The sequence below is a fragment of the Hongsoonwoonella zoysiae genome (assembly GCF_013266695.1).
Classification (GTDB): domain Bacteria; phylum Pseudomonadota; class Alphaproteobacteria; order Rhizobiales; family Stappiaceae; genus Hongsoonwoonella; species Hongsoonwoonella zoysiae.
In genome coordinates this window covers 283,925-341,071 of record NZ_JABRXF010000001.1, presented here as the reverse complement: position 1 = coordinate 341,071, position 57,147 = coordinate 283,925, and the positions used below count along the sequence as shown (strand labels likewise).

The 57,147-nt window shown below is 62.6% G+C and carries 48 protein-coding genes (2 of these 48 only partly in view); 24 read left to right on the top strand and 24 right to left on the bottom strand.

Annotated features, from left to right (window positions below):
• The 3 genes in view from cobI to cobM are tightly spaced (each overlapping or abutting the next) and all read left to right on the top strand, a layout consistent with a single transcriptional unit that may run on beyond the window.
• A protein-coding gene (gene cobI, locus HPQ64_RS01535; protein ID WP_210260047.1) for a precorrin-2 C(20)-methyltransferase crosses the window boundary here: on the top strand, positions 1-606 show its 3' portion. Its footprint begins 126 nt before the window's first position; the window shows 606 of its 732 coding nt (coding positions 127-732); its start codon lies beyond the left edge, outside the window; its stop codon occupies positions 604-606.
• Entirely contained in the window at positions 576-2,396 is a 1,821-nt protein-coding gene (gene cobJ, locus HPQ64_RS01530; RefSeq protein WP_172886635.1) for a precorrin-3B C(17)-methyltransferase, read from the top strand. The genes cobI and cobJ overlap by 31 nt, the downstream gene beginning before the upstream one ends.
• Positions 2,393-3,166: a precorrin-4 C(11)-methyltransferase gene (gene cobM / locus HPQ64_RS01525; RefSeq protein ID WP_172886634.1), complete on the top strand. Its 774-nt coding sequence runs from the start codon at positions 2,393-2,395 to the stop codon at positions 3,164-3,166. The genes cobJ and cobM overlap by 4 nt, the downstream gene beginning before the upstream one ends.
• Positions 3,167-3,218: 52 nt before the next feature.
• Here the strand turns inward: cobM and HPQ64_RS01520 are convergent, their stop codons facing one another.
• Entirely contained in the window at positions 3,219-4,511 is a 1,293-nt protein-coding gene (locus HPQ64_RS01520; protein WP_172886633.1) for a cobyrinic acid a,c-diamide synthase CobB, read from the bottom strand.
• Positions 4,508-5,365 carry a uroporphyrinogen-III C-methyltransferase gene (gene cobA, locus HPQ64_RS01515; protein WP_172886632.1) on the bottom strand — a complete coding sequence of 286 codons (858 nt, stop codon included), beginning with the start codon at positions 5,363-5,365 and terminating at the stop codon, positions 4,508-4,510. Before cobA ends, HPQ64_RS01520 begins: the two co-directional genes overlap by 4 nt.
• A 120-nt stretch (positions 5,366-5,485) precedes the next feature.
• Here cobA and HPQ64_RS01510 point away from each other — a divergent pair, with 120 nt between their 5' ends.
• From HPQ64_RS01510 to HPQ64_RS01460, 11 genes are all read left to right on the top strand, one after another.
• On the top strand, positions 5,486-6,586 hold the full coding sequence (locus tag HPQ64_RS01510; RefSeq protein WP_172886631.1) for a cobalt-precorrin-5B (C(1))-methyltransferase: 1,101 nt from the start codon (positions 5,486-5,488) through the stop codon (positions 6,584-6,586).
• Positions 6,579-7,340, top strand: a complete 762-nt coding sequence (locus HPQ64_RS01505; protein ID WP_172886630.1) for a cobalt-precorrin-6A reductase — start codon at positions 6,579-6,581, stop codon at positions 7,338-7,340. The genes HPQ64_RS01510 and HPQ64_RS01505 overlap by 8 nt, the downstream gene beginning before the upstream one ends.
• 93 nt (positions 7,341-7,433) lie before the next feature.
• Entirely contained in the window at positions 7,434-8,372 is a 939-nt protein-coding gene (locus tag HPQ64_RS01500) for a glycosyltransferase family 2 protein (RefSeq protein WP_172886629.1), read from the top strand.
• Positions 8,369-9,565, top strand: coding sequence for a glycosyltransferase family 4 protein (locus HPQ64_RS01495; protein ID WP_172886628.1), 1,197 nt, complete (start codon positions 8,369-8,371; stop codon positions 9,563-9,565). The genes HPQ64_RS01500 and HPQ64_RS01495 overlap by 4 nt, the downstream gene beginning before the upstream one ends.
• A gap of 3 nt (positions 9,566-9,568) precedes the next feature.
• Positions 9,569-10,921, top strand: a complete 1,353-nt coding sequence (locus HPQ64_RS01490; protein ID WP_172886627.1) for a phenylacetate--CoA ligase family protein — start codon at positions 9,569-9,571, stop codon at positions 10,919-10,921.
• 95 nt (positions 10,922-11,016) lie between these two features.
• Positions 11,017-12,324, top strand: coding sequence for a nucleotide sugar dehydrogenase (locus HPQ64_RS01485; RefSeq protein ID WP_172886626.1), 1,308 nt, complete (start codon positions 11,017-11,019; stop codon positions 12,322-12,324).
• A complete protein-coding gene (locus HPQ64_RS01480) occupies positions 12,305-13,552 on the top strand; it encodes a glycosyltransferase family 4 protein (RefSeq protein WP_172886625.1) in 1,248 nt (415 codons plus the stop codon). Before HPQ64_RS01485 ends, HPQ64_RS01480 begins: the two co-directional genes overlap by 20 nt.
• A complete protein-coding gene (locus HPQ64_RS01475) occupies positions 13,552-15,510 on the top strand; it encodes a heparinase II/III family protein (protein ID WP_172886624.1) in 1,959 nt (652 codons plus the stop codon). Before HPQ64_RS01480 ends, HPQ64_RS01475 begins: the two co-directional genes overlap by 1 nt.
• Positions 15,507-16,781: a glycoside hydrolase family 5 protein gene (locus HPQ64_RS01470; protein ID WP_172886623.1), complete on the top strand. Its 1,275-nt coding sequence runs from the start codon at positions 15,507-15,509 to the stop codon at positions 16,779-16,781. Before HPQ64_RS01475 ends, HPQ64_RS01470 begins: the two co-directional genes overlap by 4 nt.
• Positions 16,782-16,830: 49 nt before the next feature.
• A complete protein-coding gene (locus HPQ64_RS01465) occupies positions 16,831-18,126 on the top strand; it encodes an O-antigen ligase family protein (protein WP_172886622.1) in 1,296 nt (431 codons plus the stop codon).
• A 118-nt stretch (positions 18,127-18,244) separates the two neighbouring features.
• Positions 18,245-20,437 (top strand): GumC family protein, encoded by a 2,193-nt coding sequence (locus tag HPQ64_RS01460; RefSeq protein WP_172886621.1) that lies wholly within the window; start codon positions 18,245-18,247, stop codon positions 20,435-20,437.
• Between the two features lie 30 nt (positions 20,438-20,467).
• Here HPQ64_RS01460 and HPQ64_RS01455 read toward each other — a convergent pair whose 3' ends face one another.
• The 3 genes from HPQ64_RS01455 to HPQ64_RS01445 form a co-directional block, all read right to left on the bottom strand.
• On the bottom strand, positions 20,468-21,664 hold the full coding sequence (locus HPQ64_RS01455; RefSeq protein ID WP_172886620.1) for a sugar-transfer associated ATP-grasp domain-containing protein: 1,197 nt from the start codon (positions 21,662-21,664) through the stop codon (positions 20,468-20,470).
• A complete protein-coding gene (locus tag HPQ64_RS01450; protein ID WP_172886619.1) occupies positions 21,661-23,457 on the bottom strand; it encodes an alpha/beta fold hydrolase in 1,797 nt (598 codons plus the stop codon). Before HPQ64_RS01450 ends, HPQ64_RS01455 begins: the two co-directional genes overlap by 4 nt.
• Before the next feature lie 85 nt (positions 23,458-23,542).
• The gene (locus HPQ64_RS01445; protein WP_172886618.1) at positions 23,543-24,223 is read right to left on the bottom strand and encodes a polysaccharide deacetylase family protein; all 681 of its coding nucleotides are present in this window, start codon (positions 24,221-24,223) and stop codon (positions 23,543-23,545) included.
• 178 nt (positions 24,224-24,401) lie between these two features.
• Between HPQ64_RS01445 and HPQ64_RS01440 the strand changes: the two genes are divergently transcribed.
• Entirely contained in the window at positions 24,402-25,670 is a 1,269-nt protein-coding gene (locus HPQ64_RS01440; protein ID WP_172886617.1) for a lipopolysaccharide biosynthesis protein, read from the top strand.
• On the opposite strand, the gene HPQ64_RS01435 is transcribed toward HPQ64_RS01440, so the two are convergent.
• The 5 genes from HPQ64_RS01435 to HPQ64_RS01415 are packed head-to-tail and all read right to left on the bottom strand — an operon-like array spanning position 25,655 to position 31,563.
• Positions 25,655-28,168 (bottom strand): glycosyl hydrolase 2 galactose-binding domain-containing protein, encoded by a 2,514-nt coding sequence (locus HPQ64_RS01435; RefSeq protein ID WP_246270241.1) that lies wholly within the window; start codon positions 28,166-28,168, stop codon positions 25,655-25,657. The genes HPQ64_RS01440 and HPQ64_RS01435 overlap by 16 nt on opposite strands.
• Positions 28,169-28,180: 12 nt before the next feature.
• Positions 28,181-29,179: a DUF1839 family protein gene (locus HPQ64_RS01430; RefSeq protein WP_172886616.1), complete on the bottom strand. Its 999-nt coding sequence runs from the start codon at positions 29,177-29,179 to the stop codon at positions 28,181-28,183.
• A 31-nt stretch (positions 29,180-29,210) separates the two neighbouring features.
• A complete protein-coding gene (locus tag HPQ64_RS01425) occupies positions 29,211-30,119 on the bottom strand; it encodes an amino acid--[acyl-carrier-protein] ligase (RefSeq protein WP_172886615.1) in 909 nt (302 codons plus the stop codon).
• 5 nt (positions 30,120-30,124) lie between these two features.
• Complete coding sequence (locus tag HPQ64_RS01420; protein ID WP_172886614.1) at positions 30,125-31,306, bottom strand: acyl-CoA dehydrogenase family protein; 1,182 nt, start codon at positions 31,304-31,306, stop codon at positions 30,125-30,127.
• Entirely contained in the window at positions 31,306-31,563 is a 258-nt protein-coding gene (locus tag HPQ64_RS01415; protein ID WP_172886613.1) for an acyl carrier protein, read from the bottom strand. The genes HPQ64_RS01420 and HPQ64_RS01415 overlap by 1 nt, the downstream gene beginning before the upstream one ends.
• Before the next feature lie 346 nt (positions 31,564-31,909).
• On the opposite strand from HPQ64_RS01415, the gene pcaF reads away from it, so the two are divergent.
• Positions 31,910-33,115, top strand: coding sequence for a 3-oxoadipyl-CoA thiolase (gene pcaF, locus HPQ64_RS01410; protein ID WP_172886612.1), 1,206 nt, complete (start codon positions 31,910-31,912; stop codon positions 33,113-33,115).
• Between the two features lie 73 nt (positions 33,116-33,188).
• Here pcaF and HPQ64_RS01405 read toward each other — a convergent pair whose 3' ends face one another.
• Positions 33,189-33,734, bottom strand: a complete 546-nt coding sequence (locus HPQ64_RS01405; protein WP_172886611.1) for a cytochrome b — start codon at positions 33,732-33,734, stop codon at positions 33,189-33,191.
• 241 nt (positions 33,735-33,975) lie between these two features.
• Here HPQ64_RS01405 and HPQ64_RS01400 point away from each other — a divergent pair, with 241 nt between their 5' ends.
• Positions 33,976-34,815 (top strand): RibD family protein, encoded by an 840-nt coding sequence (locus HPQ64_RS01400; protein ID WP_246270239.1) that lies wholly within the window; start codon positions 33,976-33,978, stop codon positions 34,813-34,815.
• A 2-nt stretch (positions 34,816-34,817) separates the two neighbouring features.
• On the opposite strand, the gene HPQ64_RS01395 is transcribed toward HPQ64_RS01400, so the two are convergent.
• From HPQ64_RS01395 to HPQ64_RS01380, 4 genes are read right to left on the bottom strand one after another with little or no spacing between them, the layout of a single operon-like run.
• Complete coding sequence (locus HPQ64_RS01395; RefSeq protein WP_172886610.1) at positions 34,818-35,627, bottom strand: methyltransferase domain-containing protein; 810 nt, start codon at positions 35,625-35,627, stop codon at positions 34,818-34,820.
• Complete coding sequence (locus HPQ64_RS01390; protein ID WP_172886609.1) at positions 35,624-36,676, bottom strand: glycosyltransferase family 4 protein; 1,053 nt, start codon at positions 36,674-36,676, stop codon at positions 35,624-35,626. The genes HPQ64_RS01395 and HPQ64_RS01390 overlap by 4 nt, the downstream gene beginning before the upstream one ends.
• Positions 36,677-36,692: 16 nt before the next feature.
• Complete coding sequence (locus tag HPQ64_RS01385; protein WP_172886608.1) at positions 36,693-37,094, bottom strand: 6-pyruvoyl trahydropterin synthase family protein; 402 nt, start codon at positions 37,092-37,094, stop codon at positions 36,693-36,695.
• Positions 37,095-37,118: 24 nt separating this feature from the next.
• Entirely contained in the window at positions 37,119-38,150 is a 1,032-nt protein-coding gene (locus HPQ64_RS01380; protein WP_172886607.1) for a zinc-dependent alcohol dehydrogenase, read from the bottom strand.
• A 106-nt stretch (positions 38,151-38,256) separates the two neighbouring features.
• On the opposite strand from HPQ64_RS01380, the gene mdoH reads away from it, so the two are divergent.
• A complete protein-coding gene (mdoH, locus tag HPQ64_RS01375) occupies positions 38,257-40,119 on the top strand; it encodes a glucans biosynthesis glucosyltransferase MdoH (protein ID WP_172886606.1) in 1,863 nt (620 codons plus the stop codon).
• 84 nt (positions 40,120-40,203) lie between these two features.
• Here the strand turns inward: mdoH and HPQ64_RS01370 are convergent, their stop codons facing one another.
• From HPQ64_RS01370 to HPQ64_RS01360, 3 genes are all read right to left on the bottom strand, one after another.
• Complete coding sequence (locus HPQ64_RS01370) at positions 40,204-40,959, bottom strand: phytanoyl-CoA dioxygenase family protein (protein WP_172886605.1); 756 nt, start codon at positions 40,957-40,959, stop codon at positions 40,204-40,206.
• 159 nt (positions 40,960-41,118) lie between these two features.
• Positions 41,119-42,294, bottom strand: a complete 1,176-nt coding sequence (locus HPQ64_RS01365) for an OpgC family protein (RefSeq protein WP_281358267.1) — start codon at positions 42,292-42,294, stop codon at positions 41,119-41,121.
• 159 nt (positions 42,295-42,453) lie between these two features.
• Positions 42,454-43,836, bottom strand: coding sequence for a tetratricopeptide repeat protein (locus tag HPQ64_RS01360; RefSeq protein WP_172886603.1), 1,383 nt, complete (start codon positions 43,834-43,836; stop codon positions 42,454-42,456).
• Between the two features lie 636 nt (positions 43,837-44,472).
• Here HPQ64_RS01360 and HPQ64_RS01355 point away from each other — a divergent pair.
• Together HPQ64_RS01355 and HPQ64_RS01350 are read left to right on the top strand one after the other, a co-directional pair.
• Positions 44,473-45,660, top strand: a complete 1,188-nt coding sequence (locus tag HPQ64_RS01355) for a YeeE/YedE family protein (RefSeq protein WP_172886602.1) — start codon at positions 44,473-44,475, stop codon at positions 45,658-45,660.
• A 36-nt stretch (positions 45,661-45,696) separates the two neighbouring features.
• Complete coding sequence (locus tag HPQ64_RS01350; protein ID WP_172886601.1) at positions 45,697-46,170, top strand: DUF302 domain-containing protein; 474 nt, start codon at positions 45,697-45,699, stop codon at positions 46,168-46,170.
• Between the two features lie 99 nt (positions 46,171-46,269).
• Here HPQ64_RS01350 and HPQ64_RS01345 read toward each other — a convergent pair whose 3' ends face one another.
• From HPQ64_RS01345 to HPQ64_RS01335, 3 genes are all read right to left on the bottom strand, one after another.
• Positions 46,270-47,856 (bottom strand): copper resistance CopC/CopD family protein, encoded by a 1,587-nt coding sequence (locus HPQ64_RS01345; protein ID WP_172886600.1) that lies wholly within the window; start codon positions 47,854-47,856, stop codon positions 46,270-46,272.
• Positions 47,857-47,950: 94 nt separating this feature from the next.
• Positions 47,951-48,490: a YcnI family copper-binding membrane protein gene (locus HPQ64_RS01340; RefSeq protein WP_172886599.1), complete on the bottom strand. Its 540-nt coding sequence runs from the start codon at positions 48,488-48,490 to the stop codon at positions 47,951-47,953.
• A 236-nt stretch (positions 48,491-48,726) separates the two neighbouring features.
• Positions 48,727-49,143 carry a hypothetical protein gene (locus HPQ64_RS01335; protein ID WP_172886598.1) on the bottom strand — a complete coding sequence of 139 codons (417 nt, stop codon included), beginning with the start codon at positions 49,141-49,143 and terminating at the stop codon, positions 48,727-48,729.
• A gap of 213 nt (positions 49,144-49,356) precedes the next feature.
• Between HPQ64_RS01335 and HPQ64_RS01330 the strand changes: the two genes are divergently transcribed.
• The 4 genes from HPQ64_RS01330 to HPQ64_RS01315 all read left to right on the top strand — a co-directional run bounded on the left by HPQ64_RS01330 (position 49,357) and on the right by HPQ64_RS01315 (position 53,773).
• Positions 49,357-50,187: a CE1 family esterase gene (locus HPQ64_RS01330; protein ID WP_172886597.1), complete on the top strand. Its 831-nt coding sequence runs from the start codon at positions 49,357-49,359 to the stop codon at positions 50,185-50,187.
• A 154-nt stretch (positions 50,188-50,341) separates the two neighbouring features.
• Positions 50,342-50,833: a hypothetical protein gene (locus tag HPQ64_RS01325; protein ID WP_172886596.1), complete on the top strand. Its 492-nt coding sequence runs from the start codon at positions 50,342-50,344 to the stop codon at positions 50,831-50,833.
• Positions 50,834-50,864: 31 nt separating this feature from the next.
• On the top strand, positions 50,865-52,148 hold the full coding sequence (locus HPQ64_RS01320) for a CaiB/BaiF CoA transferase family protein (RefSeq protein WP_343035888.1): 1,284 nt from the start codon (positions 50,865-50,867) through the stop codon (positions 52,146-52,148).
• Positions 52,145-53,773 carry a thiamine pyrophosphate-binding protein gene (locus tag HPQ64_RS01315; protein ID WP_172886595.1) on the top strand — a complete coding sequence of 543 codons (1,629 nt, stop codon included), beginning with the start codon at positions 52,145-52,147 and terminating at the stop codon, positions 53,771-53,773. The genes HPQ64_RS01320 and HPQ64_RS01315 overlap by 4 nt, the downstream gene beginning before the upstream one ends.
• A gap of 392 nt (positions 53,774-54,165) precedes the next feature.
• Here HPQ64_RS01315 and HPQ64_RS01310 read toward each other — a convergent pair whose 3' ends face one another.
• The 3 genes in view from HPQ64_RS01310 to HPQ64_RS01300 are tightly spaced (at most 32 nt apart) and all read right to left on the bottom strand, a layout consistent with a single transcriptional unit that may run on beyond the window.
• Positions 54,166-55,251: an ABC transporter ATP-binding protein gene (locus HPQ64_RS01310; RefSeq protein WP_172886594.1), complete on the bottom strand. Its 1,086-nt coding sequence runs from the start codon at positions 55,249-55,251 to the stop codon at positions 54,166-54,168.
• A gap of 17 nt (positions 55,252-55,268) precedes the next feature.
• The gene (locus HPQ64_RS01305; RefSeq protein ID WP_172886593.1) at positions 55,269-56,546 is read right to left on the bottom strand and encodes an MGH1-like glycoside hydrolase domain-containing protein; all 1,278 of its coding nucleotides are present in this window, start codon (positions 56,544-56,546) and stop codon (positions 55,269-55,271) included.
• 32 nt (positions 56,547-56,578) lie between these two features.
• Positions 56,579-57,147 carry the final stretch of a carbohydrate ABC transporter permease gene (locus HPQ64_RS01300; protein ID WP_172886592.1) on the bottom strand. 661 nt of this gene lie beyond the right edge of the window, so 569 of the gene's 1,230 nt are visible here — the last part of the coding sequence; its start codon lies off the right edge, out of view; its stop codon occupies positions 56,579-56,581.

The following is a 57,147-nucleotide window of genomic DNA, read 5'->3' as shown; positions in this document are numbered from 1 at the left end:
GAAAGCTTCGCGCGCGCAATCGCGGCGGAATTCATCCCTGAAAACGCGCGGGAGATCCCGATCGTCGTGCCGATGCGCCTGGAGCGGTTTCCCGCGAAATCCGTATACGACAAGGCGGCCGGAGACATCGCCCATGTTCTTCGCGAGGGCGAGAATGTCGTCACGCTTTGCGAGGGCGATCCCTTCTTCTACGGCTCGTTCATGTATCTTTTCGAGCGTCTGGCTGGGCGTTTTCCGTGCGAGATCGTGCCGGGCGTGACCTCGCTCACGGCTTGCGCCTCCAGGCTCCAGCGCCCTCTGACATCGCGAAACGATGTGCTGACCGTCATTCCTGGGCCTTTGCCGGATGGTGAAATCCGCAAGCGCATCGAGGATGCGCAGGCGATCGCCATCATGAAGGTGGGGCGGCATCTTTCCCGCCTCAAGACGCTTCTTGCCGACATGGGCCTGCTGAGCCATGCGGGCTACGTCGAACGGGCGACACTCCCTTCGGAAAACGTCGTTCCGCTCGCCCGACTCGAGGCGGACAACGCCCCCTATTTCTCGATGATCCTCATCTACAAGGGAGACGAAGCGTGGATGCTTCCCCCGCAATTCTCGTCCTGACGCCGGCGGCCCTTTCGACCGCGCGCAAGCTTGCCGAAGGCATTCCGCAGGCAACGTTACATGGGCTTGCCCATCGCGTTACCGGCACGGATGTGCCGTTCTCCGATACGCTTGACCAGATCCGCGCGCTTTATCAGGCGGGCAGCCCGATCATCGGCGTTTGCGCGAGCGGCATTCTCATTCGCGCGCTCGCCGCCGTCATCACCGACAAGCTGTCGGAGCCCCCGGTGATCGCGGTGTCGGAAGATGGCGCCAGCGTCGTGCCGCTTCTGGGCGGGCATCGCGGGGCGAATGCGCTTGCCCGCGATGTTGCGGCCCTTCTCGATGGTCATGCGGCGATCACCACTGCCGGCGAAACCGCGCTCGGCGTTGCCCTCGACACGCCGCCGAAGGGTTGGTGGCTTGCCAATATTCGCGATGCCAAGGGCGTCATGGCCCGTCTTCTGGCGGGCGAACCCGTCAGGGTCGAAGGTCACGCCGGCTGGCTGTCGACCACGCGCCTGCCGGTCAGGAACGACGCGAAGCTGCGGCTCGTCCTCACCGAAAAAGCCGTTGAGGGCAATGAGGATACGCTCGTCTACCACCCGCGCCGGCTGGCGGTTGGCGTGGGCTGCGCGCGCGGCTGCGATCCCGCCGAAATGACGGCTCTCGTGCGCGAAACGCTGGCGGATGCCGGTCTTGCCGAAGGCGCGGTCGGGTGTGTCGCAAGCCTCGATCTCAAGGCGGACGAGCCGGCGATGGCCGCTGTGGCGCGAGCCCTGAAGGCGCCGTTTCGCGTTTTTTCGGCGGAAGAGCTGGAGCATGAGGCGGACCGTCTCGCCAATCCGTCCGAAGTCGTTTTCGCCGAAGTCGGCTGTCATGGCGTGTCGGAAGGAGCGGCCCTTGCCGCAGCAGGCCAGCATTCCAAACTACTGGTGGAAAAGCGAAAATCCGCAAATGCGACGGTCGCCGTCGCCATTGCGGATGATCCGATAGACGCCGCCACGGTTGGCCGGGCACGCGGCAAGCTTGCAGTCATCGGCATCGGGCCGGGGCAGGATGCCTGGCGCACGCCGGAAGCCTCCAGGCTCCTGTCGGAAGCGGATGAGATCGTCGGCTATTCGCTCTACCTCGACATCGTCACGCCCCTTATCCAGGGCAAGCCGCGCCACGCCTTTCCCTTGGGGGCGGAAGAGGAGCGCGTGCGTTTCGCGCTGGAACGCGCCGGCGAAGGCCGCTCCGTCGCGCTCGTTTCCTCGGGTGACGCCGGCATCTATGCCATGGGTGCGCTCGTATTCGAGCTTCTGGACCGACCGTCGGGCGAGGGCGGCGTCAGCGATGCCGCAAAGCGCATCGAAGTCGTCAATGCGCCGGGTATTTCCGCTCTTCAGGCGGCGTCGGCCCTTATCGGTGCGCCTTTAGGGCATGATTTCTGCGCGATTTCGCTTTCCGATCTGCTTACGCCGTGGGAGGCGATTGAAAAACGTCTGAAAGCCGCAGCGGAAGGCGATTTCGTCATCGCCTTTTATAATCCGGTCTCCAAACGTCGCCGCACACAGCTTGCCGCCGCTAAAGACATCTTGTTGCAGCACCGCCCGGCGGAAACGCCCGTCGTCCTTGGCGTCAATCTCGGGCGCGAGGGGCAGAGCGTGCGCGTGACGACGCTGGGCGATCTCACGGTGGATGAAGTCAACATGCTGACGACGGTTCTCGTCGGCTCGTCGAATTCGAAGGCCGTGAAGCGCGGCTCCGGCGAGATATTCGTCTACACGCCGCGCGGCTATGCAAAGCGCATCGAGGAGAAGCTATGACCGTTCATTTCATCGGCGCGGGGCCGGGCGATCCGGACCTCATAACCGTGCGCGGGCTGAAGCTGATCGAGCGTTGCCCCGTCTGTCTTTATGCCGGTTCGCTGGTGCCGGAGGCGATTGTCGAGGCAGCCCCGGAAGGGGCGCGGGTAATCGACACAGCCCCCATGACGCTTGACGAGATCATGACCGAGATCGAGGCCGCTCACGCGCGTGGGCAGGATGTGGCCCGCGTTCATTCGGGCGATCCTTCACTTTACGGGGCGATTGCCGAGCAGATCAGGCGGCTGAAGGCGCTCGAAATTCCGTTTGACGTCACGCCCGGAGTTCCGGCCTTCGCGGCCGCCGCCGCAGTGCTGGGGCAGGAATTGACGGTGCCTGAAATCGCCCAGACGGTAATCCTGACCAGAACGGCGATGAAATCCTCCGTGATGCCCGAGGGCGAGGATCTGACGACGCTTGGCAAATCGGGCGCCACGCTCGCGATCCATCTTTCGGTCAGGAACCTGCGCGAAATCGAGCGCCAGCTCATCCCGCTTTACGGGGCGGATTGCCCGGTCGTGGTCGCTTACAGGGTCGGCTGGCCGGATCAGGCTTTCATTCGCGGCACCTTGTCCGACATCCGGGAAAAGGTGCGCCTTTCCAAGATCACGCGCACCGCGCTCATTTTCGTCGGCCACGCTCTGGAACCGGACGAAGATTTCCGCGATTCCGCGCTTTATCACGCCGACCATGTGCATGTGCTGAGGCCGAAGCGGAAAGCGAAGGCGTAATTTGTTGGGGGAAGAGGGCCGGGGTGAGGGTGGCGGAAGGTAAAAAAACCGCTCAAACCCTGTCGATCACATGGGCGAAGGAGCCCATGACACGGTCCTCGCGCAGCCCCATGGCGGGCAGGTCCTCACCCAGCGCATCGCGGGCCGAAAACAGCCGTTCGGCCCCGCCTTCGCTCACGATGCTGGCGTAGTGGAATTCATGCGCCGTCAGTTCCATGCCGAATGGCAGATCCGCAAAAGGTGTCAGCTTGCGGTAGCCGAGGTGCAGCTTTCGTTTCCGAAAACTGGTCACAAGCGGCAATAAATCCAGCATCTCGTGGGCTATACCTTCCGCGTCGATCAGCGTTTGCCCGAGTGTCATATACCCGCCGCATTCGCCGTAGATCAGCGCGCCGCGTTCCGCAGCCAGCTTCATGCCGGCCTTGAAGTTCGATACGGCCGCAAGCTTCCCGGCGTGAAGTTCCGGGTAGCCGCCGGGCAGGAAGATGGCATCGGCGGTTCCGTCCGGCGCCTCGTCGCTTAGCGGGGAGAAGAAGGAAAATTCGGCCCCTTGCTCGCGCCAGCCGTCCAGCATATGCGGATAGGAAAAGGCGAAGGCGGTATCGCGGGCAATGGCGATGCGTTGTCCGAGCGGCGGCAGCTTGCTTGCCGCATCGGCGTGCACGACAGGCCTTGCGATTTTCGTCAGCGCATCCAGATCGACATGGCCTGCGACATGTTCTGCCGCGCCGTCCAGAAACGCAGCCAGGTCGCCATGTTCGCCTGCCTGGACAAGGCCCAGATGGCGCTCGGGCAGGGTCAAGGCGTCGGATCGCGGCACGGCGCCCAGAACCGGCATGCCGATATCGCCAAGCGCGCGCTCGATCATTTCGCGGTGCCGGGGGCTGCCGATGCGATTGAGGATGACGCCAGCGACCGTCACGTCGCTGCGGTGATCGCGAAAACCGCGCACAAGTGCTGCCACCGATTGCGATTGTTTCGCCGCATCGACGGCGAGCACCACGGGCAGCTTCAAGAGGGCGGCAAGATCGGCGGTGGAGCCGGTGCCGTCCGCAGCCCCGTCGAAGAGGCCCATCACGCCTTCTATGACGAGAAGTTCCGCCCGATCGGCCTGTCTTGCGGCAAGCTCGCGCAATAGGTCGGGGCGCATGGCGAAACCGTCGAGATTGACGCAAACGCGTCCGCTCGCCGCCGCATGAAAGGCGGGGTCGATATAGTCCGGCCCGACCTTCGCCGAGGAAACGCCGATGCCGCAAGATTTCATGGCGTTAAGCAGCGCAAGCGTCAGCGTTGTCTTGCCCGCGCCCGAGGTTGGGGCGGCAAGGATGAGCCCCTTCGCGCTCATCCCGTCTCGGAGCTCTTGCCGAGTTTCAGCGGATCGGGGTCGAGAACCTTGCCCGACAGCGCACCCAGCCAGTCCAGTCCGGCGCGAAGGCGCACCACGTCGCCGACGCACACGACCGCCGGCGGCTCCAGCCCGGCGGCTTTCGCGTCTTCCGCCGCACGGCCGAGCGTTGTTTCAAGCACGGCCTGGTTTTCAAGCGAGGCATTGCACACGATACCCACAGGTTCGTCCACAGACCGTCCACCGCTTGTCAACTTGGCCGCGATCGTCTCCAGATGCTTCATCGCCATATACATGACGATCACGGGAGAGCCTTTGGCGACCGCGTCCCAGTTAACGGCCGAGGGGGTGAGCCCCGTCTGGTCGTGGCCGGTCAGAAACGTCACCGTCTGGTTGGTGTCGCGGTGGGTCGCGGGAATGCCGGCGTAGGCCAGCCCGCCGATGCCGGCGGTAATGCCCGGAATGATGCGGAAGGGCACATGCGCGCCCGCCAGCGTCAGCGCTTCCTCGCCGCCGCGCCCGAAGACGAAGGGGTCGCCGCCTTTCAGCCGCAGCACGCGCTTGCCCGCCCTCGCGTAGTCGATCAGCTTCAGCGAGATGTCGCGCTGCTTAGGGCTTGGTTTGCCGCCGCGTTTCCCGGCGTAATCCACCGTCGCGCCTTCCTTGGCGAAGGCGAGGATGGAGGTGTCGACCAGCGCGTCGTAGACGATCACATCCGCCTGGCGCAGTCCGTTCAGCGCGTGCAGCGTCAAGAGCCCCGCGTCGCCGGGGCCCGCACCTGCAAGCCACACCCAGCCCGGCTCGAATACCGGCAGGTTCAGCGCTTTCAGGGCTTCGTCGGATGCGTGTGTCATGGTTTCGACTTGTAGACGCTCGCCCGGCTCGCGCCAAGTCTCGAAGCGGCGGAAATCAAGCGCGAATACGACGCATGAGCCCCTCGCCAGTTCCTGAAAGCCCTTCTATATTCGCACGCAATGAGCGAACACGATCCCTCAAAACTTCGCCGTGGCTGGACCACGGGCGCCTGCGCCACGGCCGCCACCAAAGCGGCCTATACGGCGCTTTTGACGGGCGAGTTCCCGGACCCTGTCGAAATAACCCTGCCGAAGGGGGAGACGCCTTCCTTCGCGCTTGCCCTTGAGGAGAGGGGAGAGGGCTTCGCCCGCGCAGGGATTGTCAAGGACGCGGGCGACGACCCGGACGTCACCCATGGCGCAACGGTGATTTCGACCGTCAGGCTGAGGACCGCCGGCAATGGCGTCACGTTCCGCGCAGGTCGAGGTGTCGGCACGGTGACGCGCGCAGGCCTTCCCGTTCCGCCGGGCGAACCGGCGATCAACCCGGTCCCGCGCCGCATGATCGAGCAGGCGGTGGCGGAAGTTGCCAGAGATCACGGCGGCGATGGCGAGGTGGAGGTGGAGATTTCCATTCCGGGCGGCGAGGCTTTGGCGCAGAAGACCATGAACCCGCGTCTTGGCATTATCGGCGGTCTGTCGGTGCTCGGCACGACGGGCATCGTGCGCCCCTTCTCCTGCGCGTCCTGGATCGCGTCGATCCATCGCGGTATCGATGTCGCCAATGCGGCAGGGCAAAAGCATGTGGTGGGGGCGACGGGCTCGACGTCGGAAGATGCCGTCAGGCGCCTTTACGACCTGCCGGACTACGCCTTTCTCGACATGGGCGATTTCGCGGGCGGGCTTTTGAAATACCTGCGCCAGCATCCGGTGGAAAGGCTTACGCTCGCCGGCGGTTTCGCGAAATTCGTGAAGCTTGCGCAAGGCGCGCTCGACCTTCATTCCGCCCGCAGCCGGGTGGATTTCACAGCACTCTCGCAGGTGCTTCTCAAGGCGGGAGCCCCCCAAGACCTCGCGGAAAAGGCGCGTCATGCGAATACGGCGAAGGAGGTGCTCGATCTCGCCCGCGCCGAAGGCATAGAGGTTGCGGATATCGTGGCTGCCGAAGCCAAGCAGGCGGCGAAGACGATTTTGCGCGGCAGCCCGGTTGATTGCGAAGTTTTGATCGTCGATCGTCAGGGCGTCATGATTGGCAAGGCTGGTTTCGACGCGAATGCCTGAGTTCAGGATACTCCTTCTCGGCGGCACGGGCGAAGCGCGCGAACTCGCCGCGCGGCTTGCGGGTGATGCCCGTTTGCACGTCATCGTCTCGCTTGCCGGTGTCACTTCAAATCCCGAAACCTATCCGGTGGAGACGCGCATCGGCGGTTTCGGCGGGGCGGATGGACTTGCGGATTATCTGAAGAAACACCGCATTTCGGCGGTTATCGACGCCACGCACCCCTTCGCGCGGTCAATCAGCACGAACGCGGTCGCAGCGGCGGGCGAGAGGAAAATTCCGATCGTCCGCCTTGTCCGGCCCGCCTGGCAACCGGAACCGGGCGATAACTGGACGCCCGCGCGCGACGTCGAGCATGCGGTGGAACTCGTGCCCGATGGCGCGCGCGTGTTCCTGGCGATAGGCCGCAAGGAAGTCTCGCGCTTTGCAAACCGCCATCGCATCTGGTGCCTGATGCGGATGATCGAGGCGCCGGACGAACAGACACGCCTTCCGCCCGGCGAACTCCTGCTCGCCCGCCCTTCGCACTTTGTCGATGACGAAAAGGCACTGATGGAGCGTCACCGCATTACGCATCTCGTTGCCAAGAACAGCGGCGGCCCCGCCGGATACGCCAAGATACAGGCCGCCTGCGTGCTTCATCTTCCGGTCGTCATGATCCGCCGTCCGTCGCTTCCCGCAATTGCGGAAGTGGAGAGCGTGGACGGAGTACTGGCCTGGCTTGACGATATCTTTACCGTTCCTGAAACCGGCTGACGCAGCGGTCGCAGATAATTTACCCCTCTCCTGTATGACGGGCCTTGCGTGCCTCTTTTAAGGTCACGCGGGTTTCGGGAGGGAGAGTTCGTCTTGGCCGGTATTTCGGTGGTGATGTGCACGGTCGGAAAGGCCCGAAGCGCTGCCGACTGCGTGGCCAGCGTGCTTGCCCAGAAGCTCAGGCACGGCATGACGCTTGAAATCGTCATCGTCGACAACTCGGTTTCCGGCGTTGCGCGGCAATGGGTGGAGGCGGCGGCTGCTGCGGGCGATCCCGTCCGTTACGTTCACGAGCCGCGCCCCGGCATTTCCCACGCTCGTAACGCCGGTGTCGCAGCCGCGAAGGGCGAATTCCTCGCCTTCATCGATGATGACGAGGTCGCCGAGCCCGATTGGCTGCAAAACCTCCATCGTGCGCTTGAAACCCATTCCGCCGACATCGCGACCGGGCCCGTCGTGCCGATATTCGAAGGAATGGATCGGCTCGGCTTCGATCCAACGCCCTTCTTTTACGGGGAGCGCGAGGCGATGGAAACCGGCGCAACACTTGAGGCGGCACGCACCGGCAACGTTCTTTTTCGGGTGGCCAGTTGTCTGTGGGAGCCGGAGCCGTTCGACCCGAAGCTAGGCCGCTCCGGCGGTGAGGATACGGACCTCACCTACCGGCTTCATCTCAAGGGCCGGAAGATCATCTGGGTCGCGGATGCGGTCGTTCACGAATACTGGCCGCGGGAGAAGGCGAGCCTGCCCGCCTTCCTGCGCCGCAAGCGGATTACGGCCAGAAATACGACGTTCGTTAGGGTCAGCCACGCGGCAAGCCCGGCAAGGGCAGCGCTTCGCACGGTCGCCAAGGCGCTTCTTCAGCTGGCGATCTTCCTGCCGCTCTCGCTCGTTCTTTATCCCATAAGCCGACAGCGTTTCGCCGCCGCCGGCCTGCATGTGATGTCGGCCATCGGCAAGCTCACCTTCTGGATGCGCGCGCGCTACTACGGCGATGCGCCAGAGGCTGCCGAACCGGAGGCGGCGGAATGAGCGCCGGTTCCCGTTACAGGATCGCCGTGCTTCATCAAGGCTGCGTGCCGGTCTACAGGCGCGGCTTCTTCGAGCGGTTATCGGAAGTGTCGGCAAACGAATACGTCGTCTTTCATGGGCTGCCGCCGTCCAACACCTCACTGCAGGCGGCTTCGCCGCCGTTTTCCTTCGAGAATGTCGAGGTGAAAAACCGCGAGCTTCGCCTTGGAAATTCCGTCGCGGTCTATCAGCCGGTCGTCTGGCGTTATCTGTCCGGCGGCTTCGACGGGGCCGTCATCGGTCATGAGTTCAAGTTCCTCTCAAGCCTCGCGATCCTTTTCCTTTCGAAGCTCATGGGTCGGAAGGTCGTCTGGTGGGGCTTTGGATACCGCAAGGCCTATGGGTCCTGGCAGAAATCGGGACTTTCGGGGCTGAAGGACGGGCTGGCGCGCCGGGGCGCCGATTTCCTGGCGAAGCTCGGCAGCGGCTATCTCGCCTATACGGCGAAGGGTGCGGAATACTTGCATGAAATCGGCGTGCCGGATGCGCATGTCGCCGTCGTCCGCAACACGATGGACGTCGATGAGCAGATCCGTCTGGCGGATCAGGTGAAAAATCTCGGTGATACGGAGATGCGCGAGGAATTCGCCCTGATGCCGGACAGCCACGTACTGCTCTATGTCGGCAGGCTGGTGCCGCGCAAACGCGTCGATCTCCTGATTTCCTTCGCGAAATCGCACCCTGAGATCGCCGGCAAGCCGGTCGAGGTGCTTGTCGTCGGTGATGGCGAGGAGCGGATCCGGCTCGAAGCTCTGGCAGAAGGCGCTGAAAACGTTCATTTCCTCGGCGCGATAGACCCTTCCGATATCCGCATCGCCAAGGCGATGAAGCTTTCCGCCGCCGTCGTCGTGCCGGGATATCTCGGCCTTGCGGTCAACCATGCCTTTGCCCATGGGCGGCCCGTTATCACGCTCGAGCATGATTTTCACAGCCCCGAGGTCGAATATCTGTCGAACGGTGAGAACGGGCTGATGATCCCGGGCGGCGAGGAGGGTTTTGCCGAAGGTCTCGCCGGCTTCCTGTCCTCTCGCGAAGAACAGTCGCGGCTTGCCGAAGGCGCGAAGGCAGCGCGCGAAAGCTTGCGGCTCGACCATATGGTGCAAGCCTATGACGGTTTTCTCACCCGCCTTTTTTCCGGAAACGACAAGGGCTGAGGCATGGCCGGATTGAAGCAGCGGATCGTCGACGGGCTGAAGATCGCCGATCTCGGCGATACGCTTATCCGTCGCTTCCCACCGCTTTATGCCGCCTACCGGCGCGAGCTTGCCGAATTCGAATTGGCGGATTTTGCGGAACGCAAAGCGCGGCAGGATGCGCTGATCGAGCAAACGCTCGATTCTGCCACTCGTTTGCCGGCTTATGAGAAGCTCAAGGGCAAGCCGCTTGTCGACTGTCCACCGCTTGCGAAATCAGAGCTTAAATCCCGCCCGCAATCCTATATCGCTAAGTCCACCCTGCCGGTGGCGAAGGGCGAAACCAGCGGTTCCTCCGGCGTTCCCCTGTCGGTCCGGCGCAGCTTCGCCTCGGTCGTTTTCGAACAGGCGGCGATCGATCACGTGGTCGCGCTTGCCGGGGCGGATTTCGCGAAAGACCGCGTCGCGGTCCTGCGTGGCGAAAGGCTGAAAGATCCATCCGATTTTTCGCCCCCCTTCTGGCGGATGCAGAGCGGCGGACGGGTGATGAATTTTTCCGCCGCGCATCTCAACCTGAAGACGGCGCGTGCCTTCCACACAGCCTTGCAAGACTTCGCCCCGCGCATCCTCTGGGCCTATCCCTCGGCCTTGGAAATGCTCATCGCGTGCCTTGAAGCGGAGGGGTTGAGGCTTTCGATTCCTGTCGTGCTGACGTCTTCTGAAGTCCTGACCGACGATCTGCGCGAGTGCGCGGAAAAGGCGTTTGGCGCCACGGTTGCCGATTACTACGGCCAGGCGGAGCGCGTTTCCTTCGCCTATGCCCTCAAGAAAGACGAATATCGCTTCATGCCGGCTTACGGCCATGTCGAGCTTCAGCCGCTCGGGCAATGCCGATTCAGCCAGATCGCGACGAACCTGAGGAATTCCGCCCAGCCGCTCATCCGTTACGAGACCGGCGACGTGATCGTGGCGGACGATGCGGATGATCCCCGCGCGATGGAGGAAATCGCGCTGGGCGTGCGTTCCTTCACGCGCATAGAGGGGCGCGAGAGCGATTATCTCATCGCGCCCGACGGCAGCCGGCTCATCGGCATGAACCATGTTCCGCGCGCCATTCCCGGCCTTCTGCAATTGCAGCTTCGCCAGCAAACTACTGATTTCGTGAAGGTTATGGCGGTTGCGCAGGGAACTCCGGGTGAAGACTTGCGCGCCGAAATCGAGGCGCGGCTTTCGTCGCGCCTGCCCGCCTCCATGCGCGTCGAGGTCGAATTTTGCGAGGCGCTTGCGCGTACCTCGCGCGGCAAACTCCCGTTCGTCGTTCGCGAATTTGAGCAGAATGCCGCAAAAACACTCGCTATTTCCGCAGATTCCCGGTGATTCGCCCTTCCGGTTAACAGGACGGGAAGGAAATTCCTTCATAACGATACGGAACTTGAGAGCCGCATCCGGACCTAAACCGGACGGGGGGTGTTATGCGTATTTCCGTTTTCGGGCTCGGTTACGTCGGCGTGGTCACGGCGGCGTGCCTTTCGCGCGATGGCCATACGGTCATCGGCGTCGACAATCAGCAGGTCAAGGTCGATATCGTCAACGACGGCAAGACGCCGGTCGTCGAGGATCATGTCGGCGAGCTTATTTCCGCCGCCGTCGCGTCGGGAAAGCTGAAAGCCACCACAAATGCGCTGGAAGCCGTGCGCGAGAGCGAGATGTCGCTCGTCTGCGTCGGCACGCCGAGCCGGAAGAACGGATCGCTCGATACCGACGCGGTCGTTCGCGTGTGCGAGGAGATCGGCGCCGCGATCGCGGAAAAGAACGCGCCGCACAAGGTCGTCATCCGTTCAACCGTCCTGCCCGGCACCATGCGCGGCGTGGTCATTCCCGCCCTTCGCGAGAAGGCGGGCCATGTCGAAGGACTCAGGATCGGCAACAATCCCGAGTTCCTGCGAGAGGCGAGCGCGGTGCATGACTACGACAATCCGCCGAAGATCGTCATTGGCGCGGAAACGCCGGAAGCCGCACGGGAAATCGCCGAGATCTACAGGCACATCGAGGCGCCGTCCTTCCTGACCTCCGTCGATACCGCCGAACTCGTGAAATACGCCGACAACGCCTGGCACGCGGTCAAGGTCGCCTTCGGCAACGAGATCGGCAATATCGCCAAGGCCGTCGGCGTCGACAGTCACGAGGTGATGTCGATCTTCTGCAGCGACGAGAAGCTCAACATCTCGCCGCGCTACCTCATGCCGGGGTTTGCGTTCGGCGGTTCCTGCCTGCCGAAGGACGTTCGCGCGCTCACCTACAAGGGGCGCGATCTCGACCTCGAACTGCCGCTTTTGAACAGCGTCATCCGCTCCAACGAGGAGCAGATCGCCCGCGCGTTCGAAACCATCATGTCCTACGGCAAGCGGAAGATTTCCGTCTTCGGCATCAGCTTCAAGGCGGGCACGGACGACCTTCGCGAAAGCCCGCAGGTGGAGCTTGTCGAAAAGCTGCTCGGCAAGGGCATGGACATCCGGATCTACGACCGCTTCGTCAACTTCGCGCGGCTTTACGGCGCGAACCGCGATTATATCCTGAACCGCATCCCGCATATCTCCTCCCTCCTGATCGACGATTTCGACGCCGTACTTGCGCATGGCGACGTCGTCATCATCGGCAACAACGCGCCCGAGTTCGAAAAGCTGCCGGGCCGGGTCGGCCCGCATCAGCGCATCTACGACCTCGTTCGTCTTAAAGGCATCGAAATCGCACGGGAAGGCTATGAAGGCGTCAACTGGTAACGAGATCGAGGCTTCCGCCGAGCGCATCTTCGACCGGCGCGTTCTCATCATCGTCGAGAACCTGCCCGTCCCCTTCGACCGGCGCGTCTGGTCGGAAGCAACGACCCTGCGTGCCGCCGGCTATACCGTTTCCGTCATTTCGCCGACCGGCAAGGGCTTTGAGGCCGAATACGAGGTGATCGACGGTATCTACGTCTACCGCCACAGGCTGCCGATCGACGCTCATGGGCCGATCGGTTACCTGCGCGAATATTCCGCGGCCCTTTATCACGAGGCCCGGCTTGCCTGGAAGGTGAGGCGCGAGCGCGGGTTCCATGTCATTCACGGTTGCAATCCGCCGGACCTGATCTTTCTCGTGAGTTGGCTCTTCCGCCCTTTCGGCGTGCGTTACCTGTTCGACCATCACGACATCTGCCCGGAGCTTTTCGAGGCGAAGTTCGAAAAGCGCGGGCTTCTGCACAAGGCCATGAAGTTTTTCGAATGGCTGACCTTCAGGACCGCGAGCGTTTCCATCGCCACCAATGAATCCTATCGCGGCATCGCGATTTCGCGCGGCGGCATGGACCCGGACGATGTCTTCGTGGTGCGTTCTGGCCCGAAGATCGAAAAGCTCGAGTTGCGCGATCCCAAGCCGGAACTCAAGAAGGGTTTCAAACATCTGGTCGGCTACGTCGGCGTGATCGGCCAGCAGGAGGGTATGGACCTTCTGGTGGAAGCCGCCGGCCATATCGTCGGCGACATGAAACGTGACGATATCCACTTCGGCATCGTCGGCGGCGGGCCGGAACTTCCCATCGTCCAGGCGGATGTGGAAAAGCGGGGGCTCGCAGAGTATTTCACCTTCACGGGTCGCGCGCCGGACGATCTCCTGCTCGACATGCTGAACACGGCCGATGTCTGCGTGAACCCGGACCGGGTGACGCCGATGAACGACCTTTCGACCATGAACAAGATCCTGGAATACATGACGCTGAAGAAGCCGATCGTGCAGTTCGACATGCGCGAGGGCCGCGTTTCGGCGGGAGAAGCCTCGCTTTACGCGAACAAGAACGACGCCCGGGATCTTGCCGAAAAGATTGTCGAACTGCTCGACGATCCCGAGCGGCGCAGGCGAATGGGCGAGATCGGCCGCAAGCGCATTCTCGACACCTATTCCTGGGATCACTCGGTGCCGGTGCTTCTCGCCGCCTACGACCGGCTTTTCGAAAGATTCGAGAACAGACCCTGATGCGCGCTGAGAGCAAGCAGTCCCGCCTGATCTGGTACGCAAATCGCCTGCGGTCGATGAGCGCCGGCGAGATCACCCACCGTTTCGCCGAGTTTGCGAAGAAGCGGCAGGCGCGCGGCTGGACGCAGCGTTGGGCGGCGTTCGAGATGCCGACGGGCCCGCTGCCCGCCTATCCGGGCAAGGTCGCACTGCATCAGGCAGATGAAAATCTTCTCGCGGGCTGGCGCAAGCTTGCCGCAAGCACCCGGTTTCGTCGGTTTTCCTTTCTGGGGCAGGATTGGCCGGAAGCGGGTGGCGCATCGCTCTGGCATCTTGATCCGGCAACGGAACGCGAATGGCCGAAGGACCGTTACTGCTTCGATATCGACTATCGCCACAACGAGGCTTACGGCGATGTCAAATACGTATGGGAGGTCAACCGTCTGCAGTATCTGCAGCCGCTTGCCGCCCTTGCCGCGAAAACGGGCAACGCCGGCCTCAAGGAGTTTATCGCAGGCGAGATCGAAAGCTGGATCGACGACAACCCGCCGTTTTTCGGTGTCAACTGGCCGTCGGGGATCGAGCTTTCATTGCGCGCGATCACGGTGCTGATCGTCGTCCGGCTCATCGGCGCGGATGCCTTTTCCGAAGAGTTGCGCGGCAAATTGCGCGCGTTATTTTCCGCCACCGCGACATGGCTCGACCGTTACCCATCCGAATTCTCCTCCGCCAACAACCATCTGGTGGCTGAAGCCGCCGGGCTTTATCTCGTTGGCGCGACGTTGACCGATCATCCCGAGAGCACGCGCTGGGCGAAGAAGGGCCGCGCCATCCTGGAGCGCGAGGTGGAAAAGCAGATCCTTTCCGACGGGATCGGGGCCGAGCAATCGCCGACCTATACGGCTTTTACGCTGGAGTTCTATCTGCTTGCCCTTCGCGCGGGCGAAGCGCTGGGCGAGCCGTTTCCGGCTTCCTTTTACGAGCGGCTTACGCTTGCCGGCGAAGCGCTTTCCTGGTTCCTCGATGAAAACGGCTGCTCTTTGCGCATCGGCGACGATGACGAGGGCAGGGTCCTTTTCGACGATCCCGCGCGTGACGCGCGCTATGTCGCCTCGGTCCTTTCCTGCCTTGCCGCCGTTTGCGAGCGTGCGGATATCGCTCCTCTCGCGGCTCCCGTTCATTTCCGCAATCTCGTGCTCGGCGGGCCCGTTCTCGCGCAGGAAAAGCTTGAGGGCGTCAGGTCCTTCGGCGACGGGGGCTATACCATCCTTCGCGACCAGGTTGCGGACAAGCCCGCCATCCTCGCCGTGGATCACGGCCCGCTCGGTTATCTTTCCATCGCCGCCCACGGCCATGCCGATGCGCTCAGCGTCTGGCTCACTCATGACGGCGTGCCGCTTCTCGCCGATGCCGGCACCTATCTGTATCATTCCGGCGGGGCGTGGCGGGACGCGTTTCGCGGCACCGCGCTTCACAACACCTTGACGATTGGCGGTGAGGACCAGAGCCGCATTGCGGGTGCGTTCAACTGGTCGTCGAAGGCCGAGGCGAAGCGTCTGGAAATTGTCGACGCGCCTTCGGATTTCCTCGTCTCCGCCTCACATGACGGTTACCGGAAATCCTTTGGCGTCGATCACATTCGCGAGGTTCGGCGCACGGGCGAGGCCACTTTCGAGATCGTCGACCGGCTGGAAGGCGAGGGCGATGATCCGCGCGATGTCCAACTGGGCTTTCTTGCCGGCGAAGGGGTGGAAATCGTGCCGACGAACGGCTTTTTCGCTTTCATCGCCAATGGCGCGCCGCGCATGTGCCTGGAGCCTCCCGAAGGGGCAGAACCCCGCGTGGTGATCGGTGCGGAGGATGAAAGGCTCGGGTTTATCTCGCCACGCTTCGGCGTTCTCCTGCCCGCGTGGCAGCTTGTGCTGAACACCCGTGCGGCACCCGGCCGGCGTCTCGTCACGCGGCTCCGCCTGCTATGAGCCTTGTGCCGAAGATCGTCCGCGTCATTCTCGCACTCGTCTTTTCGGTGTCCCTGCCGCTGCTCGCCCGGGGTGCGGATCTTCCGCAATTCTCAAAGGGCATCAATCTCGCCCGCCTGCACAACCTTGCGCATCGCGACCCGGAAAGACCGGGCAAGTTCCTGTGGCCGCCATTTCGCGGCGATCTTGCGAAGGTGAGCGATGCGGAATTGAAGCAGCTCAAGGACCTCGGCTTCGATTTCATCCGCCTTCCCGTCGCGCCCGCTCCCTTCCTGACGGTGACGGAGGCCGAAAGCCGCATCCTGACGGACAAGCTTTTCGACACGGTGAAGCGGCTTCAGGATCACGGCTTCGCCGTCCTGCTCGATCCGCATCCGGGCCACGGGGGCGCGAGGTTCAGCGCGCCGCGCATTCTGAGCAGCCCGTCGAACGAGGAATTCGAAGCCTATCTGCAATGGCTTGAGGGGCTTGCGCGCCACATGCGCCGTCTGCCGGGGAGGAAATCGGCCCTCGGCCTGATGAACGAGCCGCAGGCCGATTGTCATCACCTCGTCTCCACGGACTGGACGGACATTCAGCCGCTGCTCTACCGGGCGGTGCGCGATGTGGCACCCGATCTTGCGGTGGTGCTCACCGGCGGCTGCTGGTCGTCTCACCGGGCCCTTGGGTATCTCGACATGGCGCCTTACGACGAAAACACCATCGTCGATGTCCATTATTATTCGCCGCATTATTTCACGCATCAAGCGCTTCCCTTCGCCAGCGAGCCGACGCGCTATCTGGCGGGCCTCGCCTACCCCGGCGCGGATGGAAACATCGATGAGACGCTGCGCCTTACCGAAGAGCATATAGCGCACATGCGCCGGACCCGGCCGGAGCGCGTCGCGGACGATGCGCTTTCGCAGGCGAAGGCCGCAATCTCGCGTTATTACGACGACCCGCCGCCCGTCGACAGGGCTTATATCTCGGGCCATTTCGACATTATCCGGCGCTGGGCGGGTGCTCAGAACGTCGATCCCGCGCGCATCGTCATCGGTGAGTTCGGCGCGGCCCGCCCGCCCGCCGGCCTGCCCGCGATCCCGGGCCGCAATGCCTGGATCCGCGACGTTCGCGAGGAAGCCGAAGCCTCCGGTTTCGCCTGGGCCTATTGGGACTATAACGCAGGCAGCGGTTATCCGGGCTTCGGATTGGTATTCGACAATGAATCACGCACAATCGACCCGGACATGGTAAAGGCGCTCGGTCTTGACGAAACGGCAATAAGCCGCTGAGGCTGGGCTCACCTTTGCTGAAGGTGATCGGTAGCGGGACGAGACAGGCGTGACGCATTCTGCCATGGGTGAACGACTGGGCGACGGCGCGCTGAGCGACCGGGCGGCGGGTGATGGCTTGCTCGGCTGGGTTCCCGCCCTCATCGTCGCCTATATCACGTTGCTTTCGCCGCTTTTCGTCGTCCGCGAATTTTCCGAAAACTCGGATGCCGCCGTCACCGCATCCCAGTCGAACGCGGTCAACCAGCTCTTCTGGATCGGCCTTTTCGCCGCCGTCGTGCTCGTCGGCTGGCGGCGCCTGCCGCGTCTCTTGCCCGTGCTGAAGCAGCCCACGGTCCTGATCATCCTTGCCTTTCTCGCCTTTTCCTGCGCCAGCGTCCTGTGGTCGCCGGTTCCCGGCATCGCGTTCCGCCGTGTGATGCTGCAGGTCATCGTGGTATTTGCCGTTGTCGCGCCGATGTTCATGGTCACGGACCGTGCGGCTCTCCTGAACCGTATCGTCGCCGTCTTCCTGTTGACGGTCGCCGTCAACGTCGTGCCGGTGGTGACGGAACCTGCTGGCCCGATCGGCCATGAAGGCATTTACGCGCACAAGAACCAATTCGGCCTTGTCGCAGCCTATGCCTTCGTTTTCAGCCTTTTCGCCGTGGCTCGCTTCCGGGGGTACTCGCGCTGGCTCGCGGTTGCCATCGCCGCTGTGGCGATCCTCGAGCTTGTGGTGAGCCGGTCGAAGACGTCGCTGGGCCTCAGCCTTTTGATCCCGGCCCTGTCCGCCGGCGTTATCGGCCTTGGCGCCATCTCGGGCATTCGTGCGGTTTATCTCGTCATATTCGGGGCCTTGTTCGGCGTTTGCGGATATCTCTTTTTCAATTACCTTTTCGATTACAGCTTTGCCGATCTGTCGATGCTTCTCTTCGACGACACCACCTTTACCGGCCGCACCGAAATCTGGGATTTCGTTTTCGGCATTATAGGCCGTCAGCCGGTGTTCGGTCAGGGCTACGGTTCTTTCTGGGGCGCGGGCGCGGGGTCCATCGTCGCGCTGGAAGCGCCTGGCTTCATCGGCCAGCTTCTGCAATCGCACAACGGTTATGTGGACGTGCTGCTTGAAACCGGGGCGATCGGCTTCGGCCTCCTCCTGCTTCTGGTCTTTTTCACGCTTTTCGATGTCGGCGGGTTTCGCGGCTCCTCGCGTGCCGAAGCCTGGCTCGTGCTTTGCGTCTCACTTTTCGCCATCCTGCACAACATGCTGGAAAGCAGCTGGTTCCGGGGCTACACGCTGGCCTGGCTCATGTTCCTGATCGCGACCGCCTATTCCGCCGCGCAGAAGGAGGCGGCCGACTGAAGCCGGCTTTTCGCCCGCATATTGCTTTTCCCAGCGGCATTCAGCGTTTGCTAACCTTGTCTGATTACTTTCTGCTAAGCATAACAAATCCTTTGGACAGACGGTCGGCGTGGATCGGATGAAGGAATTTCAACAGGCAGGCGAGCCGGAGGGCGGAGGGTTTCCCGATCCCTTCGCGGTCATCCGCGCCCTGCGCGATCGCTGGAAGGTGATCGCGGCGGTTGCCGCTGCCGTGGTGCTGGCCACCGCCGTCTACGCCTTCACAGCGACACCGGTCTACACCGCTGCGGCGAAGATCATCCTGGACGCGTCGAGCCGGCAGCCGTTCGAGGACGCGAATTCGGCGACGCGGCTTTCCAACGATCCTTTCGCCGTCGACAGTCAGATCGCTGTCATCTCCTCGGCTTCCGTCCTTCGCCCCGTCGTGGAGGCGCAAAACCTCGTCGACGATCCGGAGTTCGGCGACGGTGGCGGCACAGGCCTTTTGAAAACGCTTCTCGGCGGCCTCTTCGGTTCGAAGGAGGCGGACCCGGCAGACGGGGAAGCGCGGATCATCAATGCGGTTCGCGCGCTCGGAAAGGCGGTCAACGTCAGCCGGCAGGGCGCGACCTATGTCATCAATATCGCCGTGCGGTCGGAAAGTCCGTCCAAGGCGGTGCGGCTTGCCAATGCCATCGCTCAAGGATACCTGAGCGAGCAGCAGCGCAGCTCGCGCCAACGTGCCGACCGCCTGTCGGAGCAGGTCGACGAGCGGCTGATCAGCCTGCGCGAGCGCCTGCGCGAAACGGAGCAGCGCGTCCAGCGGTTCAAGGCGGAAAACCAGCTTCAGAGCACGGCGGAAGGCACGCTTCTCGTCGGCCAGGAGCTTGACGGGCTGAACGCCCAGCTTGTCGAGGCGCGCAGCGCCCTTGCCACGGCCGACGCCAGTTACCGGGAAATCCAGCGCTATCTCCAGCGTCAGGTGGATCCCACGGCGCTTGGCGATGTGGTGTCGAACCCGCGCATTACCCAGCTTCTGGAGCAATATGCCAATGCGGTGCGGGCGGAAGCGTCCCTGTCGACCGACCTTCTGCCCTCGCACCCCACCCTCCAGCGGGCGAGGGCGCAGGTTCGGCGCATCACCGACCTCATCCGGGACGAGCTTCGCGCCGTCGGCGAGGCGAAGAAGGTGGAGCGTGACGTGGCCGAGGAGCGGGTCGCCAATCTGACACGCCAGATCGATCGCCTGCGCAGCAATTCGGATGCCGGCGAAGAGCAGCTCATCACCTTGAGGGAGCTTGAAACGGAAGCCGCCGCCACCCGTGCCGTTTATGAAAACGTGCTAAGCCGTGCGAAGGAGCTTGGCGATCTGGAGCAGGTCACCGCGCCGCTTGCGCGCATCATTTCGCCGGCGGAGCTGCCGGAAGGTCCGTCCTGGCCGAAAAAGAAGATCCTGCTCGCCCTTGCCGGCGTCCTGGGGTTGATGCTGGGCACGGGGCTTGTGGCTTCATTGGAAGTCTGGCGGCAACTGCGTGCCGAATTCGGGCCGAAGCTCCAGGCTGCCGCGCCTGCCGCTCCCGCCCCGCGGCCGCAGGCGCAAACGTCCCGGGAAGTCGCCGGTCTTCCGGTCATCGGCGCCTTGCCGGCCATCGACGGGCTGAAGCCCCGCCATCTCGATCAACTCGACCTGAAATCATCGGCTCGCCTTGCCTATCGCATTCTCGCCACCGACGACATTCGTGGCCTGCCCGCCCCGGCGGCCAATTTCGAGACCGCGGTCGCGGCCCTCAACACCCGCCTGCTTGCCGGCCGGCGGGAGGGCGAGAGCATGGCGATCCTGGGCGTCGAGCCGCATCTGGGCGAAGGCTTGAGCCTCACCGCCTTTTCGCTTGCCCTCGGTGCCGCGGCTGAAGGGCTCAAGGTTCTGCTTGTCGATGCGAATGCGCGCGACAAGGGGCTGACGAGGCTTCTCGACGACAACGCATCCTTGCGCACGCTCACCTATTCGGAGCGTATCGTCAGCAATCGCCTGTTCGACCTGAGCTTCCTGTCGCTCGTCTCGGGCGCGCCCAAGCACCGCCCGCCGGAGTTGACCGAGGAACAGCTTGAGGAATTGCGCGACATCGCGGGGGGGTACGACCTCATGTTCGTGGATGCCGGCACATTGGATGACGCCCGCTCGCTTGAGCCCGTCAGCGCGCTTTGCGATCGCGTTCTTGTCACCCTTGGCGGGCCGCAGGACGTTTATTCCAGGCTGTCGACGCTCGATCCGGTATTGCGCGAGATCGCGGGCGCGAACCCCGTCTCGGTGGTGCAGACCCGCATCTCCTGACTTCTTGTCCGGTCTTCGGACCAGGCGGGGTCATGGCTGTTGGCGCCCGACCTCGCCCAGCACATTGTTGAGCGCTTGCTTGTTCGGCGCGAATTTTTCGATATAGGCGCGTCCCAGCGGCCGGTCGAGGTATCCGCCTGCGTGTTCCTGCAGTATATCCAGGCCATAGTCGTAATTCGTCTCGATGACGACGGGGCCGTCCACCGATAGCGCGACGTCCCAGCCGAGCGAGCGGAAGGGCAGCAGGGCTTCGGCTGCCTTCGTCACGACATTCAGCACCTCGTCCCAGAACGGTATTTGAAGCATGTCGGGGGATGCCGAACACAATTCGCAAAGGTCGTAATAATCGCCGCCGTATTTCGCGTCCCTTCTTGCCCGGCCACTGATCCTCCCGGTTTCAAGGTCGATGCCGGCCATCACGCCGCCGCTCGAAACATTGTCGGTGATGGCGCCGCGCGCGCCGATCCTGATCGCCGCCGCATTGAAACGCACTTGTCCGTCGTCGCCGATAAGCGTGTCGATCCTCACCGTGTTGACGGATGTCGGGTTGAAGCGCGCCATCGCGGCATGCTGGTGGATGGTTTCCTGAACCAGGAAATCATCCCAGTAAAAGCCGTTGTTCGTCGTGAAAACGAGGTGAAACAGGTCCTTTTCGCCAAGTGCGGCACCTTCATGCAGGAGGCCGCCGCCCTCGACGCGCATCCGGAAGACGGCGCTGCCCGACCCTCCGCCGCGCGGCTTGATGATGATCCCGCACGGCAGCTGAAGGGTTTCGATACCAGTCAGGAATTCGCCGAATGTGGCCGGATTGCCCGCGCGGTTGAAAATCAGCCGGTCCTTCAGCCTGTAAAGCGTTCTGGTCGATGGAATGCCGGCGCGTGCAAGCCGTTCCTCGAAGGCGAGCTTGTCCTGGATCAGCGTCCTCTCGCCGCCGGCGTTCGCCGCCTCGCGCGTGCGGTGCAGAAGTTCCGGCGGCAGATAGCGGGCGATTTCCGCCCCGAAGGTTCGGCGGAACAGGCCGTGTTTCACGTATTGATAGGGGATATAGCGGTAAAGCCGCCAAAGATGGAGCATGTCTGCGGCCTGCCTCAGGACGGGCTTGCGGTCGCCGGCCCTGAAGTAAACCGGAAGCTCTTCGCTCAGCATGCGGTAGACGCGGCGCATCGGACGTATCAGGCGGCTTCGGGCCTTGACAGGAGGTCGGGGCTTCGATTTCGGCTCGCTCATGCCGCAAGCCTTTCCCGCCTGTCGAGCGCCCTGGCAAGCGCCGTCAGCCGCCCCAGAACGGCGGCGCGCGCAGGTGCGGGCGTCAGGTTGTGGTCCGCATCGGGCAGGAAGGTCAGTTGCACGTTGCCATAAGCCTTGATGCGCTTCTGGTCCGGCCCGAAGTAGCTTTGCAGTTCTTCAAGGCCCGGATCCTTTTCGCTGTAGATGATGAGGGCCGCAACGCCGCGTCGCTTCAGGGCCGCCATGCGCGCGTGCACCAGCTTATCCAGCCGGTTGTGCATCGAAAGGGGGCCGAGGGCGGGCGCGATTGCCTTCATGAACGGCCGCGACAGCCCGCTCGCCAGCTTGCCGGCGGCCTTGCGGAATTCTTCCGGGCTTGAGAGCGCGCGTTTCAGCACCGCCGGGTCGCGCATCTTGGCGGTGTAGTTGGAAAGCGGCTGGACGGGTTTTTTCAGTTCCGTGTCCACATCCTGTTTCGGGTTCCATGCGAAACGGCGCGAGTTTACCATCACCATGGCGTCGATGCGCTCGTCCGCGACGGCCGAAAGCAGCGCCAGATAGGCGCCGCTGCATCGCCCGTAGACGATCACCGTTTCGATGCCGCGCGCCTTCAACTCGTCGATCGCCGCCTTGACGTCGTCGATCTGGCGGTCGGAATAAAGCACCTGGGCTTTCTGGTCCGGCCAGGGGGGGCTTTCGCCGATGTTCGAAAGATCGATCCTGAGGCTCGCGATCCCGTTGCTCGCCAAGGCGCGGGCAAAACTCACATGAACATTCGCCCAGCCGCAGTGGTGGTCGTAACCGGAATTGAGGAAAAGCACCGCCGTCTTTGCGTTCGCGCCGCATGGTTCCGCGAAAACGCCGAAGAGCCGCTTTCCCTTCCCGAAGCGCAGCATCTCCTCGCGAACGCCCGAGGCGGGTTCGATGGACGTTTCCTCGTCGCAAATGGTCCGTCCGGGGATCGGCGGGCCCGAATGCTCGAAACGCTCTTCCGCCCAGCCCGCGACCGCCTCGATAACACCTTCCGGTACTTGCGAAAGTGTCGGATCCGAAACGTATTCGGCGTAACCTTCGAATGGCGTCACGGTGAGGTCGCATCCGGCGGCGCTCAGGTGGTCGGTCAGGGCCGCATCGCCCGGATGGTCCGGACGGGCTACGAATAGTGTGGGGAGCTTTGCCGGCAAGTCCTCTTTCTTGACCGAAAGCATCTTCGCTTCCAGCGCCACCTCCTTCGACAGCACGAAGCCCGCCGCCGTCAGGCTCCCTTCCGGGCCGTCGTCGGGGCCGACGAGAAAGGTCGGCCGGGTGAAGGACGTCCAGGCCGCGACCTCGCGAAGATATCCCCGCCCGGACGCAGGAGGTGCCAGAAGCACGAGCCCGGCGACCGTGGGATCCGTTGCCGCAAGGTGAGCGGCATAGAGGCAGCCGATGCCCTGACCGAGCACGATCACGCGCTTCAGGCCATGGAAGGAACGAAAGTCGTCCAGAATCCCCCTGGAAGGAACGATCCAGCCCGTTTCGGAATTCTCCTCGCCGCCGGAATCGCCCGTGGTCGGATAGTCGAAACGAAGCGAAGGAAACCCTGCCGCGGCAAGCCGCTCTCCCATCAGGCGAAAGGTTTTTCGCGCGCAAAGTTCCTCATAGCCCCACGGGCTCAGGAAAAGGGCGCCGGTATCGCCCTCGCCGGCGTGCAGCATCGCCGCCAGCCCGCCAAGATAGACCGGCTGCGCAAGCCCCCGCTGAGAGCAAGATGTTGCAGGCGTTGCGTCAGTTTCCCCGAAAAATGCGTTCATCAAAGGCGCCGCATAGTCGTTGCATGTGTGCGAAGACTAAGGGGAAAGGGCTGATAGAAGGTTTATGCCGCAACGTATAATTTGGTTAGAAGCGGTAACGGAGTCGCCGCGCGAGCGCATAGGCCACGCCCTTGAATTTCGCCGGCGGCTTCACGATTTCGGCAAGGCCGCTCGCCGGATCGAAATCGCGGGTCAGCGACCGGCGCGGGCAAAACCAGCTTCCCCTCATCGCAAGTCCTTGGGAGCTTGTGAAAACTCGCTGAAAACCGGCCGTTTTCAGATGGGCCAGCACATGCTGGTCGAAGCCGCCGAAGGGAAGGGCGGCCGTCATGACGGGCTTTCCAAGGACGTCCTCGATCTTCCGCCTGGCATCGGTGAATTCCCTTTGTCTGCCTTTTTGGTCGAGCCCGCGCCAGTCGACATGATCGTATCCGTGGCTGCCGATTTCCATTCCAGACGCTGCAAGTTCGCGGATTTGACCGGCCGAGAGATAGCCTTCCTTGCCGATACGTCCGGCGAGCACGAAGAAACGGCCCTTTCGCCCGTGTTTTTGAAGGACCGGCAGGCCAACCTCGAAATCTGACAGATTTCCGTCGTCGAAGGTGATATTTGCGCGAATTGCGTAGCGTTCTTCCAGTCCGTGAAGCGTTTCCACCGCCATCTCGAATTGCTCGCGCGAGACGAAATAACGCTCCTCTCCGGGCGCCAGAGGCACGCGCGGCTCGCCGATGCCGTGAAAGGTTATGTAAAGCTCGCTCGCCAGCATTCGCGGCTCCAGGGACTATACCTGCCGCACATCATGGCGAGGAAATCTTAATGTTGTTATGCGTTCATGGCGGCGAACGGACCTAACGGAATCAAACAGTCCGCGGCGCGTGACGACCTGCTCGGAGCGGGGAGCGAACGGCGGCCGCAACAATTTCACGAGGCGGCGGAAAGGGCATATGAGAAGGCTTGCAAGCCAAATCGGGCAATTGCGCTCTTCTCCGCTCGCCCGCAACACCATCACCTATACGTTCAATTTCGGCCTGCAACTGGTTATCCAGTTCGGTTATTTCCTTATGATTTCGCGCTATCTGGGTGCGGGCGGCTACGGCCTTTTCGTCACGCTGTCGAGCGTCGGCATAATCGGCGTGCTGATCATCGGGCTTGGGTCCGATCACCTGATGATCCAGCGCGTCGCCGTCGATCCGAAAGCGTTTTCGCGTTATTTCGGCCATGCCGTCGTCATGATCGCGTCGACCTTGCCGGTCGTCGGGCTGGCGGTCGTTGTCGTCGGCCATTACCTCGTCGGCGACGAACTGGCCTGGGCGCCGCTCATCGCAATCGTCGTTTCGCATCTTGTTTTCGGGCGCATAAACGGTGTCTGCGCCAATGCCTTCATGGCTTTCGACAGGGCGAAACTGCAACTTTTCTGCAATGTGTTCATCGCAGCCGCGCGCGCCGCCTTTCTCGGGCTGGCGATTGTCGTTCTCGACAAGCTGACACTGGAAGCCTGGGCATGGTGGTATCTGGCTGCCTCCGCGTTGAGCGCGGGCATTGCCCTGACGCTCGTCCTTGCGATATGCGGGCTGCCGCGCTTGAACGTCGTTTGGGGAGACCTGAAGCTCGGGCTCCAGTATTGCCTTGAGTTTCTGGCGATCGGCAGTGTCGGCGACCTCGACAAGCCGACGGTCGCACAGGCGCTTGGCCCGGAAGCCGCCGGCCAGTATGCCGCTGGTTTCAAGATCGTCGATGCCGCCTCCGCTCCGGTCAGGGCGCTGCTCTACGCCACCTACACCCGTCATTTCAGGAACGCAGCGTCAAGCGATGCCGACAGCGTAGGCTTCGGCATCAAGCTGCTGCCGTTTTCGCTGGCGATTTCGATCTCCGTCGCCATCGCGCTTTTTATCGGAGCCGACTTCGTGCCGCTGCTGATCGGTCATGATTTCGACGGAACGCCCGAAATCATCAAGCTTCTGGCGCTTTATCCGCTTCTCATGGGGCTTTCGGGTATCGGCGCGGATATCCTGCGCGCGGTCGGCCGCCAGGCGCTGCGTATCACGCTTCTCGTCATCACCAGCGTGTTGATGATCCCGGCGATCTGGATCGGAGCGGAGCTTGGCGGGCTCTTCGGCGCGGGCGTTGCAAGGCTCCTGCTTCAGGTCGGGCTCGTCGGCGCGACATGGGCATTTCTGGTGAGGTCGAGCGGCGTTCGTCAGCCTGCGGAATAGGTGAAACGACGGCTTGAGCCGAGCGAAGCGATTTCGCCTGCGGGCTGGCGCCCGGCGGAAATCCCGTCTCGCCTCGTCAGCTGGATACATTTTTCGCGGCCCGGCGCAAGGTGGAACCAGTTGTCGGACGGACGAAAGCCGTCATCGCGAATATGGACGGATTGGGCAAGGCAATCCGAGGAAAGCCGCAGCACGGTAGCGCCGTCGCAGGACGCCTCCAGCGTTGCCGAGATTTCCGGGCGGTTCAGAGCCTGTCGACGCCCGAGCGGGAAGTGGAAGCCTTGCGCGATCTCTTGCCCCGTTTGCCTGTCGACAAGGCGCGCAATTGTAACGTCATGCGAGGGCGGGCCAAAGCGGAAGGCGTAAGTCACGTCGAAGAAGGCGCCGATGATTTCCGTAGCGGCGACGGAGTGTGCCGAGCGGGACGCAAGGTCGATGTCCAGCGATCCGGACACCACGGGAATCCGTCCTTCCCTGAGGCAGGCGAGTTCGACCGTAACCGGGCGCAAGTCCGCCGTGTCGTTTATCAAATGAACCGCCAGACCGTTGGTTCCCTCGTCCGTCAAGGAGATCTGGAGCGGACGGAAGGCGCGCTTCAGCGCATACCATGCGGATTTCGGCTCGCCGGTCGCATCGACCACACCCCAGCCGAGCCCGGGTGAAAGATCCTGGTAGTTCCAGATAAGCCCGCCTGACGTGGGCGAGCCTTTCCGCCGCCATTCGGCGAAAACCGCTTCCATGACTTCGGCCACCGCCGCGCGGCCGAGGTCGAGATAGCGTTCAGGGTCGCCGTAGCGCAGATCGAGCGGCTTTTCGTCGTAGAGATATTCGACGTAATGCTCGCGGATGTCCTCGAAATCCCAGCCCACACCCCGGTCGCGCGGCACGCGCGCCTTCCATTCCGGGCTGTGGCCGATGCCGGCAGGCAAATGCGCTTCGACAGTCGCGGGCTCCGGCACATTGGAAAACGCCAGGCATTCGGCGGCGAATTTTACCTCCGCCCGGCGCGCGTCCTCTATCGGCGCACGGTAGGCACTGACGCCGAAATAATGGGTCACGCCTTCGTTGGGCGAAAACGGCATGGCACCGCCCGACGGCGAGTTTTCGACATAGACGACGTCCGGGCGGTGCCGTGCTGCCGCTTCGGGCAGGATTTCGTTTGTCAGCGGCCCGCTCCAGCGCTCGGCCGGCAGACCCATCATCGCAGCCTGCTGCAGGATTTCGCTGCCGCCGCAGGCAACCGCGAAGGATGGAGAGCCTTGCGTTGCCAGCAGAAAGGCTTCGGCCTCGCGATAAACCTTCCCGGCGAATTGCGCATCCTTCACCGGATAGTCGAAATTGGCGAACTGGAAGTCGTGCCAGACGAGGATGCCAAGTTCGTCGCATAGCTCGAAAAAGGCGCGTGCTTCATAGACCATTGTGCCGCCGACGCGCAGCATGTTCATATTCGCTTCGCGCGCAAGCTCAAGCCAAGGCCGATAGTTTTCCCTGTCGCCCGGCAGCGAAAGCAGATCGGCGTTCGTCCAGACCGCACCCCGACAGAAGACGCGCTCGCCGTTGATCCTGATCGCGAATTCCTTGCCGTCCGCACCCCGCTCGGCCTCGATACGGCGAAAGCCCGTGCGGGCGATGTGGATCAACTCGTCGCCAAGGACGAGCGCGACGTCGTAAAGCCTCGGGTTTCCGTGGGTGTGCGGCCACCATGGCTCGACGTCGGGGATATCGATGACAGCGGTCAGAACGCCAGCCTGATCGCGGGCGAATTCGGCCATCTGGCCGGCGCAGGCGAGGCGGGCATCCTGATATTCGCCTGGAAGCGTCAGCGAGACTTCCAGCCGGCCGGCCCCGTCCTCAAGCAGGCCTGAGCGGATTTCCGTGATTTCGGCGAAGGTGTCTTGTGCGGAAATCAGGCTGATCGGCCGCCAGGGGCCGACGGCGTGAATTCCGGGACACCAGCCCGGCATATGGCCCAGAAGCGTGGTGCGGATCAGCCTGAGGCCTTGGGATTTCGCAAGCTGCGTGCGCCATTTCGCCCGCGGGCCTTTGCGGGAAAGATGCGGCTCCAGCGCGCGAAAACAGAGGGCAAGCTCGGCATCTCCCGAAAGCTCGACTTCCACCTCCTGAGCTTCAAACATGCTGTCGGAAATCAGGATCGGCTCGCCATCGAGCCAGCCTTCTGCGATCGTCGCAAGCCCCTCGAAGACAAGGATATGACGGCCGGTCGCGCGCGAGCTTATGCGGGCGCGATACCAGATGTCCTTGTCGTGGAGCGGGGCCGGATTATCCGTATCGTAAAGCCCGGCGTCGCTCAGCGCTTGCGCCGCCGTGCCGGGCACACGGGCGGCGTGCCATTCGGTATCGGCGGGAATTTCCGCCGGCATCTGCCATTCGCCGGAAGCGGCGACGGTTATCGACCAGCCCCCGGTCAGGGGCTCGATCCGCGATCCGTCAAGCGGGATCCTGCGGACCGTCTTCTTCCTGCTTCCCTCAGATGGCATGGCTCGAACCCGTTACGCCGCCCGGCTTGATGCTTTGGGGGAAACGCGGGTTTCCAGGCTTTTTGCGAGACTGTCCCACGCCTCCACGGCGGGCAGGAGAGCGGGCGCGAGCCTGTCGAATTTCCTGCGCGCGAGCGCCCGGGCAAGCTGGAATTGCACGATCTTGCAGGTTTGCGATATGGCGTTGGCAGATTCTTCGCCTTCGGAAAAATCGCCCGCGCCCTGGGCCGTCAACCAGGCCAGATGGCTTGAGAACAATTCGAAATTGGCACCGAGCTGACGCAGCGTGTTGAAGGCATAAAGGTGGAAGAAGCCGAACTCGCGCTCGGCCACTTCCTCGACCTGGCCGGGAAAGACATCCGTGAATTTCGCGATCGGATTTTCGGCCGGGCGCCGGCCGAGATGATGCGAAAGAAGGTCGAGCGCGGCCTCCGGCAGTTTCGCACGGTCCGTCGGTTCATCTGGGAATTTGACAAACTCCGTATAGGGCAGGAAGGCGGTGTCGCGGGCGAATTCGCCGCGCTGAAAGATGCCGTCGAAATCCTCGCCTTCAAGCCGGAACAGGCCGAGCCCGTGGAAATAATCCATCGAACGGGTTTCTATATCGAGGCGGTTCGCGGCGATCGTCGTCTTGCCGTGCTCGGTGCGATAGGACGTGCCATGGGTGTCCGGCAGGAAGAAGCTGTCGACCTCCACCAGCGTCGCGCGTCCGCGTCTTAGTTGTTCCAGAACGTGATTTTCAACCCGGTCGTAAATCGCAAGCTCGGTAACGCGGATACCGTACAGCGTTTCCAGGTCCTCGAGCGGCACCTTGAAGAAGGTGAACTGGTCGCCCTCGAAATCCTGCGTGATCGAGTAGCCGAGCGCTGCTTCCGGCGGCAGGTCGAGAGCGTTCAGAAGCTCGATCCAGACGTCCAGATAGCAGTTCGTTTCCGGCCAGTCGCGGTTCGACGCATGCAGCGCGTGGCGCGGATAATCTGCCGGATCGAGCGCCGGAAAGAGCTTCGGCATATGGTCTTCGTCCCTGCTCGGTTGTTGCGGCTCAGCCCCAAAGCGTGGCGCGGACGGCGTCCGGCCAGTCCTCGATCTCAAGGCCGTGATGGCGGAAGAGCGCGAGCGTAAGCCGCTCCAGCCCGAAGCCGACACAGGCTGTATGGGCCGGTTCGCCGTCGGCGCGGGTGATGCCCCAGGCCTTGCCGAAATTGTCCATGTGGTAGTTGAAGCTCATGCAGGCTGTCGGGTTTTCCGAGGAGGTGATCGGCACCAGCATTTCGAACTTCAACTCCTGTTCGCGCTGGCTTGCGCCCAGCATCTTGCCGGCCCGGCCGAAGAAGGGGTCGTTGGCGACATCTACATGGGCGGGCAGTTGCAGCGCGTCCATGATTTCCTTGCCGCGCCGCTTCCAGGTTTCGCGGAACGCAATCGCCTCGTCGGCATTGCCCACGCGCACGTATTCGCGCTGGCGGAACATCTGCATGCGTGCCGGATCCTTCGACGGCTCATGACGAAAGCAGTAGGACTGCAGCGCCACCGTCACGCCGCCCTCCGGCAGCGCTCCGCGACGGGCCAAAATCGGGTAAAGCGGATAGCAGGCGGCGGGGGTCAGCGCGAGGTCGGTGCGCTTCTGGCCTTCCGTCCAGTCCTTGCCGGTCGCCATGCATTCCAGAAGGCCCATGTGGCCGTGGTGGTCGCCGCAGAAGGCGTGCACGGTGCCCGCAAGCTGCGGGAAGTTCTTCATGTAGCCGCTCGTCTCGAAGTCGGCCATCGTCATGCCGGGCGGAAAGACCATTGCTTCCGATGTCTCGTCCTCGCCGATCTTCAGCACATAGTCCTCGAAACGGCGGATGACGTCCTCGAACGCGCCGCTTCTGGCGTAAAGCCCGTCGACACCGGAGGAATGAAGGAGGCCCCGGTCGAAGAGCTTGTCGAGAAAGGAAGTTTGCGCGTCCATGGGTCTTATCCGATCAGGCTTGTGTCCTGCTTGTGAACCAGGAGCATGGTCGAGGTGTTGCCGAGGATCCGGTCGTTGGAAATCATCAGCTGCGCGGAATGGGCGTCGCGAAGGTGCCGGCCGAGGCTGTATGGCGTGCCGTTCTTGTAGCCCATGATCCCGTTGATCAGCATGCAGTGGTTGATGATCGTCAGGATCGTCTGGGACGTGCCGACCTTCACGTTGTTCATGGCAACGGCGAAGCTCATGGCCGAAAGCTTGTTCGCGTCGGTCTTCGCCTCCTCGAACTGGCGAAGGCCTGCGACCACGTTGCCCTTGACCTGCTGCAACAGGCTGGAGGCTTCGGCAAGGCGCAACGCGCCCGGAGGGGTTGATCCCGGCTGGCGGCGGGCGGCGGCGCGCACGAAGCTTTGCGCGCGGTTTACGGCATCCGCCGCGATCCCGTACCACAGCGCGCCCCACAGAAGATGCGAGACGGCGAGCATGGATTCCGCCGCGATTTCCGCGAATGGTCGGGGCAGGATCTGTTCCTTCGGCGCTTCGCCGCGGAAGATGTAACCGTCGGAACACGTGCCGCGCATGCCGAGGGTGTCCCAGTCGCGGGTATGCTCCAGCGTGTACTGGCCTTTCAGGAAAAGCGTGCTGACCTGGTCGCTCGGCGGCGCATCCTTGTGAGCGCGCGAAGTGATGAGGATCGCATCCGCCATCTCGCCGTAGGAAATGACGGTGGCATCCTTCTCAAGGCGCACCGTATCGCCGTCCACCTCGATCGCGCAGACGGAGTTGCGCAGGTTTCCGCCGATGCCGGCCTCGCTGGTTGCGGAAGCGATCAGCACCTGCTCGTCGCAAAGCCGCTTCAGGAAATCCGCATGCCAGGCGCTGTTGCCGGAATAGCCGACGATGCTTGCCACCTGGATCTGGTGCATGGCGTAGGTCATCGCGGTGGATGCGCAAGCCTGACCCAGGATCGCGCAGACCTCGGCGATTTCCTGCATGCTCGCGCCTTCGCCGCCGAGTTCGCCCGGGACCTGAATGCTCATCAGGCGCTCGTTTTTCAGCGCATCCATGCCTTCGCGCGGGAAACGGCCCTCGCGGTCGACAGCGTCGGCGAATTCGCCCGCCACCTTGGCGGCGCGCCGGGCACGGTCGGAAAGCTCTGCCGCTACGGCTTTGGTGACGATATTCATCACGCGGCCTGCTGCTCGGCCGAAATCGTGTCGACAGCCTTGGCGATCGACGCGATAGAGGCGAAAGTGCCACGGTTGAGCATCGTCTCGGGGAATTCAATGTCGAATTCCTCTTCGATCGCGAGCATAAGCTGCACCGATGCGAAGGAAGACAGTCCGGCGCTGTAAAGGTCGCCGTCGTCGGCAATCGTACCGACATCGACGGGCAGCTTTCCGTGCGTGGCGACGATCTTGCGAACCGTTTCCGCAGTGCTCATGACGCAACTCTCTCTTCTTGACCTCGAGCTGAAAATTCGGCGGCGGTTCATTGTGAACCTTGCGTGAGTATCGAGAGTTGGGATTTAGAAACGTTAAAGTGACCAAGGAAAAAACAGGTTAAAAACAGTTAACGTTTATCGTTAGTTACTACCTGAATGTTCAGCTTTGCCCGACGAGGCGCAGGCCGATCGAAGAAGCATGATCCGGCGAAATCGGCGATATTGGAATTCAGAAGCGGAAATTAATTGACCGTTCGGTCAGTCAATTATTAGATTGCGTCTGTTCAGGCCGACCCGCTTCGGCTAGACCACGGCTGCACGACAGGAAGATTTCGGGAGGATAGCCATGCGAGAGGCATATATCGTCGATTACGCGCGCACGCCGATCGGGCGTTACGGCGGAGTGCTCTCCTCCGTTCGCGCCGACGATCTGGCGGCGATCCCGATCCGCGCGCTGTCTGAGCGCAACGCCGGTGTCGAATGGTCGCAAGTCGATGACGTCATATTCGGCTGCGCCAACCAGGCGGGTGAGGATAACCGTAACGTGGCGCGCATGGCCGTCCTTCTTGCGGGCTTACCCGTCGATGTTCCGGGCACCACCATCAACCGGCTTTGCGGGTCGGGCATGGATGCGGCGTTGATGGCCGCGCGCGCGATCCGCACCGGCGAGGCGGACCTCATCATTGCCGGCGGGGTGGAAAGCATGTCCCGCTCGCCCTTCGTCATGCCGAAGGCGACGACCGCCTTTTCCAGAAACGCGGAACTATTCGACACCACGATCGGCTGGCGTTTCGTCAATCCGCTGATGAAAAAGCAATACGGCATCGATTCCATGCCGGAGACGGCGGAAAACGTCGCCGAGGATTTCAATATCTCGCGTGCCGATCAGGATGCTTTCGCCGCGCGGTCCCAGGCGCGCGCGGTCGCCGCGCAGGAAAACGGGCGCCTTGCGCAGGAGATCGTCCCCGTCACCATTCCCCAGCACAAGGGCGATCCCGTCATTGTGTCGAAGGACGAACATCCGCGTCCGGGCACGACGGCCGAAAAGCTCAGCACGCTTCCCACACCCTTCCGCGAGGGGGGCTCGGTGACCGCAGGCAACGCGTCCGGCGTGAACGATGGCGCGGCGGCACTTCTCATCGCCTCGGAAGACACGGTGAAGCGCTTCGGCCTCACGCCAATCGCGCGGATCGTCGCAGGAGCGGTCGCGGGCGTGCCGCCGCGCATCATGGGCATAGGTCCTGCGCCGGCTTCGAAAAAGCTTCTGGCGCGGCAGGGCCTCGATGTTGGCGATCTCGATGTGGTGGAACTGAACGAGGCTTTCGCCGCACAGGCGCTTGCCACGCTTCGCGACCTCGGCATTGCCGATGACGCCGAGCATGTGAACCCGAATGGCGGTGCGATCGCGATCGGGCATCCGCTCGGCATGTCGGGTGCGCGCCTTGTCGGCACGGCGGCACTTGAACTCAGGACGCGCGGGGGTAAACGAGCGCTGGCCACCATGTGCATCGGCGTCGGGCAGGGGATCGCCAGCCTCATCGAGGCGGTCTGAGCCTTCTTTCGCCATGGAAAGACAGATTCAGGAAAGCTGTGCGGGATGAAACCCGCCCAGCTTTTCTGCTTTTCTATCCGGTCATCCGGGTCATGACGTCGTCCTTCAGCACGAGCCGGTGATGGAGCGCCGCTGCGATGTGAATGACCACGGCAATGCTGAAGATGATGCCGATCACCTGATGGATATTGAAAAGAGCATTCGAAAGCTCCCGGTTCGGGCCGATGATCGGCGGCAGCGTGAAAAGCCCGTAGACCGGAATGGCGGCCGGATAGGCCGAGGTTGCCACCCAGCCTAGAAGCGGCGTTCCCAGCAGCACGACATATAAAAGGACATGCGTCGCGCGCGCGGCCCTGCGTTGCCACCTCGGGATATCGGTGCTTAGCGGGGCGGGCGGGTGCGTCAGCCGCCAGGCGAGGCGCGCGGCGGTGATAACGAACAGGACCACGCCCGTCGAACGGTGAAAGTCGAACAGCGTGTTTTGAAGTTTGCCCGGCCCGATGTTCACCATGGTGATGCCCGCCGGCACCATCGCCAGAACCAGAATGGCCGTGACCCAATGAAATATGCGCGCTGTTGGCGTGTAGACGAAACCTTTTGCCTCTGCCGTCACTGTCATTCGAACCCTCCCGAGCATTCGCCTTTTTCACCCTGTTCCTGAGTCTAGGGCGTTTTGCGGTTATTCGACACACCTGAAGCATTCGCGCCCGGCTTGTTTCAATCAAGCCTTCGCGACCGGTGATCGTTTTTCCTTCCCCTCGCGTAGAAACCACGGATCACGGCGATTTGATATTTGCTTTATTGGCTTTCGCGGCAGAGGGCGCGGAAGAAACCTTCAGTCAGATATCCGGAGTAGTAAGTTGCGTGAGAAACAGGCGATGGCTTTGGGACCGTCGACGGTCATGGAAAGTGGTTTTCCTGCGTCATCTCCTTTACCCGAGATATCGGACGATGGTTGGGCTGAGGTTCTGACCGCTTTCGACAACGGCGCGGGAAAACTGCCGGAGAGTTGGCAGGCGCTGTTTCAGCCGCTCCTCGACATTTCCTCAAAGCCGCTGATGATCGGCCAGCTTGGTCAGTCGCTGGACGGGCGCATCGCGACGGTCACCGGCCATTCGAAATATATCAACGGCGCAGCCTGTCTTGCTCATCTCCATCGCCTGCGCGCGGTCTGCGACGCCGTCGTTGTGGGTGTCGGGACGGCCCTTTTCGACAGGCCGCGCCTGACCGTGCGGCGCGTACAGGGCAGGAATCCGGCGCGTGTCGTCATCGATCCGCGCGGCCGCCTGCACGACTGGTCGAGCCTTTGCACCGGCGATGCAAGGTGCATCCTGATCACGGGACCTGACGCCGCGCCAGAGACGCCGGACAATGTGGAGGTGTTGCGGCTTTCCATTTCCGATGAGGGCTTCGATCCGGAAGCCATCCGCGCGCTGCTCGCCGAACAGGGCTTTCGCCGGGTTCTGATCGAGGGCGGCGGGGCTACGATTTCCCGCTTTTTGACGAGCTGTTCGCTTGACCGGCTGCATCTGCTGGTCTCGCCAATGATCATTGGCGCTGGGCCCACGGGGCTTCAGCTTCCGCCCATCGAGCGCATCGACGAGGCGATCCGCCCGCGCACGACAATGCATCGTCTGGGCGAGGAAATTCTGATCGACTGCGATTTTTCCGGGGGCAGGCCGACCGGCGGAACGGCTTGACGTCAGCCTGATTTCGCTGGAAACGCCGCGAAATCGATGTGGCCGACCGTCGATGTCAGGCTGCCCGCATCAAGCAGCCGCTGTCGTTCTTCGCGCCACGCATTCACTTCGTCCTCTTCTTCGCCGATTTCGCGCGCGGCATTCGCCCAGCCATCGAGCAGCGCGGTCTGGAAGGGTGTTTCCTGCTTCAATGAATGCCAGTCCGAAGCGCCTGCGATAGCCGTAAATCCCGCCGCGATGAACCGCTGCAGCGCATATTGCGCGGCATCCGGGCCAAGCGCTGCGCCCAGCCCCTTGTCGGTCTTCTGGTGCCGGTTCATGGCAAGGCGGATCGTCTCGTCGAAGGGATGGGGCGGATCGAGCCTTGCTCGCCCGTCGTAGGTCAGGAAAGCCAGGAACGGAAGCCGCCGTTCGGAAAGCGTGTCTACAAGATCATCGATCCATTTCGCCGGGACGAGGTCGAGAAACGCGGAGGTCGTCACCGCGTCGACTTGCTCAAGCGCGCCCGCGTCAATTCCGCGCGAAAGGTCCGCAACCGAGGCTTCGATTTCCAGGTTGGTATATTCATGTGCCCGGCGGCTGGCGATTTCGAGAAGCTCTTTGTCATTGTCGAGAAGCGTCCAGCGCTGTTTTCCCGCGATCCGCGGAGCAAACGCCGTCACTGTCGCCCCGGTTCCCGAGCCGAGATCGACAAGGTGAAGCGGCCGGTTTTGCGGCAGCCTCTCGAGAAAGGCGGATATCACGTCCTCGTTGCGCGCGCGCGCATCCGCCGGTGCGCGCAATGAAAGCCACTCGCTTGAAAATCCGCTCATTGCGTTTCCTTGATTCCGGTGATGACCGATTGCGCCGTATCGCGCCACGCCGGCAGGCTTTTCGCGTGTTTCATCGCGGCCATTCGCAGGGTCGCGCGCAGGCCAGCGTCTGCGATCAGCTTCGACAACGCCCTGGAGACGCCCTCGGCGTCGCCTCCGGCAAGCACGAACCCCACGCTTTCCGGCACGGTGTCGCGCACAGCACCTTCGCCGGTCGCGACCACCGGAAGCCCGCGCATCATCGCCTCGGCGAACGCCATCCCGTAACCTTCGTAACGGGTTGTAAGCGCGAAAATATCGGCGGACGCATAGAGCTCATCGAGCGCTTCGGCGGAAAGCGCGCCATGCAGCGTGATGCGGGACGGCAGGCCATTTGCTTCGACCATCTGCCGGATTGAAGCCGCGTATTCCGTATCGCGCGTGTCATCTCCGGCGATATCGAGATGCCACGGCAGGTCGGTCAGGCGGGCAAGCGCTGCGACGAGGGTTGCGTAATCCTTGCGTGGCACCACTGAACCGACGGCAATCAACCCCACCTTCCCGTCGTTGCGGCCGCGCGACGGTTCGGCCCGATCGAACCCGGGTTCGGCCACGGTTATTTTTTCTTTCTGAACGCCAAATTCCGCGACCAGCATATCGGCGGTCGCCCGGCTGGTTGCGATCACGGCATGTGCCAGGGAAAGGGCCCGTGTCTCGCTTCGCCTCAGAACCTCGCTTCGCCTTGCGTCGAGCCCGGTCTCTAGCGCGAGCGGATGGTGGACGAGTGCGATCAGCCTCAGCCGGTTTCGGTGAGCATGGGCGATTTCGTCCAGAACGCCGAAGGCGAGGCCGTCGACGATCACCGTGCTCCCGTCCGCCATTTTCGCGAATGCCGCCGCCGCGCGTTCCAGGGCCGCGTTGGAAGGCGCGGGATAGCCCTCGCCAAGCGAGGCCGCCTGCACAAGCACACCTTCCTCCCGCATCGCCGAAATCAGCCGGCGGTCATAGGCGTATCCGCCGGTCGGCGTGTCGATGTCGCCCGGATAGAGAAAGTGGATCGTTTCGCTCATCGAAGGTTATCCGGCATCAGCCGACCGCGCCCTCGTACCAGGCGCGCGCGACGTGCGATTCATGCAGTGTGACCCTGATCGTGGCGATCTCGCCGGCCTTTCGCCCCAGCTGTTCCGCCTTCGCGGCGTCGCTCAAACGGTTGAAGATATGGCGGGTCAGGAATTCCGTTGTCGTGTTTTTCCCTGAAAACTCCGGCACCTCGTCGAGGTTCTTGTAGTTCAGCGGCGCGAGGATTTCCTTCAGCACTTCATGGGCGCGGCCGATATCGATTACCACGCCGTTCTCGTCGAGCTCGCGGGAGAAGAAGGCCGCGTCCACCACGAAGGTCGCGCCATGCAGCGCCTGCGCCGGGCCGAACAGGTCTCCCTTGAAGGAATGGGCGATCATGATGTGGTCGCGGACCTCGACGGCGTGCATGGGGCGTAACTCCTCGGGTGATTTTCAGGGGCGTTTGGCGGAACGTCGGGGATAGGAGACGACCTGGGCAAGGGCGTCGCGCGTTCCCGACAGGACGTCAGGCAGTTCCTCAGCCAGCTTGTGGAAGGGAATAGCCGGTTCGAGAAGGGCATCTAACCTATCGTCACGAAGAAGTGATAGCGCGGTCTCCATTCTGCGGCGGAAGGTCCAGCGTGCCTGGCGGTCGGCGGGAATGCGTCCGACCTGGCTCGACTTCAGGGTCAGGCGGCGGCTGTGGAACGCGCCGCCCAGGCAGGCGCTTACAGGCGCATCCCCATACCAGCTCATTTCCAGGACGGTCGCCTCCATTCCGGCAAGTTCGAGCGCGGTGTTGAGGCCCTCAGCGCGTCCGCTCGCGTGGATCACGAGATCCTGGTTTCCGTCGGCATTACCGGGCGTTGCGAAGCGCATGCCGAGCGTGCGCGCGATCGATTCCTTTTGCGGATTCACGTCGATCAGTGTAACTGACGTAGCGGGAATGGAAGCGGCGAGCCAGCCGGCCAAAAGCCCGACCACGCCGCCTCCGACCACGGTAATTTGATCCCCCGGTGATGGCGATCCGTCCCATAACCCATTGAGTGCAGTCTCTAAATTTGCTGCAAGTACCGCACGGGCAAAGGGTATGCCCTCCGGAACGGGAACAAGCGAGCCAACGGGGGCGTTGAACAGATCCTGATGGGGATGCAACACGAAGACGGGCCGGGCGCTGCCGGCAGTTTCCTGCGCTTCGGCCATGCCGACGCAGGCGTAGCCGTATTTGACAGGATAGGGAAAATCGCCCGCCTGGAAGGGCGCGCGCATGCGCTGCCATTCGCTTTGCGGAACCCGGCCGCGAAAGACGAGGCTTTCGGTGCCCCGGCTTACCCCGCTGAAGAGCGTGCGCACGCGCAATTCGCCTTGCGCGGGCGCGGGCAGGTCCTCGCGCCGCAGCTCCAGCTTGCCGGGCGCGACGTACCAGAGCGCTTGCGCGCTATCTGGAGCGTTTTCGGACGGGCGTTCGGGCTGATTGCGCTGCATCGTAAATCCTGTGCGGGTTTTGCCCCGTATATCGCATCAATCAGGCCTCGAAACAGCCACAGTGTCGGGCTGAATACAAAAAGAGTTGGTTTTAATGGCGCGTAACATGCTTTCAGCTAAAATCCCCGCCCGCGAGCTCGTGGGAGAGAACGCCTCCGGCAACCCGGAAGGCGAAGCTGCATCGCGGCGCAATCCCATGGCCTTCAGGCGGTTGGTCTTCGCGGCTTTCGTGCTTTCTTCCATGGCCGGCCTGATCGCGCTCATGAGCGTTACCCTTTCCACGAACGGCATAAGCTGGGGGGAAGGGGCGATGCTGGTCTGCTTCGCCGCCACGCTTCCCTGGACGGTGATCGGCTTCTGGAACGCCGTCGTCGGCCTCCTTGTCATGCGCCTTTCCAAAGATCCGGTCGCCAGGGTCTGCCCGGTCGCGGTAGGGGACAAGAGCTTGCCGCTTTCCTCTTCCACCGCCGTTTTGTCCTGCATCCGCAACGAGGATGTCGATGCGGTGGCCGCCAACCTCGAGGCGATGATCACCGATCTGGTTCGCAGCGGCGAGGCGGGCGCTTTCCGGTTTTACGTCCTCAGCGACACGTCGAATGAGATCGTCGCCGCGCGCGAGGAGCGTGTATTTGCCGACCTCGCGGAACGCTGGCGCGGCGACATGGGGGTGATCTACCGCCGCCGCAAGGATAATTTCGCCTTCAAGTCGGGCAATATCCGCGATTTCTGCGAACGCTGGGGCCACAGTCACGACTATGCCCTGGTGCTCGATGCCGACAGTTTCATGTCCGCCTCGACTATTCTCGACATGGTTCGGCGGATGGAGGCGAACCCGCGCCTTGGCATCCTGCAGAGCCTTGTCGTCGGCATGCCGACGACAAGCGCGTTCGCGCGCGTATTCCAGTTCGGAATGCGTCTCGGCATGCGCTCCTACACCACCGGCAGCGCCTGGTGGCAGGGCGATTGCGGCCCCTACTGGGGGCACAACGCTGTGCTTCGGCTGAAACCCTTCATCGAGGCGTGTCACCTGCCGGTTTTGCCGGGTAAAGGCCCGCTTTCGGGCCCGATCCTGAGCCACGACCAGGTCGAGGCGGTCCTGATGCGCCGCGCCGGATACGAGGTTCGCGTGCTTCCCCTCGAAACGGAGAGCTTCGAGGAAAACCCGCCGGATCTTCTGGAGTTCATCCGCCGCGAATTGCGCTGGTGCCAGGGCAATCTTCAGTATCTGAAGCTTCTGGGCCTGTCCGGCATCAAGGCTACCAGCCGCATACAGCTCGTGCTGGCGATCCTGATGTTCGTCAGTTCTCCCGCCTGGCTCATCTTCATGGCGCTCGCGGCCACGCTTGCGGTCGTCGGCGGCGACCAGATGCTGCAGTTCGACGCGACGACGGGCTTTGCGCTCTTTTGCATCATCATGACGATGGTCTTTGCCCCGAAGATCGCGACGGTGCTGGATATTCTGGCCGACAGGAAGTTGCGCAAGCGCTTTGGCGGCGGATTGCGTGTCGTTGCGGGCACGGCGGGCGAAATCGCCTTTTCCGCGCTGCTCGCGCCGATCATGGCCGTGGCCGTTTCCGTCTTCATCGCCGGTCTCCCTTTCGGCCGGGCGATGGGATGGGGCGCGCAGGCGCGCAGCCCGCACGGGCTTCCCCTGCGGTTGACGGTATCGAAGCTCTGGCCGCAAGCCCTGTTCGGCGCCGCCGGTATTCTCTGGACGGCGAACCAGTCCTGGGCGCTCGTCCTGCCGCTTCTGCCGGTGGTCCTTGGGCCTTTGCTGGCTGTTCCCTTCGCGCTTCTGACGGCGCGCCGCGAGGCCGGGCGGCTTGCGCTCGCCTCTTCGCTGTGGCGGATCCCGGAGGAGCAGGAAGCTCCCAATTGCCTGCTTCCTCTGCGCCTCGGGGCCTTGACGGCGCTCGGAGCCGGCACGGTGCCGGATTACAAGCCGGACCTTGTGAAGGCCGACGCCTGAGGGCTCCCGGCAAAGCCTTCTCGTCCTGCAAACGCAAAAAAGGCCGGCGAAAGTCCGGCCTTTTTCTTGTCCCGAATGTTGAATTCAAACCTTGTAGACGTATTCCCGGTCGGGCTCGCGCTCGATGTCCGGCGGAAAATTCCGGTGCTTGTCGGCGTGGTAGCGATCGTAGTGGTCGCCTTGCGAGGCCTTGTTGTAGGTCGCGAAATACATCCGCCGAGAGGCGTTCGTCGGGTTGGGGGCGGAGCGGTGCGGACAATAGGCGTCGAACAGCACCAGGTCGCCGGGCTTCGTCGGGCAATGGACGAAGTCCATGCCTTCCATGTCTTCTTCCGTCAATGGCTCCATGCCGCGCAGAAGGCCGCGCTTGTGGTGGCCGGCGGTCACTTCCAGGCAGCCGTTCTCGATCGTCGCTTCGTCAAGGCACAGCATCACGTTGACGAAGTCCTGCGCATAGTCGTTCCAGCCGGCCTGCGCGTCCTGATGCGGCTCGAATCCGCCGCCACCCGGCATCTTGAAGTTGATCTTTTCCTTGAAGAGGACGGCGGGTTCGCGCAGAGCGCTTGACGCCACATCGCCCAGGGCTTCCGTCAGGCGGCGGTAACCATCGTGAAAGGGGGCGATTTTCTCGATGCGGTTGACAAGGTCCGCGCCGTCAACGCGGCTTTTCTCGTGGTAGACCCACTGCCGGCCCGGCACCTCGGGCATGGCCATCACTTCGCTCGTCCAGGCAAGAATGGTTTCGACGTCAGTCGCGTCGAAAGCGGCCGGAACATGGACGAAGCCGTCGCGCTCGAACGCGGCAATCTGGTCTTCTGACAAGGCGGGCGTCTTTATCATCAATCCCCCAATATTTTTGCGAAACCTGTTGGCCCATGGATTAGAATTCATCACCTAAGCCAAAAGAGCTGGGCGGGAATAGTGCGGAAAACACACGGCCCGGAACAGATATTCCGGGCCGCAGAATGATCAGGGTGTCGGGATGATCGGCGCCCGGTTCTATTCGGCGGGCTGCTTGCCGAGGTAGCGCGCCTCCTTTAGGGAGGCTTCACCTACGGGCTTTCGTTTCCAGGGCTGCCCCTTGAACCAGCCGACGGCATAGGCAACCGCGATAAGCGCTGCAAAACCGCCTGCATTGGCGAGGAAGACGATGAGAGGGTTGCCGCGCCCCCAGACCATGTCGCGCAATATGCCGGCTGCCTGCGCTATCACGAGGCTAGCCAGGAAGACGGCGAGCGACTGCTGCCCGACCTTCTGGATCACGCGCACGACGCTGCCCCAGGCATTGTCCGTCACAAGGTATCTGCCCTTTGCGCCCACCGCGATCCATGCCAGATAGGCAAGCGCCAGGAAGTGGATGTAGCGGAAGATGCCGAAGTCCGTTTTCGTCCAGAACGGGCGCAGCGCCAGGCGTATTTCGGACAGCATCTCGAATTCCCGGTAAACCCGGAACCAGGCCAGCGGGATGGTGATTAGGACAAGTACGACAGCCGCCAGCATCAGGCCGCGGTTTACCGGCGGCGCCGGAATCCAGCCGCGCATGAAGGCGAAGCCGGTAAAGAAAACGAGCTGCCAGCCAAGCGGATTGAAGAACCATTCGCGCTGCGACCAGGGCTCGGCGGGGAAGCTGATGATGTCGAAGGTGGCCGCAAGCCAGAAAACGGTCATCAGCGCAAAGACCGCGCCGCGTCCCGCGAAACGATGCGCCGCCATCATCACCGGGATAAGCGCCAGTATGACGATATACATCGGCAGGATGTCGAAGTAGTTCGGCACATAGGTGAGCGTGAGGAGGCCCGGCAGCGTGTCGGGCGTCTTGTTGAAGAAATGCCAGAGATTGAGCTTCGTGACGTAGTTTTCCGTCAGCCCGCAGCATTCCTCCAGGTAGCCGCTTTGCTGTATCGCGACGAGGCCGGCGGCGATTACGAGGAACTGCAGTACATGCGCCCAGTAGACCTGCCACATCCGGTACAGGATGCGCGCGGTGCCCATCATCCAGCCGCGCATCTCGAACACCGCCCCGAAGGCGATTGCCGATGCCATGCCGGAACAGAAGACGAAGATTTCGGTCGCGTCTGAAAAACCGAAACGCGCGGGTATCCACAACGTCCACGAATTGTTGGGAAGGTGGGCGATGTAGATAATGAACATTCCGAGACCGCGGAAGAAATCCAGTCGCGGGTCCCGTTGGCGTACGGGCTGCGGGCCACTCACTTGAGGGTCACTCCTGATATTCTAATTTTTGCCCGGGCGGATGCGCCGGGGCAGTTCGTTCGTTTTCTTTCGATTTTCGCGCGTCTTCGTGCCGGCGGCAAATCCGCCCGCGTTGCGGGATCACGCGTGCGCGGCGCGCAGGCGTTCGTCCTGCATGATGCGCGAAGCCTCGTGCATCCGCTCCACGAGCTTGAGCCTGTCCTCCGCGAAACGGTCCATCGCCGTCCTCAGCGCCAGCCTTTCCTTCAACACGCGTTCGGCGTCGCCGGCAAGGCCCGCCTTCAGGGCCGCGTCCACCGTCAGTCGCTCGAAAACGTCACGCTGGGCGTGGCTGCCGCCGATCGTCTTCAGCGTCGGGCGCGCGCGGTCGAGGTGATGAAAGGCGGAGAAATAATTCCCGCGCCGATAGGCATCGAGGCCGAGCGCGGCCGGAACGCCAGCGACGCGCGCCACCTCGGCCATGTCCGATGCGCCTTCGCCCATCGTCTCAATGTTTTCCACCAGCCGTTCGGCCGCCACGCGCCGGTTGCCGCCGTTCAGCGACATTAGGTAGTGCAGATCGGCGAAGACGTTGCAGCTGTCGTCGACCCTGCGTTCGGAAATGCGCGCAAGCTCCTCCCAGCGGCCGCCGACGTTCACGCCCTCGATCTCCAGGCGTACGAGCAGGGAGGCGCCGTTGGAGATGTCGCGGTAGTCGTCCGTCTGGTCGCGGCGGATTTCCTGGTCGTAGAGCGCCAGCACCTTGTCGAAGTCGCGCCGGTCCAGATGCATCAGCGCCAGGTGCCACCAGCAGTGATAGCGGAAGTTATTGCAATGGGCCCAGCCGTTGCTGTTGGTCTCAAGCCAGATGCGTCCGTCGTCGAACCGGCCCGTCATGTCCAGCACATGCGCAACCGCATGCAGGCCCCAGGCATCGTCGGGCGCCATCTCCACCGCCATGCGGCCAATCCTCTCGGCCGCCGCGTAGTCGCCCGTCTCCTCCAGCGCGAAGGCGTGGCAGCCGTGGACGTATCCGGCGGCAATATGGTCCGGGCCGTAGCTGCCGATGACCCGCTCGATCGATGAGCGCATGCCGGCTGCGTCGCCGAGCACGAAGCGGATCGCGTGGATAAGCTTCAGAAGCAGGGCATCGGCCGGGTGGGCTGCCAGCGCGGCGTCGAGCCGGGATGCAGCGCGTGTGGGATAACCGTCCAGCCAGTCGCGCAGCGCGTCGACGATCGCCGCCTCGCGTTCCGTCACGCCCTTGGCGCGCCGGCCCTGGTCGGCAAGGCGCCAGTCCTTTTCGGCCGAGGTCACGAGTTCGCGCCTGCCGAGCAGCAGGCAGAACAGCCCGTGCGCCGCGTGGCCCATTGCGAAGTCAGGTGCAAGTTCCAGCGTTTTGCCGATATGTGCGGGCGTGTCCGCTCCGTGGGCGAGGAAGGCGCGGTTGGTCGCGTGCCAGGAGCCGAGAGCATCCGGATCGGATAGGGTAATCTCGTATCCGTATTGATCGGTAACGGTCATTTAACCTCGCATATCGGGCGCTTGGTGCCTGCTTGGCATGCCAGCGGTGCATTCTTGTGACGAATCTGTGGCGAAAATCGCCAATGACCAGACAGTGAAACCGCGGCGGAAGCGGGCTTTCGCAACGCGCGTGAAAACCTCCGGTGCGAAGGAGTTGGCCATTTCAGGCGCGAGAAATTGCGGCAATCCTTGCGCATCTTCCTCGCATGGCCGGGCTCCGGTCCGGTTGTCCTTTTGTTTTCAAGGCATTACAGCCGCCGTAAATTTTCCGGTGCGGTTTTAAAGTGCCGTTTGGAATTTCCTTCGACCGCCGATTTCACACTCTGTTCAGGCACTTTTCCGAAGGGGCGCGATGACGTGCAACACACAAAAACTTGTGTTTTGCGTGTGTTCGCTCCGCTCCAAACTGCCTTAGAGACAAGCCGCTTTCCTGTGGATTATCTTGATCGATGTTACGTCGGTGCCCCGCAAACGGTTTGGTTGAATGACTCGACCGATCGCGAGACTATTCTACCTTTAAGTGCAAATGGCAATTGATCCGGCACGCCCTTACGTCGGTCCACGCGGATTTGAGTTGTTTCGGCCGGCAATGGCGGGCAGGCTCGAAGCCAAGTATTCACATATGCGGATAGCGGAATGACAGTCACCGAAGGACAGGCAAGCGCTCCCCGCAATTACGCGGCGCTTTTCGCGGGCGTGACGGCGTTCCTTGTCGTCGCCATTTTCGCCGGGCAAGCGGGCGGCATGCGCCTCGCCCTCGCGGCCGCCATTGGCGCGGTGGCCGGCATTTCGCTTTATCACGCAAGCTTCGGCTTCACCTCCGCATGGCGGCGCCTTGTCACTGAAAGGCGCGGCGCGGGCCTGCGCGCCCAGTTCCTGTTGATCGCGCTGACGATCGTCATTTCCTATCCGCTGATCGGCTGGGGCCGGGACTTCGGCATTCCGGCCGGCGGTTTCGTCTTTCCCTTCGGCGTTGCGGCAGCGATAGGCGCGTTTACCTTCGGCGTCGGCATGCAGCTTGGCGGCGGTTGTGCGTCCGGCACGCTTTTTACCGCCGGCGGCGGGTCGACGCGGATGATGATCACCCTGGCATTCTTCGTTGCCGGTTCGGTGCTGGCGACGGCCCACATGCACTTGTGGAACGCGCTGCCGAGCCTGCCTGCCTATTCGCTGGTGACATCCGTCGGGCCGGTCATGGCCGTCGCGCTCACGCTGTTCGCGCTGGCTCTCCTTGCCGCCGGCACCGTCGCCATGGAAAAGCGCGCGCACGGGAGCCTTGTGCAACGGCGGCCCACCGGCTCCTGGCTGTCGGGGCCGTGGTCCCTTGCGGCCGGAGCGGTGGCGATCGCCTTCGTCAGTATCGCGACGCTCATCGTTCTCGGAAGGCCCTGGGGTATCACCTCCGGCTTTGCCCTGTGGGGTGCGAAGATCGGCCATGCGCTTGGCGTGCCCGTCGCGGACTGGCCCTATTGGCGCGGCCAGGCCGCGGCGATCGAGGGCACGGTATTTCGCGATGCGACATCGGTGATGAATTTCGGCATCATCATCGGCGCGATGGTGGCGGCCTCGCTCGCAGGCAAGTTCGCGCCCGTATGGTCGCTGTCGCGCCGCGATGTCGTTACGGCGGTTATCGGCGGTCTCCTGATGGGCTACGGCGCACGGCTTGCCTATGGCTGCAACATCGGCGCCTATCTCGGCGGCGTTGTTTCGGGCTCGCTGCACGGCTGGCTGTGGCTCGTCTTCGGCTTCGCTGGCAGCGTCGTCGGCACGCGTCTGCGCTTCATCGTCGGCATGGACAGGCGGGTGCCCGTCCCGTCGGTTTGACGAACGCTTCGAATATACGTTTCGGGAGATATCATCATGCGCTTTACGACCGTCGCGCTCGCCGTTTTTTTCGCTCTCGCCAACGCCGCATCGGCGGAAGGTCCTGGCCCCCGCGAAGGCTGGCGGATCGTCGAAACCGGCCACAGCTATGGCGACCTTGTCGAGCGGGTGCAGGCCGCGGTCAAGGGTGAGGGCATGCTCCTTGTCACCCAGGCGAGCGCGTCGGGCGGTGCGAAGGCGCAAGGCATCACCATTCTCGGCAATCGCGTGATCGGCGTGTACCGGAACGATTTTGCCCGCCGCATGCTTGAGGCGAGCATAGCCGCCGGCATCGAGGCGCCGATCCGCTTTTACGTCACGGAGAACGAGGACGGCACGGCCACGCTTTCCTACAAGACGCCGAGTTTCGTCTTCTCACCCTATTTCGACGAAGGGGGCGAGGCGCTCGTGGCGCTCGCGGAGGAACTCGACGGCGTTTTCGAAACGATCGCGAAGAACGCGACGGAATAGGCGATCGACGAAGGAAACCCGGACCGGGTTTTCATGGCTTGCCCGGGCCGTCAAGACGGGCGAGAGAGATGCCCGGCCAATTTCGTTGCCGGCATCTCGTCAGGGCCTGATTTCCAGAACCCCTGCCAGCCGCACTTCCTTGAAGTCGTCGACCAGGATTTCGACCCGGACATCCCAAGGCCCCGAAACGGTGAGCGGCAGCGGTTCGGCGATCCATAACCCCTCTTCGCCTCGCGTTGCCTCCACCTTGATCGGCTCCACGCCGCGCGCGACTTGCGAGAACTGGACGGTAACCTGCTTTGCGGTAACGGCTTCGCCGTCGCCGGCGAACAGGTCGAGGATCGCCCGGTTTTGCCCGCGCCGTCCCGGCAGGGCGGTTACGTTGCCGAAGCCGTCATCCTGGTGGATGTGGATGCTGACGCCCGCGCTGTCTGCCGCGGCGATGGCGCGCGGCGGCGGCGTCAGCCGGAAGGAGGAGGCGGCGATCAGGATAAGAAGCGCCAGCACCAGCTCCACACGGATCGACATCGCCAGCCGCCGCGTGCCGCTGCCCTCGCCACGGGCGATATCGGGGGTGAGCACCAGCCGGTTGATGCCCGCAAGCCCGACGAGGCCGAGAAAAGCTGCGATCTTCAGCGTCAGGATGAGGCCGTAATCGGTGGTGTCGAGATATTCGGGCGCTCCCACCTGTACGGCGGAAATTGCGATGCCTGTGCCGAACAGCAGCGCGACGGCGGGAATGGCGAGAAGCGAAAACCGGCCAAGCAGCCTGTCGATGTGTTCAGGCCTTGTCTTCGCAACGGCGAGCAGCCCGGGAAGCGCGCCGAGCCAGTAGAGAAAGGCCGCGGCGTGGATGGCGATCGCCGGGCGCATCAGCGCCTGCGGTTCGGCCGTGGCCGCATGGCCCGAGGCGGCGAAGGAAGCCGCCGCAAGGAGCCAGGCAAGCAACCCGGCAAGCAAGCCGAAGCCGTTGGCCCCGCTGCGGAGCGCGGCAATCGCCAGGAGCGACGCCGCGAAGGCAAGGCCCGCCGTCAGCGCGAATGGAGAGCCGAGCCCAGCGATATAGGGTGCGCTGGACAGGAGGTCGGCGGCCGTCCCGCCGGTCAGGTCCAGGCCCTGAAGGCCTAGATTGAGCGGAACGGCAAGCCCCCCCAGCACGGCGCCGGTCGCGGCAAGCGTCCTTGGCCAGGCGGGCGCCGCCAGCCCGCGCACGACGAAGGCGAAGAACGCCGCGCCGCCGGCGCCAAGCGTCAGAGCAAGCGTCAGGACAAACCGCCCGATTGCCGCAAGCCGCGCGGAGGAATTGTCCGAAGAGGCGCCGGCTTGCGGAACGGTCGTCGCCTCGCCAAGCGAAAAGGCGAAGGAGCCTGCCACCACATGCCCGTCGATGGAGGTGACCCGGTAGCTGACAAGGTGCGTGCCGCGTGCGAGCGTTTCCGGAACCGGGACGACAACGTCGTTTTTCTCGGAGCGGGCGCTGGAAACGGTGTGTTCGCCGCCGTCGGGCGCAAACCATTTGATGCTGGCCGGGGAGACCGGTTCGTTGAACGTCAGCCGCAGTTCCTCCGGGCGCTCGTCGACGATTTCGCTCGCCGACGGGGTGGAGGACAAGAGCTGGGCATGCGCGAAGGCTTCGCCCGAAAAAAGAAACGCGCAAAGCAGAAGACCGGCGATCAGACCGTACAACGAAGAAACCCCGCGCGGCGATATCATTGAATTACCCTCGAATTTGCAATCGGATAACGGGGCGCCCCGGGCAAAGGTCCGGGGCGCCGCCCGATCAATGCGCCTTTTTCTTTTCGATAAGCTTTACGCCCGGTGCCGGATAATCCAGCTCATGCGGGTCCTGGCCTTCCGCCGGAATCTGAATCCAGCGTTCCGCTCCATTCGCGCATTCCTGGACGACGGGAATGTGGAAGGTCGTGCCGGCTTCAAGGTCGGAAGCAAGCGTGCCGCGAAGCACGAATTCGTCGTAGTAGTCGTCGGGCAGCTCGTTGCCTGACCAGATCACCTGCTTCACGCCTTCCTTATGCTCGTGTCCGTAAAGCGTGTAGGTTTTTTCGTAAGCGCCGCGCACGGTCTCCAGTTTCCAGCCGGCCTTTGGCTGCGGCTTCACGTTGACATAGCCTTCCGGCACCTGAACGCGCAGCGTATGGGTCGCCTCGCCTTCGCAGCCGTGGCCCACGCGAATGATCGCCTTGTAGGTAGAGCCGATTGCCGCTTCCTGCACTTCCAGCGTGGCATGGGCGAAAGCTGCGGTCGGGGCGGCAAGCATGCTCGCGCCAAGCGCGGCGGACATGATCGTCTTGATGAGTGTCATCGTTTTGTCTTTCTGCATCATGGTTTTTTGATTTTTCGGTCGCGGAAAGGCGGAATTCGGCCGTCCTTCATCCCTCCCAAGGGGGATCGCCGCCGGCTGCCCGCGCGGGACAAGGCCCAGCCCCGCCATCTCATGCGATGGAGGATTCGGCTCGCGGACTTTGGGAGGAATTCGCGTGATCCAGCCGGCGGAAACGGCAGAACCTGGTCGTGCCGCCATCTGGATCGGAACGGGAATCAGGAGGCGGGCGGCGGTGCGCGCGCCCGGACGCCGCCTGGAAGGCGGGCCGCCGCGACGTGTGTGTTTGAAACCGTGATCCTGGCCGATCGGGTGACGTCGGGCAGTGGCAGAACCGGCGGGACGGGGGCGGCAATCTGGCCGGAATTGACCAGACAGGCCTCGCAGACGATCTTTAGGTGCCGGTGCTTCTCGCCCCCGCTGTGCGGGGCGTCTTCGCAATCATTGGCGATCGTTAGGCAAATAATCGGCAAGGCGCCGTCCGGCAGGCGATGTTTTTCCATCTGGCTTGCGGACGGATGAGCGCCGCCAGCACCGGCGAAAACCGGCTGGTGCAAAAAGCCCATCGCCATCATCACCGTCGTATAGGCCGCGACGACGATCATGCGGAGCGTCATGTGGCGCAGACGATCCATGCACCCTCGCTGAGGCTTTCAAAGATGCAAGGCAAATGAATTTTGCGCGAAAGAGATTTGAAACGGGTGTCTATCACCTCGTTTTGATCCTGCTTGGGGGGCTCGTGAGGGGGCCGCAGGCCGGGCTCACCGAGGCGTGATCGCGCAGTGGTTGCAGTCCGGAACGGGCGCGGCATTCTTCGTTCGGTTTCGAACATTGAAAACGGGTGTCGAATGTCGTGGATTGCGCGCGTGTTGCTTTGTCTCTCCGTCGTTTCGGGCATGGTCACGGCGTCGCTTGCCGAAGCCCTTGCCGAAAATGTCTGCGGGGCCGATACGCCCTGCAAGGTCGAGGGCGGGGAATACCGCGTGCGCTTTCCTTCCGACTGGGACGGCGAGACGCCGATAGGGGCGATTTTTTTCGTTCATGGCTGGCGCGGGTCGGCGCGGGCGGAAATGCGCAGCAAAGGCTGGGCGCGCATGGCGGATGAACTCAACGTCGCCTTCGTCGCGCCGGAGGGGAACGGTACCTGGGGCTACCCCGGTTCGCCGACGCAAACGCGAGACGAATTCGCCTATTTCGAAAATGTGGTAAAGGATCTGACGACACGCTTTGCCGTGCGGGCTGACCGCCTTCTGGCCTCCGGCTTTTCCATGGGCGGGTCGATGGTTTGGAACCTTGCCTGCTACCGCAGCCACCTGTTTGCCGGTTTCGCGCCGGTCGCGGGCGCGTTCTGGGATCCGATACCGGATCGCTGCCCGTCTCCGACGCCGATCCTCTTTCACGTTCATGGCACGTCGGACCGCACGGTGCCCATCCACGGACGGCCGATCGGCAGCATCTGGAGCCAGTCCGACGTCGCGCAAAGCCTTGCGGTCTGGCAGAAGGAGGAGCATCTGCCCACCGTCTTCCCGACAGTGGCTCCGGCGGAAGGTATCGCCTGCCAGCGTCAGGAAACCGATAGCGCGTTGCTTGAGGTCTGCCTTCATGACGGCGGCCACAGCGTGCGCGGAGAATGGATCAGGCGTGCATGGAACGAGCTTTCTAGGCGAAAGGGTTGGTAGATTTGGCTTTCAAGAAATCGCGCGCAATCATCACGAACGCGCGAAGAATAACTAAATTTACGTAACGGCACTTTGTGTTGAGCGGAGCAGTAAGCGGGCGCACTTTCGTCGGCGCAAACGCAGCGCACGTGAAAAAAGACAGGAGTGCCCGATCATGAACGCACTGGAAATCAATCAGAGGACATTGAGCCTCGCCTTCCCGCCCTTGACGCTCGCCACACTGCTCACGGCTATTGGCGCAGGCATTTTGGCCGATGGAACCTGGGAGTTTTGGGCGCGGGTCATAACGCCGCTATGGGTCGGCGGCCCGCTTCAGCCCGCCGCCCTTGTCCAGTCGGTGTTCGGCTTTCAGAACTTGCCTCTCGCGGAATTGATCCACCTTGTCGTCGGCGTTGTGTTTTACCCGCTGGGTTATCTTTTCGTCGCCAAGCCCATTGCGGACCGTTTCCTGCCGTTTCTGCCGTGGTATGTGGTCGCGCTCGGATACGGTGTTGGTCTTTGGGTCTTCGCGCTTTACATCATGGCGCATGTCTTCGCCGGTCTGCCGCCGTTCCTGGGCTTCGTGCCGTTGGCCTGGGCGTCGCTGATCGGGCATATGGCGTTCGGCTTTGTCACCGGTCTTGTCGTCAGGCTCAGGATGGGGTGAGGCCGCTTTAAACAGAGGCTGGAACGGTAAAGTGACGGCGGATCAAAGTCGGGATGGAGTTGGAAGCGGGCAGAAGGGCCCGCTTTCCGGCGTTTTGGTGCTGGACCTGTCGCGCATTCTCGCCGGGCCGACGGCAACCCAGCTACTGGGTGACCTTGGCGCGACGATCATCAAGATCGAAAGGCCGGGAAAGGGTGACGATACGCGCGGCTGGGGCCCGCCCTTCCTGAAGGATGCGCAAGGCCGCGAGACGCGCGAAAGCGCCTATTACATGAGCGCGAACCGCAACAAGCGCTCGCTTGCCGTCGATATCGCTTCCGAGGATGGTCAGGCGCTGATCCGCAAACTCGCCGAAAAGGCCGACATCCTGATCGAGAATTTCAAGGTGGGCGACCTGAATCGGCGCGGGCTTGATTATGAAAGCCTGAAGGCGCTCAACCCGCGCCTGATCTATTGCTCGATCTCGGGCTTTGGCCAGACAGGGCCTTATGCGGCGCGTGCCGGTTACGATTTCCTCATTCAGGGCATGGGCGGCATCATGTCACTCACCGGCAAGCCGGACGAGGAAGGTGGAGAGCCGACCAAGGCGGGTGTCGGCATCGCCGACGTCATGTGCGGCATGTATGCATCGAATGCGATCCTTGCCGCCCTTCATCATCGGCATGTCAGCGGCAAGGGGCAGTATATCGACGTCGCCCTTCTCGACACGCAAGTCGCCTGGCTCATCAACCAGGGCGTCGCGTATCTCACGGATGGCGAGGTGCCACCCCGGCGCGGCAATGCCCATCCGACCATCGTTCCCTATAACGCCTATCGCGCGAGTGATCGCGCCTTCATCATAGCGGTCGGCAACGATGCGCAGTTTTCCCGGTTTTGCGAGGTCGCGGGCGAACCTGCGCTTGCCGAAGACCCGCGCTTTGCGAAAAACGCCGACAGGGTGCGCAACCGCAAGGAACTGGAGCCGATCATCGAAGGTCTGACGGCAAGACATCCGGCCGACTGGTGGATTGCCGAACTTGAAAAGGCTGGCGTTCCCTGCGGGCCGATCAACGATCTGGAACAGGTCTTTTCCGACGAGCAGATCCTGCATCGCGGCATGCGCATCACCCTGCCGCATGAAGCAAGCGGCAGCGGTTCGGTGGATCTCATCGGAAACCCGATCAAGATGAGCGAAACGCCGGTCACCTACCGGGCCGCCCCGCCGCGGCTCGGGCAGGACACGGCGCATGTGCTCTCGCGATTTCTGGAAATGAGCGACGAAGAGATCGCGGGCCTGAAAGCAAAGAACATCATCGATACCGGAGACGACGCATGACCACGGGTGCCGATCTTATCGCGGCCAAGCTTTATTCGGCAGGCTGCCGCCACGCCTTCGGCATTCCGGGTGGCGAGGTTCTCGCGGTCATGGATGCGCTGGAGCGGGCCGGCCTCGCCTTCCATCTCGTCAAGCATGAGAACTCCGGCGGCTTCATGGCCGAAGGTGTCTGGCATGCAGAAGCCAGGGCCGGAAAGAACGCGCCGGGCGTGCTTCTTGCAACGCTCGGGCCGGGGGTCGCCAATGCGATCAACGTCGTCGCCAACGCCTGGCAGGACCGGGTGCCGCTGATTTTCCTCACCGGCTGTGTGGACGCTGCGGAAGCTGAAACCTACACCCACCAGGTTTTCGACCATCAGCAGCTTCTGCGTCCTGTCGTTAAGGCAAGTTTCCGGGCGAACCTCGGCGCCATCGACCGGATGATGGAAAAGGCGATCACCATCGCCCTCGAAGGCCAGCCCGGTCCGGTCCATATCGACGTGCCGATCGGTGTGGCCGAAGGAATGACCGAAGAGCCATCAAAGGAATTCTCACTACCCGGTTCCGGAACCTTTTTCACCCCTTCTGGAATTAATCTCGACGCCGCGAGGGCGTTGTTCCAAACCGCCCAAAAACCCGTCGCCATCGCCGGTGTGGACGCGGTGAACGAGGGCGCGGGCGAGGAGATATCCGCGTTCTGCCGCCGCTTCAACGTGCCGCTAATAACGAGCTACAAGGCCAAGGGGCTGCTCGATGAGGCCGATCCGCTTGCCCTTGGCGGTGCGGGGTTAAGCCCCAAGGCCGACAAGCATTTGCTGCCGCTTCTTGAGACAAGCGACTGTATCCTGCTTCTCGGCTACGACCCGATCGAGATGCGGATAAACTGGCGCAACCCCTGGCCAGAGGGTGCGCCTGTCATCGAGATATCCCCGGTCGTGCGCACCCACGGCATGCATTCCGTCCGCCATACGCTGACAAGCCGCCTCGCGCCGGCGCTCTCCGCCCTTTCTGAGGGGATAGAACCTCGCCCGACATGGCCGGAAGGCGAACCTCAGGCGGCGCGCGAGAAGCTGAAGTCCGATTTTACGGCGGAGGCGGAAGGTTGGGGGCCGGCTGCGGTTTTCCACGCGCTGCGCGAGGTTTTACCGGCGGAAACGGTGGCAACCGCCGACAGCGGCGCGCATCGTATCCTCGTTTCGCAAATCTGGGAAACGCCGCTTTCGCGCGGCATGCTCCAGTCCTCGGCCCTTTGCACCATGGCCTGCGCGCTGCCGCTCGGCATGGGGCATAAACTGGCGGAGAAGGATCGCCCGGTGATCGTTTTCGTCGGCGACGCCGGCCTCGAAATGGGGCTAGGGGAGTTGGCGACGCTACGTGATTTGGGCCTGCCGGTGATCGTCTGCGTCCTTGTCGACGAAAGCCTTGCCCTCATTGAACTTAAGCAGCGAAACACCCAGAGACCGAACCTCGGTGTCGACTTCGGCGGGACGGATTTCCCTGCATTGGCAAGGGTTTACGGCGGCCATGGTGTGTGGATCGACGATGCCGATGCTTTGAAGCGGGAAGCCGAGGACGCCTTGTCGCGCGATACCTTTACCCTGCTCGCCTGCCGCATCGGCCGTCGCGCTTATGATGGAAAAATCTGACAAAACAACGGCTTAAAGCACAAGAGGGCCGCAGAATGCGGCCCTCCGTGAGACAGGTCGAAACCTGGTGCCCGGATCAGATCCAGAGCATATCCCGCCAAATCTGAATCGGATTTGGCGACAAGAATATGCTCAAGGTATTGATCCTGAAGCGATTTCTTGTCACGAAAGCGATCCCGCTTTCGTGGAAAGCGCTTTAGGCGGAAACCTTTCGCGTCAAAGGCTGCTCCAACACTAAGGAGTCCCGCCCAGACAACAGGTCCGATCCTGAAAACTCACTCGACATTGGATCACCTCCTTTCGGTTGTTGCAGATATGTTCAAGTGTAGTGCGAAACCGGTATATGGAAAAGGGTAATCTTTTCAGCCTCTTCCGTAACCTGAATTTCCCGGTCAGGGATATTCGCGGATCGCCTTGCCGTCAGTGTCGAAGAAATGAAGGTGATCCGTCAGGAATTTCAGCCCGACACGGTCTCCAGGCCGGTGAACCATTGTGCCCGGCGTCCTCACCATCACGGTCTCAAGCCCTTCGACCACGACATAAAGGAAAGTATCGGCGCCCAGATATTCCACGACCTCAACGGTACCTTCGCAGTTCGCTTGTTCATTGTCCGTAGATGAAACTTCAATATGTTCCGGCCTGATGCCGAGTGTTCTGGCTTTTCTGATGCTCTCTGCATGCGGATATTTGCCTCTGCCCTTGATGTTGCTATCGGAAACCAGAACAAATTCAGCGCCGGATACCGATATCGGCAAGGTATTCATCTTAGGCGAGCCGATGAATTGGGCTACGAAGAGGTTGTCCGGGCGCTCGTAAAGTTCGCGCGGGCTGCCCTCCTGCTCGATCCGGCCGGTCTGAAGCACGACGATCTTGTCGGCGAGCGTCATCGCCTCCACCTGATCGTGAGTCACATAGATCATCGTCGTGCCGAGGCGGTTGTGAAGGCGGGCGATCTCGAGCCGCATTTCCACGCGAAGGGCCGCATCGAGGTTGGAAAGCGGTTCGTCGAAGAGGAACCCTTTCGGTTCGCGCACGATTGCGCGACCTATGGCGACGCGCTGGCGCTGGCCGCCTGAAAGCGCCTTGGGGCGGCGGTCGAGATAGTCGCTGAGCTTCAGGATATCGGCGGCTTCGGCCACCTTCTTCTCGATGTCCGCCTTCGCCATGCCTGCGGTTTTCAGCGGAAAACCGACGTTTTCGCGTACCGACATATGCGGATAAAGTGCATAGGACTGGAATACCATGGAAAGCCCGCGACCCGACGGCGGACGGGCCGTGACGTCCTCCCCGTCGATCAGGATCTTGCCGCGGCTTGCTTCCTCCAAACCGGAGATCATGCGAAGCAACGTCGATTTTCCGCAGCCGGAGGGGCCGACGAAAATGACGAATTCGCCGTCGGCGATATCAAGATCGACGCCCTTGATCACCTGCAGGTCGCCGAACCATTTCTCGACCGCTTCCAGCCGGATCGCACCCATGAAACAGCTCCGTTCCGTCAGTCTTGAGGGATTTCGTGCCGCGCGAAGAAAAGCCAGACGGCGGCTGTCCATGAGAAGGTGCCGCCGCCCGCACCCGCCCCGGTCACGGGCGAAAAATATTCGGCAAAGCCGCTCGTCTCGATAAGACGTGCGGTGTCGGCGCGAATGCGTTCGGCACGCTTGAGATCGCCGGCCTCCAGCAGGCCACGCCCGATCATGGAATTGACGACCGCCCAGACGGGTCCTCGCCAATAGCGCAGATGCTCGAAGCGGCTGTCCTCCGGATCCCATGAGGGCATGAGGTAGGAAACCTTTTCGGCAATCCTGTCGAACTGGCGGGCGAAGGCGGCGTTCGTTTGTTCGTCCGAGATCCCGGCATAGACGGAAAGAAAGGACGCGCTCGAAATGCCGTCCATGAGCTTGTTCTTGCGCAAATCGCGGCTTACGAAGCCTTCCGCCTCATCGCTCCAAAGGTGCTTGATCGCGCCGGTTTCCGCCCGCTCTATCCATTCCTGGATCTCTTGCGCCGCTTCGTCTTCCCCGAAGGCCTGCGCAAGTGCCAGCAAATCCCGATCGGCCCTGAGCAGAATGAAAGTCGTTCCGGGGTCTGCCACGAAAAACGGACAGTCGCGCGCGACCTGCTCCGCATCCCAGCCGCAGGAACGTCCGAAATCGACAATGGCGAGATACCGGTCGTAATCCGCTTTCAGCGGGCGCATCGAAGGGTCGACGTGGGATGTGTCCTTGCGCACGTACGGTTTTACGTTCGATGTATCCACCGCCCGCATCGGGCCGTCCCAGTCGGGCGTGTTGTCGCGCCCGCTCTCCCAGGGGTGAATGACGGCTATGACACCGAGGCCGCCTGGATCGCGGAAACGATGAAACCAGCGGTGCCAGGCGAGGATCTTCGGAAAGAGCGCGCGGGCACGCGCTTCCCCCGCTTCACGATCGGCTTCGTAGATGTCGCGAACGACAGTGGCGACCACCGGCGGCTGCGAATGGCCGGATGTCGGCAGCGCCTGGTTCGTGCCCCAGACGGCGGGGCCCGGGAAATAGCTCGGATCGTCCTTTCGGAAGACGATATGCGGGACCATGCCATCGTCCCATTGCCCTTCGAAAAGGGTCTCGATCTCCTTCCACGCGCGGTCGAGGTCAAAGCTGGCGAAGCCTCTGGCGACGAAAGCCGAATCCCAGTTCCATTGATAAGGATAAAGACCCTTGGTCGGGATGGTATATCCGCCAAGGTCGTTCTCCTTCAGGATCGAACGCGCTTGCGTATCGAGATTTTCGGGCATTTTTTGTTGTTCCATCGTCATGAATTAGCCGCTTAACCTTTGACGCTTCCGGCGGTGAGGCCTTGCACTAGGAAGCGCTCGAACCACAGGAAAATCACCAGCACCGGCACGGTGGCGACCACCGCGCCCGCCATCAGGTGCTGGCGCGGTACTTCGGAGGAGTTGAGGGAAACGACGCCGCGCGAGAGCGTGAAGATCGCCGGATCGTCGAGAAACATGTAGGCGAAGAGAAACTCGTTCCACGCGATCATGAAGACGTAGAGCGAAACGGAGGCAAGCGCGGGCAGCGAAAGCGGAAGCGTGATCTTCCAGATGACGCCGAGGCGCGTCAGCCCGTCCATGAGGCCGGCTTCCTCAAGTTCGGAGGGAAGCCCCCTGAAATAACCCTGCAGCATGTAAAGCGCGACGGGGATCGTCGTTGCCGGGTAGACGATCAAAAGGCCCGTCAGGCTGTTTCTCAGGCCCAGTTGCGAGAAGACCGCGTAAAGCGGAATGACGAGCACGATCGCCGGCACCATGTAGATAAGCAGCACCGAGCGGGCGAGGAAATCCCGCCCCTTGAAGCGCAGGCGCGAGACCGCATAGGCACCCGGCACGGAAA

Bases quoted from the DNA above. Each gene is read 5' to 3' on its own strand.
- cobM (WP_172886634.1), top strand. From the start codon at position 2,393: ATGACCGTTCATTTCATCGGCGCGGGGCCGGGCGATCCGGACCTCATA.
- HPQ64_RS01520 (WP_172886633.1), bottom strand. From the start codon at position 4,511: ATGAGCGCGAAGGGGCTCATCCTTGCCGCCCCAACCTCGGGCGCGGGC.
- cobA (WP_172886632.1), bottom strand. From the start codon at position 5,365: ATGACACACGCATCCGACGAAGCCCTGAAAGCGCTGAACCTGCCGGTA.
- HPQ64_RS01510 (WP_172886631.1), top strand. From the start codon at position 5,486: ATGAGCGAACACGATCCCTCAAAACTTCGCCGTGGCTGGACCACGGGC.
- HPQ64_RS01505 (WP_172886630.1), top strand. From the start codon at position 6,579: ATGCCTGAGTTCAGGATACTCCTTCTCGGCGGCACGGGCGAAGCGCGC.
- HPQ64_RS01495 (WP_172886628.1), top strand. From the start codon at position 8,369: ATGAGCGCCGGTTCCCGTTACAGGATCGCCGTGCTTCATCAAGGCTGC.
- HPQ64_RS01490 (WP_172886627.1), top strand. From the start codon at position 9,569: ATGGCCGGATTGAAGCAGCGGATCGTCGACGGGCTGAAGATCGCCGAT.
- HPQ64_RS01485 (WP_172886626.1), top strand. From the start codon at position 11,017: ATGCGTATTTCCGTTTTCGGGCTCGGTTACGTCGGCGTGGTCACGGCG.
- HPQ64_RS01480 (WP_172886625.1), top strand. From the start codon at position 12,305: ATGAAGGCGTCAACTGGTAACGAGATCGAGGCTTCCGCCGAGCGCATC.
- HPQ64_RS01475 (WP_172886624.1), top strand. From the start codon at position 13,552: ATGCGCGCTGAGAGCAAGCAGTCCCGCCTGATCTGGTACGCAAATCGC.
- HPQ64_RS01470 (WP_172886623.1), top strand. From the start codon at position 15,507: ATGAGCCTTGTGCCGAAGATCGTCCGCGTCATTCTCGCACTCGTCTTT.
- HPQ64_RS01460 (WP_172886621.1), top strand. From the start codon at position 18,245: ATGAAGGAATTTCAACAGGCAGGCGAGCCGGAGGGCGGAGGGTTTCCC.
- HPQ64_RS01455 (WP_172886620.1), bottom strand. From the start codon at position 21,664: ATGAGCGAGCCGAAATCGAAGCCCCGACCTCCTGTCAAGGCCCGAAGC.
- HPQ64_RS01450 (WP_172886619.1), bottom strand. From the start codon at position 23,457: ATGAACGCATTTTTCGGGGAAACTGACGCAACGCCTGCAACATCTTGC.
- HPQ64_RS01445 (WP_172886618.1), bottom strand. From the start codon at position 24,223: ATGCTGGCGAGCGAGCTTTACATAACCTTTCACGGCATCGGCGAGCCG.
- HPQ64_RS01440 (WP_172886617.1), top strand. From the start codon at position 24,402: ATGAGAAGGCTTGCAAGCCAAATCGGGCAATTGCGCTCTTCTCCGCTC.
- HPQ64_RS01435 (WP_246270241.1), bottom strand. From the start codon at position 28,168: ATGCCATCTGAGGGAAGCAGGAAGAAGACGGTCCGCAGGATCCCGCTT.
- HPQ64_RS01430 (WP_172886616.1), bottom strand. From the start codon at position 29,179: ATGCCGAAGCTCTTTCCGGCGCTCGATCCGGCAGATTATCCGCGCCAC.
- HPQ64_RS01425 (WP_172886615.1), bottom strand. From the start codon at position 30,119: ATGGACGCGCAAACTTCCTTTCTCGACAAGCTCTTCGACCGGGGCCTC.
- HPQ64_RS01420 (WP_172886614.1), bottom strand. From the start codon at position 31,306: ATGAATATCGTCACCAAAGCCGTAGCGGCAGAGCTTTCCGACCGTGCC.
- HPQ64_RS01415 (WP_172886613.1), bottom strand. From the start codon at position 31,563: ATGAGCACTGCGGAAACGGTTCGCAAGATCGTCGCCACGCACGGAAAG.
- pcaF (WP_172886612.1), top strand. From the start codon at position 31,910: ATGCGAGAGGCATATATCGTCGATTACGCGCGCACGCCGATCGGGCGT.
- HPQ64_RS01405 (WP_172886611.1), bottom strand. From the start codon at position 33,734: ATGACAGTGACGGCAGAGGCAAAAGGTTTCGTCTACACGCCAACAGCG.
- HPQ64_RS01395 (WP_172886610.1), bottom strand. From the start codon at position 35,627: ATGAGCGGATTTTCAAGCGAGTGGCTTTCATTGCGCGCACCGGCGGAT.
- HPQ64_RS01390 (WP_172886609.1), bottom strand. From the start codon at position 36,676: ATGAGCGAAACGATCCACTTTCTCTATCCGGGCGACATCGACACGCCG.
- HPQ64_RS01385 (WP_172886608.1), bottom strand. From the start codon at position 37,094: ATGCACGCCGTCGAGGTCCGCGACCACATCATGATCGCCCATTCCTTC.
- HPQ64_RS01380 (WP_172886607.1), bottom strand. From the start codon at position 38,150: ATGCAGCGCAATCAGCCCGAACGCCCGTCCGAAAACGCTCCAGATAGC.
- mdoH (WP_172886606.1), top strand. From the start codon at position 38,257: ATGCTTTCAGCTAAAATCCCCGCCCGCGAGCTCGTGGGAGAGAACGCC.
- HPQ64_RS01370 (WP_172886605.1), bottom strand. From the start codon at position 40,959: ATGATAAAGACGCCCGCCTTGTCAGAAGACCAGATTGCCGCGTTCGAG.
- HPQ64_RS01360 (WP_172886603.1), bottom strand. From the start codon at position 43,836: ATGACCGTTACCGATCAATACGGATACGAGATTACCCTATCCGATCCG.
- HPQ64_RS01355 (WP_172886602.1), top strand. From the start codon at position 44,473: ATGACAGTCACCGAAGGACAGGCAAGCGCTCCCCGCAATTACGCGGCG.
- HPQ64_RS01350 (WP_172886601.1), top strand. From the start codon at position 45,697: ATGCGCTTTACGACCGTCGCGCTCGCCGTTTTTTTCGCTCTCGCCAAC.
- HPQ64_RS01340 (WP_172886599.1), bottom strand. From the start codon at position 48,490: ATGACACTCATCAAGACGATCATGTCCGCCGCGCTTGGCGCGAGCATG.
- HPQ64_RS01335 (WP_172886598.1), bottom strand. From the start codon at position 49,143: ATGGATCGTCTGCGCCACATGACGCTCCGCATGATCGTCGTCGCGGCC.
- HPQ64_RS01330 (WP_172886597.1), top strand. From the start codon at position 49,357: ATGTCGTGGATTGCGCGCGTGTTGCTTTGTCTCTCCGTCGTTTCGGGC.
- HPQ64_RS01325 (WP_172886596.1), top strand. From the start codon at position 50,342: ATGAACGCACTGGAAATCAATCAGAGGACATTGAGCCTCGCCTTCCCG.
- HPQ64_RS01315 (WP_172886595.1), top strand. From the start codon at position 52,145: ATGACCACGGGTGCCGATCTTATCGCGGCCAAGCTTTATTCGGCAGGC.
- HPQ64_RS01310 (WP_172886594.1), bottom strand. From the start codon at position 55,251: ATGGGTGCGATCCGGCTGGAAGCGGTCGAGAAATGGTTCGGCGACCTG.
- HPQ64_RS01305 (WP_172886593.1), bottom strand. From the start codon at position 56,546: ATGCCCGAAAATCTCGATACGCAAGCGCGTTCGATCCTGAAGGAGAAC.